The following is a 55536-nucleotide window of genomic DNA, read 5'->3' on the forward strand; positions in this document are numbered from 1 at the left end:
CGCGGGGCCGCCGGGGGGTTCGTGTCGCCGGCGTCGTCGCCGCTCCACGCGCAGCCGCCGAGCGCCACCGCGGTCGCGGCGACTGCGGCCAGCAGGGCGAGAGGGGTGGACAGAGGGGGGATCCGTCGCACGGTGCTGCCTTCCACTCGACGGCATTGGTCCGGACCTATTTGACACAGGTGACGGGGGCACATCAAGGGGTCGGGTCGGAGTGCAAGGTCCAGTACGGGGCTTATGACCGCGCGCGACGTGGGATATGTGGCGCTGACGAGCCGTCAGCCTCCCCCTGCGAAAGGTCCCCTCTCGTGCGCATCAGAACGGTCGCCGTGGTCGCCGCGGTCGGCGTCGCCCTGCTGGCCCCCGCCTCGTACTCCGCCGCGGCGCAGCGGCCCACGGCCGAAGCGAGCACCCCGGAGCCAGCGAGCACCCCGGGCGGCGAAGGGGCCGTACGAGCGGCCGACCTGCTCGCCGCGACCCGGACCTGCACGGAGATCTCACACGGCAAGTACCGCACCGACGACGGCGCCAGCGCCGTCGTCCCCGTCTGCGGAACGCGCGACACCGTGTTCTGGACGGCGGACATGGACATCGACTGCGACGGCCGGCCGACCACCGCCTGCAACCGCCGCACCGACCCGCTGTTCCTCCACACCACGGCCTTCCAGCAGTCCGACGGCCGGCACCTGGCCGCGGAACACCTGCCCTACGTCGTCGTGCCCGGCCCGAGCCGCCGCTGGAACCACACCCGGCACGGCGTCACCGGCGGCACCGTCGCGGCCGTCGTCCACGGCGACAAGGTCCAGTACGCCGTCGTCGGCGACACCGGCCCGGTCGACCTCATCGGCGAGGCGTCGTACGCGACGGCCCAGGCGCTCGGCATCCGTCCCGACCCGCGGTCGGGCGGTACGGCCGCCGACGTCACGTACATCTTCTTCAAAGGTTCCCGGGCCGTCCCGATCGAGAGCCACCGGGCCGCGGTCGACCGGGGCGAGGCGCTGGCCCGGCAGTTCGTACGGGGGGATCAGGGCCTGCCGTCGCGTGGGTGAGGCAGTCGCGGAACCCCGGGTCAGACCTTCCGGTAGGTGTACGCCTCCGTGGCCGCCGCCGCGACCGCGGCGAGGTCGGCGCCGGCCGACGCGGTCACCACCGCCGCCACCGCGCCCTCCACGAACGGCGCGTCCAGCAGGCGTGCTCCGTCCGGGAGTTCGTCGCCCTCGGCGAGCAGTGCCTTCACGGTGAGGACGGCGCTGCCGAGGTCGACCAGGAGGACGACGCCGGCACCCCGGTCGACCCGCTTGGCCGCCGCCGAGATGAGCCCCGCGCTCGTGCCGAGGCCGCCGTCGTCCGTCCCGCCGGCCGCCGCCACGGGCGCGGTCGTGCCGCCGCCCGCGAGGCCCGTGGCGAGCGCGGCGACCGCCTCGGCGACGGGGCCGCTGTGCGAGACGAGGACGATGCCGACCAACGGGGCGTCAGCCACGGCCGCCCTCCGGCCCGTCGGCGCCCTCCGCGGTCCCGGTCTCGGCGAGCGCCTCGAAGAGCAACGCGGCCGACGTCGCGCCCGGGTCCTGGTGACCGATGCTGCGCTCGCCCAGATAGCTCGCACGCCCCTTGCGCGCCTGCAGCGGCGTCGTGGCCAGGGCGCCGTGCAGCGCGGCCTCCCGTGCCGCGTCGAAGGACTCGCCGAGCGCATCGAGCGCGGGGACGAGCGCGTCCAGCATCGTCTTGTCCCCGGGCGCGGCGCCACCGAGCCCGGCCACCGCGTCGACGCCGGCCCGCAGCGCATCGGCGAACTCCGCCTCGCTCACCTCGGCCGCATCGCCCAGCGCCTTGCCGGTGCGGCGCAGCAACGTACCGTAGAGCGGCCCCGACGCCCCGCCCACCGTAGAGATCAACTGCCGCCCCGCGAGCATGAGTACGGCACCCGGCGTGTCCGGCGCCTCCTTCTCCAGGGCGGCCACGACGGCGGTGAACCCGCGCCGCAGATTGCTGCCGTGGTCGGCGTCGCCGATGGGCGAGTCCAGCTCCGTGAGCCGGTCCGCCTCGCGGTCGACGGCGGCGGCGATGCCCACCAGCCAGCGGCGGAAGAAGTCGGCGTCGAGCACGGGGGTCTCCTTGCGTTGGGGTGGGTGCGGGGCGCCTGCGCTCAGGAACAGACGGCCGCGGTGATACGGAAGGGCGCTCAGACTCCCCAGCGAAGCCCGGGCGTGCGGACCGGCGCGTCCCACAACCTGAGCAGCTCCTCGTCGACCTGACAGAGCGTCACGGAGGCGCCGGCCATGTCCAGTGAGGTCACGTAGTTGCCGACGAGGGTGCGGGCGACGGGTACGCCGCGTTCGAGGAGGACGCGCTGGACCTCGGCATTGAATCCGTACAGTTCGAGCAGGGGAGTGGTCCCCATGCCGTTGACGAGCAGCAGGACGGGATTGCGCGGGTCGAGATCCTCCAGTACGGCGTTGACCGCGAAATCGGCGATCTCGCGCGAGGTCATCATGGGCCGCCGCTCACGCCCCGGCTCCCCGTGGATACCGACACCCAACTCGAGCTCGCCGGGCGGCAGTTCGAAGGTGGGACTGCCCTTGGCGGGCGTGCTGCAGGCGCTGAGCGCGACGCCGAAGCTGCGCGCGTTCTCGTTGACCCGCCGCGCGATGGCCTCCACCCGCTCCAGGGGCATGCCCGCGTCGGCGGCGGCGCCCGCGATCTTCTCGACGAAGAGGGTGGCCCCGGTGCCGCGCCGCCCGGCGGTGTAGAGGCTGTCGGTGACCGCCACGTCGTCGTTGACGAGCACCTTGGCCACCTGGATGCCCTCGTCCTCGGCGAGCTCCGCGGCCATGTCGAAGTTGAGCACGTCGCCCGTGTAGTTCTTCACGATGAACAGCACGCCCGCGCCGCTGTCCACGGCGGCGGCCGCGCGGACCATCTGGTCGGGTACGGGCGAGGTGAACACCTCGCCGGGACAGGCGGCCGACAGCATCCCCGGCCCCACGAACCCGCCGTGCAACGGCTCGTGCCCGGACCCGCCACCGGAGACGAGGGCGACCTTCCCGGCGACGGGGGCGTCCCTGCGTACGATCACACGGTTCTCGACGTCGATCGTCAGCTCGGGGTGAGCGGCGGCCATCCCGCGCAACGCGTCGGCGACGACGGTCTCGGCGACATTGATCAGCATCCTCATGGGTGTCTCCTGGGAAGGTGGGCAGACAGGCCCTTCATCGGCGCTTTTCCTGGTCGGGGTGGGTGGGGCCGGTGTGTGGTGTGGGCGGTGCGCGGCGCTGCGAAACGGCTTCGGCGGTACTGACGCCGACCCGCCGCCGACTTTGCCGACGACCGTCAGGCGGGTCGTCGGCTCGACCGGGGCGCGGCTGGAGTGGTGCTGTCGGCAGTATCGACCTTGCGGCGGCGAAGGTCACGCACGAGGGCCGTTGAGGCGACATCATGCAGGGGCCATGCGTCGATGTCCTGGTAGCGCCGCGGGCCAGAGTGACCTCGCACGGTGCTGCCGACCAAGTGAAGGCGCGCGGTCTGCCAAGTGCGCCCGCTGAACCCGTCGAGGCAGGCGGCCGCCGCCTTGACGGACGCGTTGTCGTAGCGGCGAGAACGGGCCAGCGTGAGGTGGGGGCGCAACGGACGTTCGACGAAGGCGACATCACACTCCCTGAGCCGCGCCCGTACCGCTTCGGCCAGCTCGTGCAGTGGGTCGAGATCACCCTCGATGCCGCTCCACAGCACTCGCTCGTCGAAGTGTCCGCCACCGGACAATGCCAATTCGAATGAGGGGCGGGCAGCCGCCAGGTCGGCGAGGGGTGAACGAAGCCCCCGCACGGTCCGCACGGGCAGCTCGCCCAGGAAGGCGAGGGTGATGTGCCAGTCCTCGATGCGGTTCCACCGCAGGTCGGGACAGGCGGCGTAGGCCGGGCTCAGCACCTGCGCCAGCTCGTGCTTCGCGTCGTCGGGTGGGGCCAGGGCGATGAACGCGTACTGGGTGGCGGTCTGAGGCGGTTCGGTCACGAATGCCTTCCTACCGCACGCGCCCATCCGTTTGAAACTGGCACAAGCGAACACGGCAGCCATGGCGACGGTACCGCGCTCCTCGAACCGCCACGGTCCTGCCGAACCTCCATTCGGTCGGCCTGCGGCTGCACGCGGGCGCCATGGGGCTGAGGGGGAGGGAATGGATCAGCACCATGTCCCGGTACGCGGCACAGTCCTGACCGTCCTCGTCGCCCTCGGCACATGCGTTGGCGTGGCCGGCTGCGGGGCCGAGGACCTCGTCGGCGGCAGCGTGGCCCGCACCGGCGCGTCTCAGGCCGGGAAGATCGCCTTCCGTGCTCATGACCACCCTCTGCGCGGTGATCTGAAATGCACGAGTCAGGGAGACGGCAGTGACGAGATGCGCGTGCGGTGCACGGGTACCACTGAGGACGGCCGCCCGGCGGAGATGACCGCGACGCTGGGCAAGGGCGCGAAGGTCACCAGCGGCGACAAACCCAAGATCACCGGCGCCACGGCCGTCGGCACGGTCGACGGCAGGGAAGTCTTCCGCGGGGACTGCATCGGCGCCTGCTGACACAGTTTGCCGTCGAAGGCAGTGAGACCGATGTTGCTGCGCGTACGGTGTCTCGGCGGTGAGCCGCGGGCGGTCCAGCCGGCTTGTCCACAGCGGCTCCAGTGGATGGTCCCGACCTTGAGGCCGCGCCGTGTAGCAGGTGGAGGGCGCCGGCTTCGGCCGTCCCGGCTGGTGGTGACCAAGATGCGTTGGGCGGCATCGGCGTAGGCGAGGTGGAGGGCGTCGCGGAAGACGCCCAGGCCGGGGCGCAGACACTCTCGGTGTGCGGGATCGGCCGGTACGGCGTTCAGGTACGCCGTCGTGGAAGGTCAGCGCGATGCTCCGGTCACCCGAGCCGCCGCGGTGCGCGCAGCAAAGACGTGACCTGTACTGGGCGGAGGTGCTCGCCGCGATCGTTGCAGATCAGTGCGGTGCCGTTGGCAGTCCCCGGTTCTACCTGGAGCGGGAACTCGAGGAGATTCCGGGCTGGGGAGGCCGCCTTGTCCGAGCCTGGAGTTCTTCAGGGCTTCGGCCGCGATTCGCACACCGGTCCTGGAAGGACGGCAACTTGCCCGTGCACGTGAGAGGTTGAGTGAGTGGACAACGACATAGCGGCCGCGGTAATTAGTGCGATCGGTGTGGGCGGCACCATCGCCGGAACCTTCGCCGGCACGGTCCTCGGCGCCCGCATCCAAGCTCGCGGTGGACACGACCAGGCCCAAGCTGCACGTGACGCAGCCGCCACCACCGCCACCGCCGCGGCGCGTCAGGCTATGGTCGAACGTCGTTGGGCGATCCTCGCAGAATACCTCCGTGCAACCGCGGCCCTCCACGAAAGCGCGAACCGCCTCTACGCATCGAGCGCGAACCTCCGTGTCGCTGGAAGTCTGATCACCGTGGACGGACCGGCCCTTGAAGCGGAGGCCGAGGAGGGGCGGCAGGCCCTCCTCTACGCCCATGCCCAGGCCGAACTCTGCGCACCCGCTGAGTTGCGCCCCCTTGTCTCCGACCTCAAGGCCAGAACGTTCTTTCACGTCGAGCAATCCATCAGGGGCAGAGACCTCATCCGTGCACATGCGGTGTTGCGCGACCTCGCAGCCACACGCGGTCACGACTCACCAGCCGGTCGGGCACACCTCGCCGTGACGACGCCCTCTGCGCCTCAACCGGTCGATGACACGACACACGAGGACCTCGCGCGCTGGCGTACCGAAGCCACGAGGACATTGGAAGATGTTCGCGAACTGACCTCCGAGCAGCGCCATCTGCTCGCCTACCTCCCCGAAGAGGACCAGACCCTCATCGTCATCGAGGCCGGGGACCGGTACACAGAAGCATGGGACGCCCTGGTCATCGGAGCACGCCAGACACTGGGAACCGATCCGGCTTAGCGGCACGAACAAGAACAGTGCGAGCAATGCGGCGCGCATGTGCCCCGGTCGGGCCCACGAAAGGCGGCGCATGGAGACGATGCCGGGTGTGCGATTCCTGGCGAGCGAGTAGGTCATCAACTGCGGTGACGGCGAACGGACCGACTCGCTGGGTCTCCGACGAGAACGGCACGCCCGTGATCGTCGAGTACAAGCGCGGCACCGAAGCCGACAGCATCACACTGGTCGGCGTCGAGATTCCATCGCCGCGCGCGTCCTGGTCGCTTGAACCGGGGCCATCGCCAAGGCGCTCCACGACATCGCCGAGACCGGCCGCACCACCCGAGGCGAACTGCTCGCCACCTTGAGGTGCTCAGGTTGGGTACGGAGGACGAGGGGGCCGGCGAGGCCAGGGTCCGCGTCGAGCTGAGTCTCGGGCGGGACGTCGAGCACTGTCAGGTACCTCCCGCGAGGGGCGCGCACCGCCTACCGCATCGTGCAGAAGGCGCTGACCATCGCGGTACGGCACGCGCGCGCAGCCTTCGGGCAACGCTTTCCGGGTATGGCCTCGTCTGGGTGCGGGAACGGGCCCGTACTGTCGGCGGAACCTGGACGCGGGGCTGAGGTCGGAAGACTTGCATGGTGTCCGCCGTGCTGTGTCCCTCGCGTCCGCGCCCTCGGGAGGCCGCACATGAACCGCCCACCGGCGTCCTGCCCGTCGACGACCAGACGCTGGAGCGCGAGGCGTTCGCGATGCTCGTCGACTCGGTGCCCGACATGGCCCGGACTGGGGCAGGCGGCCGTGGGCCGCTCGGCGGTCGAGCTGACCGCTCCGCCCGGGCCAGCCTCGTCGTCATGGAGAGCCGTATGCCCGACTCGACGACATCGAGGCGACGCGGCTCTTCCTCTCAGGGCAGGTCAGATCCCCCACTGATAGAGCAGGAGAGCCCGTTTATCGGGTGACGATAGAGGCACTGTAGGAGCTCAGCCCGATTCGGCTGTTGGCCTTCTTGGTGACACCCTTGCCGAACGACTTGACGGTTCCGGTGGCCTTGATCGTGGAGTGTCCGGAGACGTTGGCGCCCTTGACGCGGACGGGGGTGGTCTTGGGGGCCTTGATGACGATGGCCTTGTTGGTGTTGGTGACCTTGGTGGAAGCCGCCGGGTTGATGATCTTCTTCTTGCCCTTGAGGGTGTACCTGACGGTGATCCGCTCGCTGGTTACGGGGATGTCGTATATGCGCTCGGTCACCGTGAAGGTAACGACGCGCCGGCCGGACTTGCCGTTCTTTGACACCACAGTGCTGCGGGTGACCTCGGCAGGGGAGTTGAGCTGCTTGGTGCTGGTACGGGTGCCGTTCTTGAGGGTGCCCTTAGACCTGCCGGCAACGGCCTTGTAGATGTCGCGACTCTGGAGCAGTTTGACGAAGGCGTACTGCTTCTTGCCGTCGTCGAGCTTCTTGAACGCCTTGAGAGTCTTTGCGGCGGCCGGCGTCTTGTCGGCCTTGAGAGCCTTGATGTAACTCTTGACCGTGAGTTTTGCGGGCTTCTTTTGCGCGGCGGAGGTGGCGGGGGATCCGCTGGCGGTAGTGTCTGCAAAGGCGACGCCGGTGGGGGCCGCGACGGCGAGGGCGGCGATAGTGGCTACGGTTGCGGTACGAATGCGCACGGTTGCTCCTTGTTGGCGTGACCTCGAACGTGAACCACCGTAGGAATTCGTTCGGTTGTGCGGTATTGGACGTTCGGGTGATGCCCTGAGGGGCGTCGTCTGGGTGGGCAGTGTCCAAAGGTGCGTGGCAACTTCGGGAGTTGGGGCGGGCATCAGGTGTCTCGATTCCGGTATCCACGTGTTCACGCCGACGCAGACACCGGGGTTCGGCCGGAGTCTCCATCTGAACTGGGGCGGTTCACTCGAAATGAAGTGAGCCCACCCCCAAACCAGGCCCGTGGGATGGTCCGGTGCCGCACCTCGAAATCGTGACAACCGTCGCCGCGCCCCCGGAGCGGGTGCTCAATGCGTGCTGGGACGTTGAGGAGAGCGGTCCTTTCAAGCGGTGGCATCACAGCTAACGCTTCGAGTCGGACGGCGCCGCGGCAACACCAGGCGCGTACAGCCGACGTGCCTCATCAGTAGGCCTTCACCCGGAGCTGGGACGAACGTCCGCAGTGAGGTGATCTGCTCAGCTCGGTCGGTGCCTCCATGGCAGCTGCTTCGAGCTCACGCCGTTTCGAGCCTGGACGGATAAGGATCTGCCGCCCGGGCTCCAGGCTCTCATCGACTCGACGCCCGTATGGGGCAAAATAGGGCACTGCGGCCCCCTGTATGCCCCTTCGGGCAGCGCCCAACTAGACACTGACGCACCCCCGTTCGCCCGACCTATGGTCAGGTGATTCGAACCAATGAACGGGAGAAGTCATGCGCAACCGCCGCATAGCCCAGGGTCTCGTCGCTGTCGCGTGCGCGACAGGCGTAACCCTCGGCGTCGCAGGCCCCTCGTACGCCGCCGGAACCTGGCACAAGCAGTGGACTACCAACGGTAAGAGCTCCCAGCACTCCAAGGCGTACCACGTCTCCAAGGGCAAGCACTTCCTGCACTTCGGCATCAAGGGCAACGGGAGGACCAAGTTCACCGCGACCCTCTACAAGAAGGTCAAGGGGAAGGACCCGGTCATCCAGAGGCTGAAGAACAAGACGGCCAAGAACGTCGAGTGGATGGCCGACTGGAAGAAGATGAGCGCAGGTGACTACTACATCGCCTGGAAGTACCCGAAGAAGGGCCACAAGGCCTTCGGCGGCGTCGGATAGCCGGACTCCTGGGGGCACCCCGACGCGGGTGCCCCCAGGCCGCTGAGATCATGGGGCAACCAACCGCCGCACGCCCCGAAGGACTTGCTCGATGAAAACCCCCCGCCGCTCCCTTGTGCTTCTTCTCGGCACTGTCGCGCTCGTTGCCGCCGGCATCACGGCCGTCACCGTGGTCGACAGGCCCGATACCCAGCCCGGACGGCATTTCAACAAAAAAGACGGCACGATGAGCATCGAAGCTGCCCACCGGCCGCCCGCGCCGCGTATGACTGGGACCACCATCGACGGCAAGCCGTTCGACCTCGCCGACTACAAAGGCAAGATCGTCGTTCTCAACGCCTGGGCTTCCTGGTGCGGGCCCTGCCGTATCGAGACGCCGATGCTCGTCGACTACCACAACAAACACAAGGACAACGGCGTCGCGGTGGTGGGCCTTGACGAAGACAACTCGGCCCGCGCCGGCCGGACCTTCGCGCAGGGGTACAACATCAACTACCCCAATCTCCACGACAGCGCAGGTCGCGCCACTCTCGCCTTCCCCAAGGGGATTCTGCGCGCTACGGGCGTTCCCTTCACCATCGTGCTCGACGCGAAGCACCGCGTTGCCGCCTCCTCGTCCGGTGAGATCACCCGGAAGATGCTCGACAGCATGGTCGCCACCGCCCGCAAGGCCCGATGAACCCCGAAGGTGCACTGCGGGGCAGAGCCCAACCAGACAATGCCGCACCCCCGTTCGGGGCGCGTACCTTCACAAGATCGACCACTCGAACAGGAAGACAGTTGTATGCGCCCGATTAAAGCAGCGCGGTACGCGGTCACCGCGGCGCTCCCCCTGACGATCCTCGTCGGAGCTGCCCAAGTGGTCCCGGCCGCAGCCTCGCCTGCCGCTGCCTCGCCGGCCGCGCAGATCACCCTCGACGCAGACACGGGTCAGTTCACGACTGCAACTAAGGGCAGCGGCGCTCTGTCGGGAGTGCGGACCCTTTCCACGCTCGACGGTGCCGCCTCCACCAGCCGCATCCTTTCCGTGCCGGGCGTCGGGCCGGTCCTGGCGGATGCGACCCTGGCCGACTCACCGGAGAAGAACGCACGCGCCGGGTGGGCGGCGACCACCGAGTTCGCCGACCTGTCCTGGCCTGACCTCGGCGGCTCCTACACCATTTATAAGGACGACCGGCCGGTAGCCACGACCAGCGACAACAGTTTCCGCGACACCCACGTGACGCCCGGGAGCGAGCCGTTCTACCGGATCACCGCCGATGGCAAAGAGGGTGGGTCCTGGGGATTGAACACCACCATCCCGGCTGCCCAGGACGCCGCCGGCTTGGCGGTCACCGCCAAGTCCATCGAGGCCAAGGCGAAGAAGTACACCCACACCAAGATCACCTGGCGTTCTTTCATCCGTCAGACGTGGGCGTACGTCCCGAGCTGGGCCAAGAGGATCTCCGGATGCAAGTACGCGGGCGGCTACAAGTACGCGGGTGACAGCCGAGGCTTCAGTAAGAAGGTCTCCGGTCCCACCTACCGCGCCGGACTGTTCGCGGACGTCTCCTGGAAGCACAAGGACGTCACCCACAAGGCCAAGACCGGCAAAACCCGCGTATACAAGAAGAGCAACTCCCGCCTGGTCGATACCCGTAAGGCCAGCACCAAGAAGATCAAGTTCAAGACCATGACCAAGTTCAACGGCAAGACCCGCTCCGTGCGCTTCAGCGTCGAGGCCAAGGACCCGTTCTGCAAGCGCGGAGGCATCGGCGTCAACGCCAATCTCCGTTTGTCCCGCTCCGGCAGCTACTACGCCGAAGGCAACTACAAGCAAGCGCCGGACCACGAGCTGTACATCTACGGCTACAAGGGCAGGAAGCACTCCGGCCGCGCCGTGCACAAATCGAAGATGGGTGACATCAAGTGCCTGTTCAAGGCGGCCTGCGAGACCTCCCGAATAGGCAGCAACGGCGGCTACTAGTGCAACTGGCCCCCAGCTCAACCACGTTGGTCGGCCTGGTGACACACTGATCACGAAAGGCCGGTGACCCTCCGGCCCTGTACAGAAGGGGGAAGCCCATGACCATCACGTGGCTCCGCTCCGCCGCCTACGCGGCCAAGGTCGTAGCCGTCTCGCTCCTCGTCCAGGCCGTCATGGGCCTCCTCCTGCTCACCGCCTCAGGGAACAAGGCATCTGACCTCGGCGACTTCGCCGGGGCCCGCCTGTGGGGCTTCGCTCTCGTGGCTACCGTCGCCCTCACCTTCGCCCGGCGCGTGACCCCCACCGCGCCCCGCTGGAAGGCCGTCACAGTCGATTCCAGCCTTTATGCGGCCTGCCTGCTGTTGTTCACCATCGCCTGGTACGTCTCGGTCTCCGGGGCAATCGCCGACGCCGTCGACATGGGCTTTATCTTCCTCATCGCGGGCCTGTTCACCCTCCAGATCCCTGCCGCGATGCTTACCGCCACCCTCGCTCATCCGCGTCTGGCCAACCCTTAGTAGTGCTTCGCCAGCTTCTGGGTCGGGTTCTGTTGCGGGCAGGCCGGTGTGCGGGCTTTGGGTCGAGCGCCGGGACATCCTGAGGCCGGTCGGAACGTCCTGGTCGGCGGGCCATTCCACTCGCGGTGTCGGGTGGGCAGGGCGCCCTCCCATCGGATGCGGCCGCCGCCTGCTTACAGGGCGGCGGCCAACAACCGCGGTCACTCCCGAGGCAGATACAACTGCCGGACTGGCGGCCAGGCTTTCAGCTCGCGGCGCCTTACGGGCAAGACGTGGCGTATCGCCACTGTGTATCTGGCAGCGGTTTTAAGGCGGCTTTTCCGATCTACCAGGAGCCCGGGCAGACGCCCGTGCCGCGTGGAGTTAGAAGAGCCGCCTCAGTCATCGTGGTTCGTCCAGGAGCACGACTGCATCCCCAGAGCCAACCGCGGTGTGAAGACTTCCATCCGGTAGATCGCTGCCGAGCTGGTTCGCAGCTCCTTCACCATTAACCGTGAGACACGACGCAACCGGCGAGCCCGGCCAAGTCTGGGTGCCCCAGCCTTCTCAGCTGACCGCCGTGCCGAACGGCGTAGCCCTCGGCCCAAGGTGAGAGCGGCCACAATACCGAGCCGCTGGCCTTCATCCGGGACTACCTCACGATGCGATGGAGCCCCCGGGCAGGTCCGTGACGAAATGATCTACCGGGCCCTCTACGTCCAAGGCCGCGGTGAACGTCGCCGCTGGGTGGCTCCGGCTCTGTTCGCACCGGCCAGAGTCGCCGACGCCTGCGCCGCCAGGCCCACAGACGCAGCTCACTGTACAGATGGAGGGGCGGCCTGACGGTGAGGCCGTGGGTGCTTTCGAGGCCTGCCTCCGTGTGGCTTGTTTCTTTTCTTGCCGTCCGAGGCCGCCAACGCGTGGTGCGAAGTTCGGGGGAGTGGCACAAGGAATTCCGGCTCCGGGCATGGGAGTTGCCGACGAGGGGAAGGCCGGCCGTCCGACGTCACATGAGCCCCTGGTGACGCCTCGTGATCCCCAGGAACGCTGCCAGCCCTTGGCCATCAGGATCGCCTGCCACGGGTCGCCTCGGTCGATGTCCTGAGCAGCTGCTCGTAACGATCGAGGCCGTCACGACCGTCGCGCCCCGCTTCAGGCTCCGCCTTAGGCATCCGCATTGGCGCGGGCACTTCCGCGGACCACAGGACCTGAAAGATGTCTTCAGCGGCCGTCATGGCGCTCTCTGGACAGGGCACGCAGGGCGCCGGAGGAAGGTGTGAGGGTGTTGGCAACAGGCGAAGAATCAGGATATGAAGGCAGGAAACCGTTACGTCAACAATTTGGAGATGCCACACCGTGGCTGGTTCAGGCCGGTCAGGAGGCGCGGTCCCGCTCAGGGATGTGATCTTTCTGCGCCTTCGCACCAAGGTGTCCACAAGCGGGATTCGCGCAGGTGGGGCCCGTGCGAGTGGCTTTCCTCTGAACGCCGCCATGCCCCGCGGACCTTGGAGACCTACAGGTGAACACAGACGGCGCCCCGAGAGGCGGCGACATCGAACGCCTGCTGGTTGAAACCGGCGCGGACAAGTTCCGGGAAGGGATGCCCCGCCAGGACCTCCTGAGGTTCGCCATCGACCGCCTTATGGCCGACGTCGATGCCTATGCCCGCTGGTTGGAGAAGAGCAGGGACCAGCTTCTGCCTCCCGAGCACGTCTCCCTCACGACAGGGATGGCTCCTGAGCGCGTGCAGTCCCTGCTCGATGGCGCCCCCCTCACCGAGGAAGGGCCGGAGAAGGGTGCGGAGCAGGACAAGTTCCGAAGGGAACTGCTTTTCCCGCGCGCGAACTTCCTTCGCGACACAAGACTCGATCCAGACACGGGGAAGAAGTACACGTACACGGCGATTTCCGAGCAGACCGGCCTCAACAAGCAGAACGTCTGGAACGTGTTCAAGGACAGGCGGACGCCACGGCACACCACGGTGTCCAGACTTGAAACCTTCTTCGGGGCCCCCCTCGGCTTCTGTTACAGGACCGAGGGCGAGGCGCTTGCTGTGCACCTGCGACGTATGGTCCAAGTCGACTTGCCGCAGTTGGCGACCAGGGTGGCGCTCAAGCGGCTCGCGGCTGACGGCCTCGCCCTACGGAGCAGTGGGGAGATCGATGTTCTGCGGGACGTTCTTCCGGTCCTCGACACGTTGGCGATTCAGGAGCGGGCGCGACGTCAGGAGCGTTGGGCTGCGAGGTGACAAGCACCTTAACCACGCTTCAAGATCTTCCAAATTGTTGACAGGGTGGCTGAGCGTGCACAAAGATCTACTTGAAGTCAGGGCCGGGACGACCAACCGGCTCCTGGCTCAACGAGCAGGCTCGATCAGGCGGGTGTCGATGCATCGGTCCGTTTCTGCTCCTCAACGGGGTGGTGATGGACGATGAGGAGGAGCAGTCTCGGGCGCGCCCGCGTCAGTGGAATGCGGACGCAACTCCTGCCCGGGCGCCTCTCGCTGTCTCGCCCTGAGACACCTGCCAACCAATGACCAGGCACTATCTGAAACTGCTGAGGCGCTTCAGCGGTGTGTTCGATCACGCCCCGCGCAGCGAAACGGCTCCCTTCACCGCGTCGTTCGTTTCGAACGACGAAGCAAGGAGCCGGCCTTGCTGATCGAGCACCCGGCTGCCTCATGAAGGAGATGCTGCTGTGCCCCCAGCCCTGCTCGCGCCTCTTCCCCACTGGCGCGGCCCTGCGCCATCGTACGGCGGTGTCTCAAGTCCCGGCCGCTGAGCTGGGTTTGACGGCGCTCGGCCGACCGGACTCGTTGCGGACGATGACGAGGCCAGGCGTTGCGCTGTCTACATGAGTTGGGTGGCCGCCTGCTCGCAGTGAAGTGACGGCCTGGCTCTTTTCGGCCCGCGGGACCATGCCGCCGTGATTGTTGACGCATCTCAGCGCCTTACCTAGGGGGATTCATGCTGCTTCACCACGGAAGACCACGGATGTACAGCAGCTGACGCTCAGCCGAGCAAAGCACCTCCGCCGCCCGGAGGCCTGTTTCCATAGGATTCACCCGGACGTCCTTCCTCCGCCGTCGAGGACGAGTGGTGGGTTCCTTGTGGCCGCCCGCAACGTGGCTCTGGTGGCACTGTGTGGCTAGCTATATTTTCGCCGACCGCTCCGGCTTCGACCCAGCCTGGCGGTATTGACCGCAGTGCCGAGAACCATTCAGCCCAACTCGGTTCCTGCAAATTCTTGTACGACGGGGTCCGTTCTATCTGACCAGGAGGTCACCTTGTCCTGTCGGAATGCGACAACAACCCGGCCGCCTTAACTCTGTTGAGTGTTGATGGCGCATGTCGTTCGGGTTGTTCCGTGCGATGTACGCCTTCGGATGTGCGTGCTAGCGGCTTGCGCCGGCGTGCCGGACGAGTCGCACTTCTCATGGGGGATATGTGTTCGAGGCCAACTCAAATAAATCGACTGCCAGTTGCCCGTACCGGGTTCCGGGGCGTGATCCGATCGCCGAGACGGTAGAGCTCGGACGGCTCACGCGCAGAGAGCGTCAAGTCCTCCTGCTCCTCGGTACAGGCATGAACAATCGCGAACTCGCCCAGGAACTGCGAATCGCTGAGCGCACGGTCAAAGCGCACACGGCGAGAGTCTTGGACAAGCTGTCGGTGCCCTCCCGGCTCGATGCCGCGGTCCTGTCTGTGCTCCTGCACCACGTGCTGTGTGACGATCCCTCTTGCACACGCAGAGACGCGACCGTAGAGGCAAGCGATTCTCGCCACGATGACGAAGACGCCGACGTACGCGGCATGAAAGCCGACACGATGGCGATCCCGGGGGGCTGTGCGCCTCCGCGCTGGTAATCGTCGCCATCGGGGTGAGCGGCGTATGGACGACGCAGGAAAGCTGCGCCGTCAGAACAAGGGCCCTGCCTACCCGGCTGCTTCTGGATTCCTGTTCGCTGCCCTGGATTCCGGTTAAGAGGATCGAACCCTGTTGGTCGCCGAATGGGAGCGAGTGATCGCGGTGAGGTTCAGGAGCGACCGGACGCACCAGACGTAGGGCCCGTACCTCTACGGGTACGGGCCCTACGTCTGGTCGGAGGCGGCGGTGGGGGCAGGAGCGGTCGAGTCCATGCACCGGCGGTCGTTCTTCGGCAGGTTCTTCATTGCGGCGGACAACTCCACCAGGGCGACATCGGTGGGGACGTCCGGGCTGAGGACGGCTTCGGCAGCCGGGGACCGGCCATAGGTGACGATCGTCTTTTCCTCGGAGCCCTCGCCTTCGTTCTTCAGGACCCAGTCGACGCCTCCGATGCTCACGCACATCTCCTCGGTGGGCAGCAGGGCTGGCAGCCCACAGCGCAAGGTGAGGGCTCCTTCGCCGTAGGTGGCTGCTGCGGCGGCGGTGTCGACGGAGGTACGCCGGAGGGTGCCGATGCTTTCGGGGTAGGCAGCGGCGACGCTACGGCAGGATGCGCTACCGGCGTGGGGAGCCGGTTCAGGGGCGTCGCTTGCCAGGCCCTGGAAGGCCAGGATCGCGGCGCCGACGGAGGCACCCAGGGTGAGGGTGATCGCGAGACGGCGTTTGAACATGGCGGTCACTGTACGGGGCGGGAACCCATTGCCCTCAAGTGCGTTGCCCCGCAAGCCAATACCGCGAGGTGATCTTTCTGCATAGTGTCTCCGGCCGTTGGGTTGTTCGATTTGGAGGTGCGTGGTGCGGCCGGTGGTGCGTGGTGTGGCGTGGGCGGTGGCCTCGGCCGGGTTGGTGGCCGGGTGTGCAGGTGGTGCTCAGGAGCCGGACACGGACACGGCCGCCGCCGGGACGAAGAAGAACCCGTATGCGTCGATCCAGTTGGAAAGGGTGCTGGGCGAGCCGGGTCTGTGCTGGTCGTTGGGCTCGGACGAGAGGCATGTGGCACCGCTGAAGCTTGCCCCATGCGAACAGCCCGGCCGGCGGAACCAGACGTTCACGCTCACCCGCGTTGAGACCAGTGCGGGCGGGCGGAACTGGTACCAGATCCGCAACGACCGTACGGGTCAGTGCCTCCGAGTTTTCGATGGCAAGCCCGGGGCCCGGGTGGTTCAGGACCGGTGCGCCGAGGGCAAGGCGGCGCAATGGTCGATCAGTGGCAGTCGGTTCAGCAACCGGGGGTCGGGGCTGGTGATTACAGCGGTCGGTGAGAAGCCGGGCAGCCTTTTGACGACTGCGAAGTTGTCGACGGGTGCTGGCGAAAATCAGAAGTTCGACATTCGCGGCCTTTAGAGGGCGCTGAGGGAGGGGTCATGATGAAGCAGATGATGAAGGTTGTGGTGGCGTCCGGAGCCGCGGTAGTGGTGTTGGGAGGCGCGGCGGTGCCTTCGGGGGCCGCTGAGGCGGCAGGTGACCCGTACAGAAACACGGGGCTGACGAAGGTGTACGGCAAGGTCGGGCGGTGCTTCTCGCTGGACAACTCGAAGAAGAACAAGGCCACACTGAAGCTGCGCAAGTGCAACAAGACGTCCAAGGGACAGCGATGGAACGTCCTGTGGCTCAACAGTGGCTCGCCGGCGCAGCAGCCCCGCTATGCCATTCAGAACCGGAAGTCCGGCAAGTGCCTCTACCCGAAGTCGAAGAAGTCGGGTGCGGCGGTGCGTCAGTACACATGCAACAAGAAGTCGAAGTCGCAGTGGTGGCTTCTGAATGACAGGCGGATCTACTCCTACGGTTCCGGCGGCCGAGTGATGTCGGCACAGTCCGACAAGTCGGGTACGACGATCACGCTGATGAAGCATTCGAACAAGACGAAGAATCTGAAGAAGCAGGCGTTCGCGTTGATCTGGAAGACGAACGACCCGACGTTCTGGTAGCCGTCGGGAGATGCGAGGGGTCGGTACTACACGGCGGGCCCAGCTGTTGAGGTCCAGAAGCTTGGCCAGACGCTCGGCTGAAATTCTTCAGCCGAGCGTTTCGCGTGGACGGTTGTTGAGTTCGGCGGAACTGATCTCCAGGTGCCCGGGTGTGCTGGCAGCCAACCGCGCCGAGGAGTAGGTCCTAAAGCGACCTAGCCGCGGCGCTTGCCCACCGATCCCGTCTCCCGCCGCGACAGCGGAATCTGCGGCTCCACCGTCACGGGGTAGGCGATCACGCCGGCCAGGTGAAGCGCCGCCTCGAAGGCCCTGATTGCCGACGAGCTGCCGCCCCGTCCTTCGTCCACCTGGATGTTGGTGAGGCGCTGCTGGTTATGGGAGCGGGGCGGGACGGGCGAGCCGACAGGGTGAAGGCTAGAGGCCGGACGGTAAAGGGCGTCTGGGCGGCGCGGCCGGCGCATCCGGCCGTCGCACCTCGGCATCGCCGAGCTCAGCCGTCCTCCCCGGGCGGCGTGCCGCAGCTCGGGCCGCCCGGGCCGTCGAACTGCACCGAGCTGAAGAAGTCCCGGTACGTGGGGAAGAAGTTGCCCTTGCCGGACGGGCCGGACGAGGTCACGGTCGTGCAGCCGCTGTACCCCGTGTCGGACCAGAGGTACACGGTCGAGGACGTCCGGTTCCAGTCCGACTTGGCGCGGTCGTTCATACCGAGCGCCGCGAGGTCGGGTGTGCTCGTCCGGAGCCTGATCATGTCGCCGGTCCCGTCGAGGCCGGAGAACATGCAGTAGTAGCCGGTGGGGCACCGGTCGTACCCGTCGGCCGCGTGCGCGGCGGAGGCCGGCGCCACCACGGCGGCCGCGGCGGCGGCGGCCACGACCAGTGCGGAGAGGCTCGTGGGCTTGGTCCTGGTCTTGGACTTCGACTTGAGCATGGTCTTCGTCTTCCTCATCGCTGCTCCTCGACTGAGATGTGTGAACCCCTTGGGCAGGCGTCCGGAACGTCATCGCCTTGCCCTCAAGTGCACTTGAGGTTCTACGGTATCCGCATGATCTGCACCGCGTGCGGGACCCGCACCGAAATGCGGCGACAGATGACGCGGTGCCATGAGGGGGATGACATGAGGAACCAGCAGATGTCCGACGCCGAGCTCGCCGGGCAGCCCGCCGCGTACTGGACGGGCGTCGCGTATGAGGCGCTCATCGCCTACACCCGGGCCCAGCAGGCCGAAAAGGGTTACACCCAGCCGCAGTTCTGGCTGCTGCGGAACTTGTCGGTGAACGACATCTCACCCGACGGCGCCGGGATGACCCTGCCGGAACTGCGGGCGGCCATGGCCTCCTACATCCGGGCGGAGGACGATCTGGCGGCTGAGGCGGCGGTGCTGGTGGAGCGCGGCTGGCTGGCCCGCGACGCCGATGGCCGCCTGTGGCTCACAGAGGAGGGCGAACGGGCCCGCGTCGACCTCGCCCGCAACGCCCCCGCGATCCGGGCCGCCCTCCACGCGGGCATCGACGACGCGGACTACGTCACCACGGTGAAAGTGCTCCAACGGCTGATCCGGAACGCGGGAGGGACGGCGGCCTAGCGGTCCGGGGGCTTGCTCCGGGCAGACCACGGCCGGGAAGGCCGGCGCCCGCGGGGGCATTGACCGCCGGACTCGCCCCCGCGCATCGGTTCGACACAGGGGAGAAACCGGCCCCTAGGAGCGGCGATGAGAAGCCGATACGTGACGTGTCGTGCCGTCCGGGTCCGGGTCCACTCGTTGGATGCGGGCGCGTTGGACGACCTTCGGTCCCACCTCCGCCGCCTTGCGGACCAGCGCGCGTCCGTCCCAGGTCGTGGGCCAGCCCTCCCACAGCCGGAGTTTGCCGTCGACGAAGACCGCGGTGATCTGGTCGCGGTCGGCCAGCCTGACCAGTTCCCACGACAGGTCGTAGGACGGGGTGAGTTCGGGCACCTGGAGGTCGACGAGCAGGAAGTCCGCGGCCTTGCCCGCCGCGATCTCGCCCGTCACCTTGCCGAGCCCGACGGCGTCGGCGCTCAGGCCGGTGGCGTGGGTGACCCAGGTGCGGCCGGCGCCGCACACGGAGTCGCCGGACAGCAGGCCGTAGGTCAGGCGCTGGGCGCTCTCCGCGGCGTCGATCAGCCGGAAGCCGTTGCCACGGGTGCCGTCGGTGCCCATGCCGAAGCGGATGCCCATGGTCTGCCACATCAGCGCGTGTGCGACCGCGTTGCCCTTCCAGGCGCTGGCCACCGGGTTGTAGCTGACCGCGGCGCCCGTGTCGGCGAGCATGCGCATCTCGTCGGGCGTGAGCAGGGTGGCGTGGGCGCCGAGCGTGTGCGCGTTGAGGGCGCCGACGTGGTGCAGGTAGGAGAGCGGGCGGCGCCCCACGCTCTTGAGCGAGCGTTCGACGGAGGCCAAGTGTTCGTTGACGTGGACCTGGAAGACCGCGTCGGCGTCCGCGCACAGGTCGGCGGTCTTCTTCAGCACCTCCGCCGTGGCGTCCTCCGGGACAGGTATCGCCAACGAGGGGTGGACCAGCCGGGAGCTCTGGAAGCGCTCCAGGTGCTCCTTGCCGCCCTTGCCGTCGGAGACGACCTTGGACAACACACAGCGCAGCCCGGCCTCCTCCGCGGCCTTGGCGATGACGCCCACGTCGACGGGCGCGCGCGTACCCGCGTCGGCAGCGGTCGTGAACCCGCCGCGCAACGCCTCCAGGGCCGCGAGCTTCGCCGAAAGGTGCGCGGTCTCCTCGTCCAGGGCGTGTTCCAGCGGCTCCCACACGGTCTTGAAGATCTCCGACGGCTGCCCGAACGCCTGCGCCTTGCCGAAGCTCTGCGTCAGATGGTGGTGGGCGTCCACGAAGCCCGGCATGAGCAGATGGCCCTTCAGCCGCACCGTGCGGGCGTCCCGGTGTTCCTGGGTGAGCTTGCGGACCGGGCCGACGGCCCGGAAGGTGCCGTCCTCGACGAGCACCGCGCGGTCCCTGACCGGCCCTTCGGGCAACAGGACCACGTCCGGTACGAGCAGCAGCCGCTTCGCGTGGAAGTCCTTGGGGCCAAAGGCGTCGTCGTCCTCGTGGCTGTCGCGGCCCGCCGCGGCCGTGGGTGTGGCCGCCGCAGCGGGCGTGGCCCCGGCACCGGCGGCGCCCAGCAGGCCGCCGGTCCCGACGAGCCCGGCCCCCACGACGAAACGCCGGCGCCCCACGCCACGCGCCCCGCCGCCCGCCTCCGGCGGCACGCCCCGCACCGCGTCCGCGGCGTGCGCGACCTCTCGGTCGACGTCGTGCCCGCCGTCGCCGTCACCCTCGCCCGATGACCCGACCTGCCACGCCTGCTGCACCACAGCACGCTCCTTCGCGTTCGCACAGGGAAGGCTCGACCGCGCGGGGCGGCCGAGCCGGGGGCGCTGACCCTAAGCGAGTCCGGAGGACGGAACAAGGGTTTCGACAGACGGAAGTGGAGGGTGAGGTTCGGGAGGAGGGCAGTGACCCGACCCTCCGCACCGGCCCCGTCGGGACCGCTGGGTGGCGCAACTCGTCCGCGCCCCGCACTGCACCGCACGTCAGGGGTGTCGTAGCAGGTCAGGGTAGGTGGCGTAACGTGCCGGAAACGTCGGCGCCTTAGGTTTGCGGGTGGCGTACGGGCCGTGGCGGTTCGTGGCTGGGCGGTGAACGAGGTACGCGGCGGTCGGTCCCGTTGCCGTCCATCCGGACCTGTTCGGCAAGCGGAGTGCGGGCGTGGCCGCCTCCGGCTCGACTCCCCGAGCAAAGGGGTACGCGAGGGCGCCCCGTCAGGCCTCGCCGGTCCCGGTCCCACACCCGCCACCCGTACTCGTATCCGCCCCGACGTGTAGCGGAGGTCCCATGAACACCTCGCCCACCGACCCCGCACTCCCGCTCGCCGGCGCGGGGCAGGCCGCCGCACCCGGTACGTACAGTCCGACCTCGGAAGGACGCAGGCGGACGCGGGCGGACCGGGCGCGGCAGGTCGCCGAGGTGCTGCGCCGGCAGATCGCTTCCGGTGCGTTCGACTCGGACGTCCTGCCCGACGAGCGGGTGCTGATCGCCGACTTCGCGGTGTCCCGCAACACCGTCCGCGAGGCGCTGGGCGTGCTGCGCGACGAAGGCGTGGTCGAGAGGCGTCAGGGCGTGGGCACGGTGATCGTGCGGCGGCCGTACGAACACACCTTGGAGCGGCTGACCGGCCTCGCCGAAACGCTTGGCACGCACGGTGCGGTGGTCAATCAGGTGCGGGTCGCGGACGTGGTGCGGCCACCCGGCGAGGTGGCACGCAAGCTGCGTGTCCCCGAGGGCGGGCGCGTGGTCTACATCGAACGGCTGCGGCTCCTGGACGGCGTACCGCTGTCCCTCGACCTGACCTACCTGGCCGCGGACATCGGGGAGCCGCTGCTGACCGCGGACTTGGCCGGCCGGGACCTGTTCGGGCTCATCGAGCAGTCCACGGGCGAGCCCCTCGGCTCGGCGAGCGTCACCGTGCACGCGGTGGGCGGTGATGCGCACACGTGCGCGCTGCTCGACATCCCGCCGGGCTCGGCGCTGTTCACAGTGGAACGGCTGAGCAGAATGCCCGACGGGCGCCCGGTGGACCTGGAGTTCCTACGGATCCGCGGCGACCGCCTGGCGTTCCACGCGGAACTCGTACGCGCGACGGATGGGAGGTGAACGGTGAAACCTGAGCCCAGGACCACGGACGGGTCGCCGACTGGCGAGCACCATGTACGTGAGGACCGAAGCCCACAAGCCCCCCAGCACCCCCAAACCCCCCAGCACCCCCAAACCCCTCAACTCGCCCAAGGCCCAAGCCGGTTGACGGTCATCGTGATGTGTCTGTGCGTCACCCTGGTGGTCGGCATGGTCTCCGCGGTGAACCTCGCCATCCCCGCCCTGTCGCGCAGCCCGCTGCGGCCCTCGGCCGAGTCGGTGATGTGGGTGGTCGACGGTTACGTGGTGGTCTTCGCCTGCCTGCTCATCCCGGGCGGCGCGCTCGCCGACCGCCTCGGCCGCAAACGCGTACTGGCCGCGGGCATGGGCCTGTTCACCGCCGGATGCGCGCTCTGCGCCGTCGCGCCGGGGATCGGCACGGTGATCGCGGGCCGCATCGTCAGCGGCGCAGGGGCTGCGGCGGTGCTGCCGACGACGCTGGCGCTGATGGTGGGCGGCGCCCCGGCGCACCGTCGGCCACGACTCGTGGCGGCGTGGGCGTCGATGACAGGTCTGGCGGCCGTGCTGGGCAATGTCGGTGGCGGCACGGCGCTGCAAATCGGTTCGTGGCGCGCGCTGTTCTGGTGCGTGGTGCCGTTGTCGCTGGTGGCACTGGCGCTGGTGGTGGCGTTCGCTCCGGCGCCGCCACGGCTCGACCGGCCGGTGTCGGCGGTGTCCGCGGGGCTGCTGACGGCCGGCTTCCTCGCGCTCCTGTCGGGCATCGTCTCCGGGCCGCAGGCCGGTTGGGGCAGCGTGCGCGTGCTGGGCGGGTTCGGCGCGGCGGCGGTGCTGCTGACGGGCTGGGTCTGCTGGGAGCTGCGGCGTCAACACCCGATGCTGGACCCGCGGTTGTTCACGGTCCCGGCGGTGCGGGCGGGTGCCGTCGGCATGGCGCTTGTGTTCGTCGGGATGTTCGGCCTGTTCTACGTCAACGGGCAGTATCTGCAGTACGCCAAGGGCTACTCGCCGCTCGGGGCAGGGGTGCGGCTGCTGCCGATGGCGGGAGCGCTGCTGCTCGCGCCGCGTTGCGCGGTCGCGCTCGAACGGCGCACCGGCCCGCGGATCACCCTTGGTGCGGGTCTCGCGGTGCTGGCGGCCGGTCTGGGCACGGTGTCGCTGGTCGGGCCGAGCACCCCGTACTCCTTGTACGCGCTCGGGGCGACGCTCACCGCGGCCGGCTGCGGCCTGGCCACGCCGCTGCTGTCGCACGGCATGATGTCCGCGCTGCCGCCGCACCGGGCCGGGGTGGGCTCGGGGCTGCAGAGCCTGGCCCGGGAGCTGGGCAGCGCGCTGGGTGTGGCGGTCAGTGGCAGCGTGGTGGCCGGGGTGTTCACCGCGGGCCTCCCGGAGGTGCTGCGGGGCGGCCCCGGTGTGCCGACCACCGTCCCCGCCGCCGAACAGCGCCTGGCGGAGCAGGGGTTGACCTCACCGGGCCTGCGGCACGCCGTCCTCACGGACTTCACCACCGCCCTGGACACGTCGATGCGGGTGCTCGCCGTCCTGGTGGTGGCGGTCGGTGCGCTGGTGGTCGCCTGGTACCCGGCCCGCGGGACCCGGACGGGGGACCGGCGGGGCGGGTGACGGTGACGGTGGCGGAAGCGTCCCGTACGGCGCCCACCCCGAGCCCCCCCGGGCTCCTACCGAGGAGGAGCCTGGAAGCCGCCGATCTGCCGCTCCAGCAGTTCGGCCAGCCGCAACGGCGTGCGGTCCTCGTGCATCGGGCCGATGAGCTGCACTCCCACCGGGAGACCCGCCGGGGACGGGCCCGTCGGAACCGCGGTGGCGGGGAGGCCCGGCATGGTCGCCAGCCCGGCCCAGGCCAGTTGGTCGAAGTACGGGAACTCGGCACCGTCGATGTCGATCCGGCGCCCCAGGAGATCGGGGTCGTGGTCGTGCGGGAACGCGGGGGTCGGCGTGATGGGGCACACCACCGCGTCGAACTCCGCGAACAGCTGTCGCCAACCGTGGCGGTGGGCCTCGCGGAGGGCGTTCGCCTCCATCCAGTCGCGGTGGCTGAACACCATGCCGCGCAGCCGCGCCGCGCTGAGACTGCGGTCGTCGGGGCTCAACTCACTCACGTGCGCGCGCAGTTGCTCGTACGTGTCCAAGGGGAAACGAGCCGTGGAGCCGGAGAACAGCAGGTGCATGTAGAGCGTCGCGGCTTCGGTCAGGTCGGGAAGGAGCGGGCTGTGCCACTCGACTCGGGCGCCGCCCTCGACGAGGCCGTCGGCCACCCTGCGCACACCCGCCCGCACGTCGGACCCGGAGGGAAGCAGCGGGTGGTCGTCGAGGACCAGGACCCTGAAGTCGCCGAGCCGCTCGTGGCGCGCGGGCGGCAGCGCCACGGTGTGGGAGAGGCCGAGGGTGAGTGGGTCCGGTCCGGCCATGACGTCGAGCAGGAGCGAGAGGTCGCGTGCGCTGCGCGCCATCGGGCCGACGACGGCGAGGTCCGGCTCGGGCGGCAGGGTGGGCGTGGCCGGCGGCACCATGCCGCGGATCGCCGCCAGTCCGAGCGTCGGCTTGTGGGAGTAGACGCCACAGAAACTGGCGGGGGTGCGCAACGATCCGGCGAGGTCGGAGCCGAGGGAGAGCGCACCGAACCCGGCGGCGAGGGCTGCGGCGGAGCCGCCGGAGGATCCGCCCGACGTGCGAGCGTGGTCCCAGGGGTTGTTGGTGGTGCCGTAGATCTCGTTGAAGCTCTGGATGTCCTGCAGCCCCAGCGGGACGTTGGTCTTGCCGAGCACCACCGCGCCCGCGGCCTTGACGCGCGACACCTGGACCGCGTCCTCGGCCGGCACGTGGTCCCGGTGCTGCGGCATGCCCCACGTGGTGGGAAGCCCCGCGATGTCGTACGACTCCTTGACCGTCATCGGGAGGCCGAGCAACAGCCGGTCCTCGCCGCGGGCCCGCGCCCGGTCGGCGGCGTGCGCGGCATCCCGCGCCCGGTCGAAGTCCGGCACGCAGACGGAGTTGATCTCTTTGTCGTCCCGTTCGATACGGGCGATCGCCTCGTCGGTCAGCTCTACCGAGGTCACGTCACCGGCGCGCAGCGCGGCCATGAGTTCCTCGGCCGTCGAAAAGTTCGAGTCCATGCGGGGAACGTACCGACCCTTTGGAGAAGGCACGAAATGTCGCTTCCCACAACAGTCTGAGACCGTGAACCGGACGTGGATCGGCGCGTTTCCCGGACCGGCCGTCGGCTGAGGAAAGGGGCGTGGGGGGGGGGGGGGGGGGGGGGGGGGGGGGGGGGGGGGGGGGGGGGGGGGGGGGGGGGGGGGGGGGGGGGGGGGGGGGGGGGGGGGGGGGGGGGGGGGGGGGGGGGGGGGGGGGGGGGGGGTGGTTTTTCCTCCGCGGAGGGGGGGGGGGGGGGAGAGGTGCCCCTCCCCCCCCCCCCCCCCCCCCCCCCCCCCCCCCCCCCCCAGGGCAGGCAACGGTCGGGCCCGGCCGCAAAGATCGGGCCCGGCCGTCAGACGCTCGGACGCCGCTGGTCAGGCGACCCTGGTCCAGGCGTGCCACTTGCTGGAGTAGAACTCCGACCGCCACACCTGGGAACTGCCGACCTTGACGTCGATGGCCCGCCGGGTGCCGTTGTGGCTCCACCCCCAGTCATACGTGTCGTCGGCACGGCCTGAGTTCGGCATCTCCACCCACTTGCCGGCGTTCTTCCAGTCGTGCCAGATGTGGCGGTTGCCGGTCACGCCGAACACCTCGTCGACCGTGCCGTTGCCGTCCCAGTCGGCGGCCTGGGCGTGGGAGCCGCACTTGAGGTAGCCGACGTGGCCCCACGGCGACGTCACCCTGCAGTCCCGCGCTCCGGTCACCCCGGCCGGTCCGGCCTGTCCGGCCGTTCCGACCTGGATCGTGCTGAACACCGGCTGCTTCGCTGCCGAGTTGTTTCCGGTCGGAGCGGCGCTGGCCGGCTGAGCGGCCAGCAACAGGCCCACGGCAACTGATACGCCTGCTGCGGCGAGCCCTGCATTCGGGATGGTGCGCATGTGTTTCCCCCTGTGCGTCGATGAGCTGTGTGGTCGAGCAGGACGCTACGGGGGCTGGGCACATGCGCGCGTCAACCGGTGGTTTGAGCCGTCGCCCCAACCAGTGCATCAGTGGGGTAAACCTGACTACCGCCCAGGTTTACGCGGAGACCAACCGTGCGCGGGATGCCCGGAATTGCAGGCCTCATTAGCTTCTCCACTGACCACGATTGCTGCCCCGGGTGGCAATCCACGTATCTCGATCGAGACGAGAGAAGGGTCTGCAGGTGAAGTCAATGATGCAGCTGAAGTGGGCGACAGGAGCGTCGGCCGTTGCCGGCCTGCTCCTCGCCGGCCAGGTCGCCCATGCGGCACCGTCCGGTACGGACACCGGAACGCGGCCGACGGCAAGCGGGGTTCAGGCCAGGGGGAGCGAGGACGGCAACGCCCTGGCGTGCACCAATTACTGGACCTTCAAGTCGCCTTGGGGTCACACCGGAAAGTTCAAATGTGGCTCCCATGTGCTGCGTGCCGACTGGGACAACAACGGTACGGCGGATGAATACTTCGGCATCGCCCCCAACCGCACCATCTGGCACGACTGGAAGAATGCCGGACGGTGGGTCGAAATGCCGAACAATGGGCGTGCCGACGACACCCTGAACATCGGACGCACCGGAAACGGGCGGTACGTCCGCGTGAAGGCCGGGGGCCACATTTGGGTTTCGATCTTCGGCAGCGGCAAGTGGCACAAGTGGTACATGGTCGAGTGAGGAGCGTGAAAGTCCGGGTGCGTGTGGGGTTCAGCGCTGGCGCGCGGGGCGTACGACGATTTCGTTGACGTCGACCTCGGGCGGCTGCGCGAGGGCGTAGGAGACGGCGGAGGCGATCGCGTCGGGGCTGATCGCATGGGCGCGGTAGCCGCGCATGGCCTCGGCGGCGGCCGGGTCGGTGATGGTGTCGGCGAGCGCGGAGTCGACGACGCCGGGCGAGACGGTCGTGACCCGGATCGAGGGGGCGGACTCCTGGCGCAGGCCTTCCGTGATCGCCCAGGCGGCGTACTTGGTGGCGCAGTAGACGGACCCCGTGGGCACCACCTCGTGGGCGCCGATGCTCGCGACGGTCACGAAGTGTCCCGAGCCCTGCGCGGTGAACACGGGCAGCGCGGCGGCGATGCCGTGCAACAGACCGCGCACGTTCACGTCGATCATCCGGTCCCACTCGTCGACGAGGAGGGAGTCGAGGCGGGACAGTGGCATGACGCCGGCGTTGTTGACGAGGACGTCGACGCGGCCGTGGCGGTCGTGGGCGTCCCGTACGAAGGCCGCCGTGTCCGCGCGGTCCGTCACGTCCAGTTGTGCGGGCTCCAGAAGGCCGCCGGAGCGGCCGGCGGCCTCGGCGGTGCGGGCGGCCAGTGCCTCCAACCGGTCGGTGCGCCGGGCCCCGGCCACCACCACATGTCCCTGTGCCGCCAGGTGTGCGGCGACGGCCTCACCGATGCCGCTGCTCGCGCCGGTGACGAGGACGACCTTGCGGGAGGGGGCGGGCTCGACGGGGGCGGGTTGCTGCGTGGTCAGGCCGTGTGGGGTCGTGCCCTGAGCGGGCGTGCCGTGTGAGGTCACGCCGTGTGTGGTCGTGTCGTGTGAGGTGACGCCGTGTGTGGTCATGCGTCGAGGCTGGCCCGGCCGGGGCGGCGGGGGGAGAGGTGAGGTCCTCCTGGGTGCAGCGCACCCAGGCAGAGCGGCCGGGGCGCGTCCTACCCTGGCGCCATGCCAAGCACCGAACTCGGCGCCTACCTCAGCGCCCGGCGCGCCCGCGTCACTCCGGCCGACGTGAACCTTCCCGTCACCGGGCACCGACGGGTGCCGGGCTTGCGGCGCGAGGAGGTCGCCCTGCTGGCCGGGGTCAGTGCCGACTACTACGTACGTCTGGAGCAAGGCCGGGAACGGACGCCCTCCGCCCAGGTGCTCGACGCCCTGGCGGGGGCCCTGCGCCTGGACGAGGACGGCCGCCACCATCTGTTCCGGCTCGCGGGACTCGGCCCCCGCGCCAGGTCCGCGACCGCGCCCGACCGGGTCGAGCCGAGCCTGCTGGCGCTCATGGACGCCTGGCCGCACAATCCGGCGATCGTCTACAACCGTGCGTACGACGTCCTGGCGTCCAACGCCATCGCCGACGCGCTCTTCCACGGCTGGACCCACTCGCACAACCTCCTGCACGTCGTCTTCACCGACCCGGCGGCCCGCACCTTCTACCGCGACTGGCACGACGTCGCGCGCAACTCCGTGGCCGGCTTCCGGCTCGGCCTCGGCGCGGCGCCGAACGACCCTCGAATACGTCAGGTCCTCGGCGAACTCCTGGACACCAGCCCCGAGTTCGTCGAACTGTGGAAGCACCACGACGCCCGTGGCAAGGCGCTGGAACGCAAGTCCTTCGAGCACCGCGACGTCGGCCCGCTGACGCTGACCATGCAGACCTTCGACGTGCGCTCGGCCCCGGGGCAGGAGCTGGTCGTCCACCACGCGGACCCGGGCTCCCCCAGCGGCGAGGCGCTCGCGCTGCTCGGCTCACTGACGGCGACGGCGACGGCGACGGCGCGGCGCGGCGGGAAGGCTGAGGGCTGATCGCTGGCGGGCGGTGGGCTTGGGGCGGGGGCCTGCTGAACGGGCTCGGAGGAGGCGCGCCCCGTGTCGCCGGGTCGTGGCAGGTCGGGGCCGGTCGGGCGGGCTAGGATCGCGGCGTGATGACGGCCTGGTCTCCCTCCGGTGCCCGGCGGAACCGCTCGGTGGCGGTGCTGTGGCGGGTGGTGGGGCTGGGGCTCTTTCTCTTCGGTCTGGTGTTCGTGCATGTGGCCAGCCCAGAGACGACGAGTCGTCACCTCACCGTGTTCGGCGGCGTCGGCATGCCGGGGGCCGGTGCGGTGGTACGCGTTGCCTCGTCGGGCGGCGCGGCGGCCGATGCCCCCGTTTCGGTCGGGGCGCCCGGAGGGTCGCGTCATGACCACCGTCAGCAGCACACCGTCGAGGAGTGCGCGCTGAGCCAGCCTCCGCAGGGGCCCGACGTGGACCTGCCGTGCCTCTCGCCGCTGGGTTCACGGTGGCGGCCCGGCGCGCCGGCCTCGACGCACGCCGCCCACCGGATCGCGGGCCGGGACTTCGTGGTCCCGATAGCGCACGCGGCCGACTCCACGATTCTGCGCATCTAGGCCGAGGGGTTCTCCGAACCGGTCCACGTCCCACTTACGACGACTGCCGCCGGCGCCTTCCGCCGACGCACTCCGTCGGCGCCTTTCGTCGTGCGTTCACGGCGGGCTCCGGCCGCTCGTCGTACTGGGACGTTCGCCCCGTGGACATTCCGCCCCGCCTTTCCTCGACGCGCCCACCTCCGGCGCGCCCACGTACACCCGCTGAACGAGAGCGAGTAACCAAACGTGCACCGTCACCCCCCGATCGCGTACGAACCCAACCCCGCCACCGCCACCCTCCCCGCCCTCGTCGGGAACACTCCCGTCCTGCACGTCTCGCGGCCCTTCGCCCCGCCCGGCCGCGGTTTCTGGGCCAAGCTGGAGGGGTTCAACCCCGGCGGCATCAAGGACCGAGCCGGACTCCACATGGTCGAACGGGCCAGGGCCCGGGGCGCGTTGCGGCCCGGAGGCCGCATCGTCGAGTCCACCAGCGGCACCCTCGGCCTCGGTCTCGCCCTGGCCGGAACCGTCCACGGGCACCCGGTCACCCTCGTCACCGACCCCGGCCTCGAACCATCCATGACCCGGCTGCTCACCGCGTACGGCGTGCGTGTCGACACGGTTCCCGAGCCCCACCCCGTGCGCGGCTGGCAGCAGGCCCGCCGTGACCGCGTCGCCGAACTCCTCGCGGAGCACCCGGACGCATGGTGCCCCGACCAGTACGGCAACCCCGACAACGTCACCGCGTACACCCCCCTCGCCCTCGAACTCGCCGCTCAGCTGGGCCACATCGACGTCCTGGTCTGCAGCGTCGGCACCGGCGGGCACTCCGCGGGCATCTTCCGCGTCCTGCGGCAGCTCTGCCCCGGACTGCGCCTGGTCGGCGTGGACACCGTCGGCTCGACCATCTTCGGGCAACCCGCCCGGCCCCGGATCATGCGCGGTCTGGGATCCAGCATCTACCCGCGCAACGTCGCCTACGACGACTTCGGGGAGGTCCACTGGGTCGCCCCCGCCGAATCCGTATGGGCCTGCCGCCAGTTGGCGACATCCCACCATGCGACCGGGGGCTGGAGTGTCGGCGCGGTCGCGCTGGTGGCGGGCTGGCTCGCGCGGACGCTCCCGCGGGACGCGCGGATCGTCGCGGTCTTCCCCGACGGCCCCCAGCGCTACCTGGAGACGGTGTACGACGACGCGTACTGCGCCGAGCGCGGTCTGCTGGGTCACACCCCGGCCCTCGAACCCGACGTACTCGACCGGCCGGACGAAAGGGAGGTCACCCGCTGGACGCGTTGCGCCACGGTGCACGACCCGGCGCCCGTGCGGCCGCAACAGGCCAACGGTGCGGCCCCGTTGGCGGAGGGTGGCGGAATCCGATGAAGCCGATGAAGGCGGCGAGGGTCAGCCAGACCACCCTCGCGCAGTACCGCTCCTACGATAGGAGCGTCCAACTGCTCCTGGCCAACCAGTTCACCATCAACCTCGGCTTCTACATGCTGATGCCGTATCTCGCCCAGCACCTCTCCGGCACGCTCGGTTTCGCCGGCTGGCTGGTCGGACTCGTGCTCGGCGTACGGAACTTCAGCCAGCAGGGCATGTTCCTCGTCGGCGGCACCCTCGCCGACCGGCTCGGCTACAAACCGCTGATCGTCGCCGGCTGCGTCCTGCGCACCGTCGGCTTCGCCACGCTCGGGCTCGTCGACTCGGTGCCTGCGCTGCTCGTCGCCTCGGCGGCCACCGGCTTCGCGGGGGCGCTGTTCAACCCGGCGGTGCGGGCGTACCTCGCCGCCGACGCGGGGGAGCGCCGCGTCGAGGCCTTCGCCTTGTTCAACGTCTTCTACCAAGCCGGCATCCTGCTGGGCCCCTTGGTGGGGATGCTGCTCACCGGGGTCGACTTCCGGGTGACCTGTCTCGCCTCCGCGGCCGTCTTCGCGATGCTCAGCGTGGTGCAGATCCGTGCGCTCCCTGCTCGCAGGGGGAACGACGCGGTGGACCGGGCGCCGGGCCGAGCGGGAGTCGGGCGAGTCGGAGCCGCCGGTCCCGGCGCCGGCGTCCTCGCCCAGTGGCGTGGCATCGTACGCAACCGCGCCTTCCTGCTCTTCTCGTCCGCGATGATCGGCTCGTACGTCCTCACCTTCCAGGTCTACCTGGCACTGCCCCTGGAGGTACGACGGGTGGGCGGCGACGGGGAGTTCGGTACCGTCGCGGTGGCACTGCTCTTCGCGGTGTCCGGACTCGCCACCATCCTCGGGCAGACCCGCGTGACGGCCTGGTGCAAGGAACGGGTGGCGCCGGGACAGGCCCTCGCCTGGGGCCTGTTGAGCATGGGGATCGCCTTCGTACCGCTGCTCGCGGCGACCGCGGTGCCGGAGCCCGGCGGGGGAGCGGGGCGGTGGCTGTACGCCGCGGTCCCGCCCACGCTGGCGGCGCTGCTGCTCACGCTGGGCACGATGATCGCGTACCCCTTCGAGATGGACACCATCGTCCGGCTGTCGGGGGACCGCCTCGTCGCCACCCACTACGGCCTCTACAACACCATCTGCGGGGTGGGCATCACGGTCGGCAACCTGCTGACGGGAGCCGCCCTCGACGCGGCGCGGGAGGCGGGCATGCCGGCGCTTCCCTGGTGCGCGCTGCTCCTCCTCGGCCTCGGCTGCTCGGCATCCCTGTACGGACTGCACCGGGCAGGGCGACTGTCCACTCCGGCGCCCAAGATGCAAGAGCCGGCGGTGGTCTGATGGGTAGTCACTGACAGTCAGTCCGATCCGGACCGGCCGGCGCGCGGTGGTGCACGGCACCCCCTGCGCGTCGGCCGACCCGGGCAGCGGTCACGCCGAGTCGACGCCTCCCGTGCAGGCAGCCCCGGGCTCGGGCGTCTGCGCCCCCTGCACGTACTTGCTGAAGAACTCCGCCACCCGCGGATCCGCGGCGCTGTCGACGGTCAGCTGGCGGCCCCAGGCGGACAGCATGAGCGGACTCCGCTGCTTCGCGACCGGACTCATCAGGCTGTACGAGGTCTTGGCGACCTTGGCACCCAGCTTCTTGACGTCGGCGTCGGGCGCCTTGTCGTTGTACGTGACCCAGACCGCGCCGTGTTCGAGGGAGTGCACCGCGTTCTCGTTCGGTATCTCCTGCTTGTAGACGCTGGCGTCGCAGGTCATCCACGCCTGGTGGTGGTCACCGCCGACCGGTGGCGTCATCGGGTAGGCGACGCTCTTGGCCACGTGGTCGCGCCCCAGCTTCTTCGCGTCCCATGTCGTCTCACCCCGCACGGGCTTCTTGGCGGCCGCGGAGTTCTGCGCCTCCTTGTCGTTGGCGCTGTCGATCGCGTACGCGCCGAAGCCGATGAGCGTGGCGACGATCACCGTGCCGGCCGTGACGGTGAGAACGCGGTTCCGTCGCTCGCGCGCCTGCTCGGCGCGGCGCATCGCTTCGACCCGGGCCTGCCGTTCAGCGGCGGCCGCCTTCTTGCTCGGTCTGTTGCCCGGCCCCTTGGGGGAGTTGGTGGTCGATGTGCTCGCCGATGTGCTGCTCGATCTGTCGGTCGTCTTGCGGGACTTGGCCTTGGCCATGAGTGTTCCTTGTCCCCGCCGCTGGGCGCGGCGGTGCCTGCGGTCCGGTGGATGCCGTGAGGCGAGGGCCGGCCCCCGTACACGGGCCGCCCTGCCGGGATCCTCTAGATCCGCTGCACCTGGAGCATGTGGAGATCGGGAGAGCCGCGGTCCGAGGGATGCTCGGACGCCGGGCCCGTCGCCGACTGCGCCGGGGGACGGGGTGCGTACGACGGTGTGCCGGCCACCGGCGACGCGCCGGCCGGCTTCGGTGCGGCCCGTACGCCGTGGGTGAGGGACGCGCAACACCGGTCGGCGGGCGGGCAGTCGGAGTCGTCGAGGGGCGCCGTACAGACGGCGTCCGAGACCGAATCCGAGTAGACGGAGCCCGTGCCCGCACCCGCTAGCGCGCCCGCGTTCGTGCGGGCTTCATGGGACGCCGTGGCGCCGAGACACATCAACAGCGCGGCGACAAGCGACACGAACGCGGCGGCCGACACGGCGCGGCACCAGGCGTGCCGAGCGGCTCCGGTCCACTGCGTATGTCTCATCGCAGCGCATCGTAGCGAGGGTCGGCCGCCGGGCCGAGGGCACCCCGGCCGGCCTCCCGCGCCGCGAGCTCGACGCGGATGAAGTACTCCGCGCGCCACTCCATTCCGCCCAATCCGCTTCCGCACGGTCACTCGTCACAGCACGCCGCCACCGATTTCGAGAGGCGGGGGCCCGCGAACCGGGTGCCGGTCACGAGGCGCAGCGCGGGGCCGAAGGACGCGGCCGCCGACGGACCCGTGAAGTACAGGCCCGGCACGCTGGAGGAGAACCCCTTGTCCAGGACAGGGAATCCGCCGATGCGTATCAGGTCGGCGCGGAGTTCGGGGGAGAGGAAGTCCAGGGCCTCCAGCTGGACCCGGAAACCGGTGGCGGCCAGGACGTGTTCGGACTCCACGGTGTGCGTGCGCCCGTCCTGCGTCACCGTGCGCAGGGCGATCCCGCCCCCGTACGTCTCCGCCGCCGTGATCCGCTGCTCCGTGAGAACCGGGACTCTGCCCTCGAACCGCTCCTTGAGCCACCAGGCCCCGCGCGGCCGCGAGGTCCGTTCGGCGAGCCGGAGCCGGGCGGCGGGGGGCAGTCGCCGGAACGCGGCCGGATGGCGGGTGAGGCCGTACAGGGACCACGAACGGCCCGCCGGTGTGTCCGGCTGCCAGTGCGGGCGGCCGGACGGCGGCGCCTCGAACCGGACCCCCGCGCCGCGCGCCAGCACTTGCACGTCGGCGCCCGCCTCGTGCAGCAGCGCGGCGCTCTCCAACGCGGACTGCCCGGCTCCGACGACGGTCACCGTGCGCCCGGCGAAACTGCGCGGGTCGGTCTGCTGCGAGCTGTGGGAGATGAGGCCGAGGGCCGAAGGCCCGCCGGACGCCGCCGCCGCGAGCGGCGCCGGCAGATGGGCGAAGCCGCTGAGACCGGTGGCCACGACCACGGCGCCCGCCCGCACCACCTCGCCCGACGACAGCTTGACGCGGAACCCGTCCGCGAGCCGGTCGACCACGGCCACCCGCTCGTCCTCGACACGCGGCACCAACCGCTCCCGGAACCACCCGCCGTACCGCATGAACAGACCGACGGGCACCTGGTCCTCGGCGTCGATCCACCGCTCGCCCGCCTCGCGGCAGTAGTCGCGGAGCGTGAAGCCCTCGCGCGGGGTCGCGAGCGCCGAGGCGGCTGCCGTGGTCCGCAGCAGCATGCCGGCGGGCATGCGCCGGGACCAGTTCGCGACGGGGGCGCCGAAGACACGGACGGGCAGGCCGCGCGCCCGCAGGTGTGCGGCGGCGGACAGGCCGTACGGGCCCGCGCCGATGATGACGACGGTCTTGGACATGGGGGTCCCTCCTGGCACCACCCCGCGCGGCGCTGTGGGCACGGCTCGGGGCGCGCCGGAATCAGCTGGAGAAGAGGCGGAATCGGGCGTGCCGGAGCCGCTCCCGTCCACATGACCCGGCGTACGCACGCGCCTCACAGGCACGCGCCGCGGCACGGATCAGACGGTGAGCGGCGGACGGGCCGGCGGGCCGCGCCGTACGAGGGCGCCCGCGAGGAGGAGGGAGGGGGAGATCGCGCGGGCCGGTCGGCCGGAGCGCGGAGCCGGAACCGGCCGGGGGAGCGGTACCGCGCGTGGTGTGCGGGCCGGGTGCAGGACGCGTGCGAGGAGGACGCACAGCAGGCGCACCATGTGCAGGATCCGGGCCAGGGCGTCGCGCGTCCGGCGGAGTGCCCGGTGGCTCCCGAGAGCTGCGTCGTGCCTGGTGAGACCCGTGGCGTGGCGGAGGAGGCGGCGAAGGCCGCCCGGGGGTTGGTGCGCGGGGGCCTGCGTCATCGGTCGACCGGCGAGAACCACCCGGCGGGTCCACCGTCGGGCTGCGGCCCGCCCGGCGAGGGTCACGCATTGCCTGCGCGCGCTCCGGGGCACGGGTGAAGGGCCGGGCGGCCGGACAGCGGAATCACCCCCGAGAGCGGAATCGCTCCGGAGAGCGGAGTCGCTCCGGACGGTGGAGTCGCTCGGGACGGTGAAGTCGCTCCGGGCCGCGGCGCCGCGGGACAGCGCCGCGCAGCACAGGATCGCGGCGGCGACCGCCCGTACGTCCCATGACGGCGTCGGACCGAGGACGAAGTGGTACGAGGCGACGGCGAGGAGGGCGCCCATGACGGAGAACGCCGTGGCCTGCGCCACGGGCGCCCGCGCCGCAGCGCTCGACCGCCCGGCCACCCCGTGGCCGCCGCGTGGTCGAGGACGAGGTGCCACCGCTCCCGAAGTCTTCATGACACACCCATCATGCGGCGTCGCCCCTCCGACTGTCACCCCGGTGCGGGTGGGGCGGGGTTGAGAATGGGTGCCGAGCGAAGGGGAGTTGACGGCCCGGCGGGTCACGGTGACGCGAGGCCCTCCTGCCTCCGAGGGCTCCCGAACCGTACGAGACCCCTGCCCCCGAGCTCGTACGCGACCCCTGCCCCCGAACCCGTACGCGCCCCCTACCCCCTGCCCCTCTGGACCCGTACGGGCCATCAGAACGCGCCGTGCCCCGCCGTCCCGGCCTTGAATGGACAGGTGACCGCGCCCCCCGACGACTGCCTCGCGCGCAACGAGTGGATCTGCGGTGAGTATCTGAGCACCCGCCGCCAGATCCTGCTCGACGCGGTCGTCCAGCATCTGCAGCTGACCGCGGTCTCCGTGCTGATCGCGCTGGTCGTCGCCGTGCCGCTGGCCGTGGTGGCGCGCCGCTGGGGGTGGGCCGCGGGCCCCGTCCTCGCGCTCACCACCGTCCTGTACACCATCCCGTCGCTCGCGATGTTCTCGCTGCTGCTCCCGGTGTACGGGCTCTCCGCCTCGCTCGTCGTCGCGGGCCTGGTCCTCTACTCGCTCACCCTGCTCGTACGGAACATCCTCGCCGGCCTGCGCGCCGTCCCCGATGACACCCGGCAGGCCGCCCGCGGCATGGGCTACGGCCCCATCCGCCTCCTGCTCACGGTCGAACTGCCGCTCGCCCTGCCCGCCGCGATGGCCGGGCTGCGCATCGCCACGGTCTCCGCGGTCTCCCTGGTGACCATCGGCGCGATCGTCGGCTTCGGCGGGCTCGGCAACCTCATCTACACGGGCATGAACACCTACTTCAAGGCACAGGTCCTCACCGCGTCCGTGCTGTGCGTCATCATCGCCGTCGCCGCCGACCTGCTGTTGCTCGGCGTGCAGCGCGTCCTCACCCCCTGGGAACGGGCGACGAAGGCGGCCCGCTCATGAAGACACTCGGCGACGCCTGGGCGTGGCTCACCGACTCCGCGCACTGGGCCGGCGACGACGGCATCTGGCACCGGCTCACCCAGCACCTCGTCCTCACCGTCGTCTGCCTGGTCCTGAGCTGCCTCATCGCGCTGCCCGTCGCGCTCGTCCTCGGCCACCTCGGCAAGGGCGGCGCGCTCGCCGTGAACATCTCCAACGTCGGGCGCGCGGTACCGACCTTCGCCGTCCTCGTCCTGCTCCTCCTCACCCCGCTGGGCAAGTGGGGCGAGGGGCCGACCGTCGTCGCGCTCGTGCTGTTCGCCGTACCGCCACTGCTCACCAACGCGTACGTGGGCATGCGCGGCGTCGACCGCAGTGTCGTCCAGGCCGCGCGTGGCATGGGGATGACCGGACGGCAGATGCTGTGGCGGGTCGAACTGCCGCTGGCGCTCCCGCTGGTGCTCAGCGGGGTCCGCATCGCCGCTGTGCAACTCGTCGCCACCGCCACCATCGCCGCGCTCGCGGGCGGCGGTGGCCTCGGCCGGATCATCACGGCGGGCTTCAACCTGGCGAGCACGCCGCAGGTCGTGGCCGGCGCCGTCCTGGTGGCCGTGTTCGCGCTGCTCGTGGAGGGCGTCTTCGAAGTGGCCGAACGGTTCGGGCCCGCCTGGGCACGCGGCCGCGGGAGCGCCGGATGAGGCGGCGCACCGGCGCGGCGGCGGCCGCCCTCCTCGCCCTCCTCCCGGCCCTCATCTCGGGCTGCGCGACCGGACCCTCACTGGAGGACCAGGGCGAGGTCACCGCGCCGCCCGGCGACAGCAAGCATCTGGTCGTCGGCTCCGCGGGGTTCACCGAGTCCGACCTGATCGCCCAGATGTATGCGCTGCTCCTGAACAAGGCCGGATACAGCACGAAGATCCTTTCCGTCGCCAACCGCGAGCTGTACGAGCCCGCACTGGAGTCCGGTCAGATCGATGTCGTCCCCGAGTACGCGGCGACCTTCGCGGACTGGCTCAACGCCAAGAAGAACGGCGCCGACGCGGAGCCCGCGGGCTCGCCCGACCTCGACGCGACGATGCGGGCGCTGCGCCGCCTCGCCACGCCACGCGGCCTCACCGTCCTCGACCCCGGCAAGGCCGTCGACCAGAACGCCTTCGCCGTCGCCAACTCCTACGCCCGTCGGCACCGGCTCAAGACCCTCAGCGACCTCGGAAAGTCAGGACTCAAGGTGCGCCTCGCCGCGGGCGACGAGTGCGTGAAGCGCCCCTACTGCGCGCCAGGTCTGAAGAAGGTGTACGGGATCGACATCACCGGCGTGGACCCCAAGGGCGTCGGCACGACCCAGGCCAAGAAGGCCGTGCAGGGCGGCCAGGACCAGATGGTGCTCACCACCTCGACGGACGCGACCCTCGACGACTTCGGCCTGGTCCTCCTGAAGGACGACAAACACCTGCAGAACGCCGACTACATCGTCCCCGTGGTCAACCGCTCCCGAGCAGGCAGCAAAGGCGTGGCCGCAGCCCTGGGCCGCCTCAACCCCGTCCTGACGACGCAGGATCTGGCGTCCCTGAACGAACAGGTGGACAGCTGGCGCCGCCTACCCCAAGACGTAGCAAGAACGTACCTGGAGAAGAAGGACCTCTTGTAGCCCGGAGGACCCGGGGCCCCGGGAGGCCCCGCCAGGGGCCACTAAGGGGCGCGGGGAACTGCGCGACCAGCCCCTACCGGCAGGCAGACGAAAAGCACCCCCGCCCCCACCCACCCACCCACTCCGCTCAGGCCAAGCGCCAGCGCCTACGCATCGGCAACCGAGTCGAACTCCACCTCATCCCGCGCGACCCCCTGCGCATCCGCGTCCACCGACCGCCGTAGCGCCTCGTGCAGCTTGGCCGGGGTGAGGACACCGAGGAAGCGGGCGCCGTCCAGAACGGCGACCCACCCCGCGTCGTGCTGCAACATCACACCGAAGGCCTGCTTGAGCGGGGCGCCGACCGGCACCCAGGAGTTCATGCGGTGGGCCAGGTCGCCGACCGTGCCACCCGTGCCGGCCAGCGCCACCTCGTCGACGCCGACCCAGCCGTGCAGATCGCCGTCCGCGTCCAGGACGACCGCCCAGCGCGCCTCCTCCTCGCGCATCCGGGCAGCGGCCTGCGCGGCGGGCTCGTCGAGCCGGGCGATGGGCGGCGCTTCCAGGTCGTCCGACTGGATCTCGGTGACGGAGAGCCGCTTCAGCCCCCGGTCGGCGCCCACGAACTCCGCGACGTACGGCGTCTCGGGCGCCCCCAGCACCGCGCCCGGCGTGTCGAACTGCTCGATCCGCCCCTGCCCGTACACCGCGATGCGGTCGCCGAGCCGGACGGCCTCCTCGATGTCGTGCGTCACCAGGAGCACCGTCTTGCGCACCGCCGCCTGCATCCGCAGGAACTCGTCCTGCAGCTGCTCGCGCACCACCGGGTCGACCGCGCCGAACGGCTCGTCCATCAGGAGCACCGGCGGGTCCGCCGCCAGCGCCCTGGCCACGCCGACGCGCTGGCGCTGGCCGCCGGAGAGCTGCTCGGGATAGCGGGAACCGAACGTCTTCGGGTCCAGGCCCACCAGGTCGAGCAACTCGGCCGCCCGCGCCCTGGCCTTCGCCTTCTTCCAGCCGATCAGGGCCGGCACGGTCGCCGTGTTGTCGAGGATCGTCCGGTGCGGGAAGAGGCCGACCTGCTGGATGACGTATCCGATGCGGCGGCGCAACTTGACCGGGTCCACGGTGGCGATGTTCTCGCCGTTCACGAAGATGCGGCCCGACGTCGGCTCGATGAGACGGTTCACCATCATCATCGTCGTGGTCTTGCCGCAGCCGGAGGGGCCGACGAGCGTGACCAGTTCGCCCTCGGCGACCTCGAAGGAGAGGTCGTCCACGGCCATCGTGCCGTCCGGGTAGCGCTTGGTCACCTGCTCGAACCGGATCATGTCCTCACGCTAGCCGCGCCCGTCACTCACCGCTCATCAACACCACCTCCAGGGTGCGCGGCCCGTGGACCCCCTCGACCCGGTCCAGCTCGATGTCGCTGGTCGCGGAGGGGCCGGAGATCCAGGTGAGCGGGCGGGCCGGGTCCAGCCGTTCGAGCGCCTGCGGCACGGAGGAGACGACCTGGTCGGGGACGCGTACGACACAGATGTGGTGGTCGGGGACGAGTGTGATGCGGCGGCGCCCCTGGTCGGGGGAGCCGTCGAGCACGAGCGTGCCGGTCTCGGCGATGGCCACGGCGCAGCCGGTGACCACGCCGTCGACCCGGTCGAGCTGCTCGGTCGTGAGCGCGGCGCGGTCGTGGACCAGCACCGGATCCGCCTCGGCCATCCAGCCGTGCGGCAGCCGCGGCGGCACGAGCACCGTCTGGGCGCCGCTCTCCGCGAGCAGCCGCATGAGTGTCGTCGGGAGCTCCTCGCGGGTGGCGCGGTGCACGATCGCGCGGTAGTCCGCCAGGTTCGCCGCGAGCAGATCGATGGTCTCCTCGGTGCTGCGGACGCCGTGCTCGCGCGCGTACCCGCGGTCCACCGCGCTCTCGTACGGGGGGTCGCCGGCCGGCACGTCGGCGAGCGCCCGCCGCACCCGGCCCAGGATCCGGTCCCTGCTGCTCACTTGCCGCCCTCCTGGTCGTCCTTGCCGCCGTTCGTCCGCTGCCACCAGTCGCGGAACGGCTCCGCCGGCACCTTCGGCAGCTCGCGGGTCGCGCTCCACGCCTGGCCGGGCCCCGGCAGGGTGCGCGGATGGAAGCGGCGGGTGCGCGAGGCGAGACGCTGGCCCGCGCGCAGCGCACCGGGCCGCGCGAACGCCAGCCCCGCCGCCCGCATCGCCGCCCGCTCCGCCGCATGCCCCTTGGCGGGCTTCAGCGTCACCCTGTTCCCGTCACGGGTCGCCTCGCCGCCCTGCACGACGCGCTCCCGCAGATGAACGAGGACCTCGGGGATGTCGATGGTGACGGGACACACGTCGTAGCAGGCCCCGCAGAGCGAGGACGCGTACGGCAGGGAGGCGTCGATCTCGCTCTGGGTGCCCCGCAGCTGAGGGCTGAGGATCGCGCCGATCGGGCCCGGATAGACCGAGCCGTACGCATGCCCGCCCGCCCGTTCGTACACCGGGCACACATTGAGACACGCCGAGCAGCGGATGCAGCGCAGGGCCTGCCGCCCCACCTCGTCGGCGAGGGTGTCGGTGCGGCCGTTGTCGAGCAGGACCAGGTGGAAGGTGCTCGGACCGTCCGCCGTCTTGGCGTCCGTCGTACCCGTCCACATGGACGTGTAGGGGTTCATGCGCTCGGCCGTCGAGGAACGGGGCAGGGTCTGCAGGAAGACTTCCAGGTCGCGCCAGGTCGGGACGACCTTCTCGATGCCGACGACGGAGATCAGCGTCTCGGGGAGGGTGAGGCACATCCGGCCGTTGCCCTCCGACTCCACGACGACCATCGTGCCGGTCTCGGCGACCATGAAGTTCGCCCCGGAGACGCCGACCTTGGCGCGCAGGAACTTCTCCCGCAGGTGCAGCCGGGCCGCCTCGGCGAGCTCGGCCGGAGTGTCGGAGAGCCCTGCCGGCGCCGGCCGGCCCCAACTCCCCATCTCCTTCTCGAAGATGTCGCGGATCTCGCCGCGGTTGCGGTGGATGGCCGGCACCAGGATGTGCGAGGGGCGGTCCCTGCCGAGCTGCACGATGAGCTCGGCGAGGTCGGTCTCGTAGGCGCGGATGCCCTCGGCCTCCAGGGCTTCGTTGAGGCCGATCTCCTGGGTGGCCATCGACTTGACCTTGACGACCTCCGTCTCGCCCGTGGCCTTCACCAACTCCGCGACGACGCGGTTCGCCTCGTCGGCGTCGGCCGCCCAGTGCACGGTGCCGCCGGCCCGCACGACCGACTCCTCCAGCTGCACCAGATAGCGGTCGAGATGGCGCAGGGTGTGGTCCTTGATGTCCTTGCCGGCCGCGCGCAGCCCGTCCCAGTCGGACAGCTCGGCGACGGCGCGGGCCCGCTTGTCGCGGATGGTGTGCGTGGCGTGCCGGAGGTTGGCCCGCAGGGTCGTGTCGCCGACCGCCTCGCGCGCGGCCTGCGGGAAGGCGGGCATGCCGACGAAGGCGCCACCGCTCATGACCTGGCCTCCTCTCCAGCGTGTACGGGGCCTGGGTCCGCGTGGAGGGGTTCGCTCTCCGTGCTCGCCAGGATCTCCGCGATGTGCACGGGGCGCACCGCCGTGTGCAGCCGGGCCATCGTGCCGCCGATGTGCATCAGGCAGGAGTTGTCCGCCGCGCAGAGCACCTCGGCTCCGGTCGACTCGGCGTGGCGCGCCTTGTCGGCGCCCATCGCGGCCGAGACATCGGAGTTCTTCACCGCGAAGGTGCCGCCGAAGCCACAGCACTCCTCGGCTCCCGGCAGCTCCACCAGGTCGAGACCCTTCACCGCCCGCAGCAGCCGGGTGGGCCGGTCGCCGAGACCGAGCGCGCGCAGCCCGTGACAGGTCGGGTGGTAGGTGACCTTGTGCGGGTAGTACGCGCCGACGTCGGTGACACCGAGGACGTCCACCAGGAACTCCGTGAGCTCGTACGTCTTCGGCACCACTGGCGCGAGCGTCCGCGCGAGGTCCTCGCCGCGGCCCTCGGCCCGCGCCCGCTCGCCCATCCGCGGATACAGCTCGCGCACCATCGCCCCGCACGAGCCGGACGGCGTCACCACGGCGTCGTACGCGTCCGAGCCGAATACATCGGAGAAATGCCGGGCCAGCGGCTCCGCCTGATGCCGGTAACCGGTGTTGTAGTGCGCCTGCCCGCAGCAGGTCTGCGCCATCGGGAAGTCGACGTCAACTCCCAGTCTGGTCAGCAGCTTCACCACCGCACGGCCCGTGTCCGGGTAGAGCGTGTCGTTGACACAGGTCAGGAACAGGGCGACTCGCATCGCGGGTTCCTCCTTGTCGATCATCGGATGGATGCAGCGTACGCGCGCGTACGGGGTTGCGGGAGGCGCGGGCACGCACGTGGTGTTGCGCCGCTCTTGTCACGTGCCGCCCCGCTCTCGTAGCGTGCCGCCCCCCTCATCTCGTGCCGAGCCGTTCCTGGGCGGACTGCCAGGGGGTGGTGTCGCCGCGGGGCTCGTAACGCGCCGGGGGCAGGGCGTGGGCCACCAGGGCGCGGGCCTCGGCCCGGCTGCCGAGGAGGCCGTGGGCGCGGGCCTGCACCAGCACGTTGCCGAGCGCCGCCGCTTCCGCCGGGCCCGCGAGCAGCGGCAGTCCGCAGGCGTCCGCGGTGAGTTGGCACAGCAGGGCGTTGCGGGCGCCTCCGCCGACCAGGTGCACGACGTCGATGGCCCGTCCGGTCAGGCGTCGGGCGTCCGCCAGGGCACGCCGATGGGCGAGCGCCAGCGAGTCCAGGACACAGCGGGTCGTTTCCGCCGGGGTGGCGGGCACCGGCTGCCCCGACGCACGGCAGGCCTGCGCTATGCGCTCCGGCATCCGGCCGGGCGCCAGGAACTCCGGCGCGCCCGCGTCCACCACCGAACGCAGCGGCGCGACCTCGCCGGCCGCGACAAGCAGCGGCCCGAGGTCCGGGTCGCCCCACGCGCGCAGACACTCCTGGAGGAGCCAGAGACCCATGATGTTGCGCAGATATCGGACGGTTCCGTCGACGCCCAACTCGTTGGTGAAGTTGGCCTCGCGGCTCTCCTCCGTCAGCACCGGCGCGTCCAGTTCGACGCCGGCCAGGGACCAGGTGCCGGTGCACAGATAGGCGAAGTCGGCACCGTCCGCCGCGGGCACCGCGGCCACGGCGGACGCGGTGTCGTGCGAGGCCACCGCCGTCACCGGAACCGGGCCGGACAGTCCTGTGTCCGCCAGGACGTGGGGCAGCAGCAACCCGGCCGGGTCGCCCGGCCGTCGTAAGGGTGGGAAAAGTCCGACGTCCACGCCGAGCCGGTCGGCCGCCCCGCGCGACCAGGCCCTGGTACGGGGGTCGACGAGTTGGGTGGTGGAGGCGTTGGTCAGCTCGGTGCCGAGCGTGCCGGTCAGCCAGTACGCGATCAGGTCCGGGATCAACAACGCGTGCCGGGCGGCGTGTAGTTGAGGGGTCCCTGCGGCAGCGGTCAACTGGTACAGGGTGTTGAAAGGGGCGTACTGCAGGCCCGTTCTGCAAGCCTGCCCGCGACCCCCGGGCCCGCCCGGCCTCAGTACGCTGGTCCGCACGGCCCGGGGAGGCCGGACAGCAGGATGGAGCACCTGGAACGCATGGTCGGCATCAAGGACGTGGCGAAGCACGCCGGGGTTTCGGTGGGCACCGTGTCGAACGTGATCAACCGCCCGGACACGGTCTCGGAGGAGACCCGGGACCGGGTGCGCGCGGTCATCGACCGGCTCGGCTACGTGCGCAGCGAATCGGCGCGCCAACTGCGCGCGGGCCGCAGCCGCATCATGGCGCTGCTCGTCCTCGACATGGGCAACCCGTTCTCCGTGGACGTCGCGCGCGGCGCCGAGCGGGCCGCCCGCGAGGCCGGCTACCGCGTCATGGTCTGCAACAGCGGCCAGAGCCCCGCCGAAGAGGCCGATTACCTCGCGCTCTGCGCCGAGCAGCGGGTGCGCGGCGTGCTGCTGACGCCCGCCGACGCGACCGGACGGAACATCGACGCCTTCCGCCGGCACGGCATCCCGTTCGTCCTCGTCGACCGGGTCGCCGAAGCGCCACCGAGTGCTCGGTCTCCGTGGACGATGTCATGGGCGGCGCGCTCGCCGTGCGCCACCTCGTCGACGCGGGACACCGCAGCATCGCGTACGTGAGCGGCCCGCCCGGCCTGAACCAGGTCAAGGACCGCCGCGTCGGCGCGCTCCAGGCCCTCGCCGAGGCGGGCCTGGACTCCTCGGCGATGCGCGAGCTGCCCACCGAGCGCCTCGACGTCGCCGCGGGGCGCGACGCGGGCGCCCGCATCCTCGGCCTGACCGAGCGGCCCACGGCCGTCTTCTGCGCCAACGACCTGCTCGCGCTCGGTGTCCTCCAGGCGATGTACGCGGCCGGGGTGCGCGTCCCCGAGGACGTGGCGATCGTCGGCTACGACGACATCGAGTTCGCGGCCGCCGCGGTCGTACCGCTCACCTCGGTGCGCCAGCCCGCCGTCACCATGGGGGCGATGGCCGCCGAGCTCCTCCTGGAGGAGACCCGGACACGGCCGGACACCGTGGGAGCCGCCGGCGAGGCGCACGAGCACCGGCGTGTGGTGCTCGTGCCCGAGCTGGTGGTCCGGCGCTCCAGCCTGGCGCCCCGCTGACCGGAGCTTCGGCGGTCCCGGGGACGACCGGCCCGGAGCGTGTGCTGGACTGGGCGTGTGCTGGACTGGGACGGAAGATCCGTTCACCGATCCGAACCTCGTCCGTGTCCCGTCCGACGCAGCGTCCAGGAGCAGCCTTGACCGTCACGTACCGCCAGCCGGGAGTCGTCTTCACCGACCGTCGCTTCAGCGTGCCGCTCGACCACGACGATCCGGCGGGGGAGCGCATCGAGCTCTTCGCCCGTGAGGCGGTGTCGGCCTCCCGCGGCGGCGCCGACCGGCCCTGGCTCGTCTATCTGCAGGGCGGCCCCGGCTGCCCGGCCACTCGCTTCCACGGCACGGAGTCATGGCTCGGCCGCGCGCTGCGGGACTTCCGCGTCCTCCTCCTCGACCAGCGCGGCACCGGCAACTCCACGCCCGCCACCCGGCAGACCCTGCCGCTGCGCGGCGGCCCCCGCGAACAGGCCGACTACCTCGCCCGCTTCCGCGCGGACTCCATCGTCCGCGACTGCGAGGCGATCCGCCCCGAGGTGACGGGCGGCGCCCCCTGGACCGTCCTCGGACAGAGCTTCGGCGGCTTCTGCGCCACGCACTATCTGTCGGCCGCGCCCGAGGGCCTGGCCGCCGCCATCATCACCGGCGGCCTGCCCGCCCTCGACGGCCACGCGGACGACGTGTACCGCGCCGCCTACCCGCGCATGGCGCGCAAGTCCGCCGCCCACTACGCCCGTTACCCGCAGGACGTCGAGCGCGCCCGCCGCGTCGCCGCCCACATCGCCGAGCACGAGCCGGTCCTCGACAACGGCTACCGGCTCACCGTCCCGGCCTTCCAGTCCCTCGGCATGCTGCTCGGCTCCGGCGACGGCAGCCACCGCCTGCACTACCTCCTGGAGGACGCCTTCGTGACGACGGCGTCCGGGCCCGCACTCTCCGACGCCTTCCGGGAGGACGTCCAGGCCGCCCTCTCGCACGCGCGCGTGCCGCTCTTCGCCGTCCTGCACGAGTCGATCTACGGCCAGGACGAGCGGCCCACCGCCTGGTCGGCCGAGCGGATGCGCGCCGAGTTCCCGCAGTTCGACGCGGAGAAGGCGCTGGCCGGCGACGCCCCGGTGCTGTTCACCGGCGAGGCCGTGCAGCGCTGGATGTTCGACGGCGATCCGGCGCTGCGCCCGCTGCGCGAGACCGCCGAGCTGCTCGCCGCGCGTACCGACTGGCCGCGCCTGTACGACACCGAACGCCTCGCCGCCAACGAGGTGCCGGTGGCCGCGACGATCTACCACGACGACCTGTACGTCGACACGGAGCACTCCCTGCGCACCGCCCGCGCCATCCGGGGCCTGCGGACCTGGGTCACCGACGAGTACGAGCACGACGGCCTGCGCGTGAGCGGGCCGCGCGTCCTCGACCGGATGCTCGCGCTGGTACGCGGCGAGGCCTGAGGGGCTCCTCCTGAGGGGCACCTGGAGAGGCTTCTTGAGGGGGCCAGGACCGGTCTTGTGCGGCACTCGCCGGGCGCGGCGGGTTGTGCCCAACTCGCTGTCGTACCCCGGGGTTAAGCTGCCCATCATGACCGAGCAGACAGCAGCCACGCTCCCCGACCAGCTCGCCCCCATGCCTGAGGACTGGCAGCGTGCGCTCGCCGTCGTCGCCCACCCGGACGACCTGGAGTACGGGTGCGCGGCGGCGATCGCCGGCTGGACGGACGGCGGCCGCGAGGTCTCGTATCTCCTGGCGACCCGCGGCGAGGCGGGCATCGACACGATCGACCCCGTGACCTGTGGTCCGCTGCGCGAGCGGGAGCAGCGGGCCAGCGCGGCCGTCGTCGGCGTGGAGACGGTGGAGTTCCTGGACCACAAGGACGGCGTCGTCGAGTACGGCACGGCGCTGCGCCGTGACATCGCCGCCGCGATCCGCAGGCACCGCCCCGAGCTCGTCATCACGCTCAACTTCCGCGACACCTGGGGCGGTGTCTCCTGGAACACCCCCGACCACGTGGCGGTGGGCCGGGCCACGCTGGACGCCGCGGCGGACGCGGGCAACCGCTGGATCTTCCCGGAGCTGATCGAGGAGCAGGGGCTCGAACCCTGGAACGGCGTGCGGTGGGTCGCCGTCGCCGGTTCGGCGACGCCCACGCACGCGGCGGACGCCACGGCCGGACTGGAGCGCTCGGTGGCCTCGCTCCTCGAACACCGCACCTACATCGAGGTGTTGACGGACGAGGACCCCGAGAAGTACTGCCGTACGTTCCTGCTGGGCAACGCGCAGGCCCTCGCGCCGCGCTTCGGCGGGAAGCCCGCGGTCGGGTTCCAGGTCTTCAGTCGGTGACCCCGCGCCCGTAACCTGACGCCCCATCAGAAGCATCAGGCGCAGGGGAGCGCGGATGATCGACACCACCGGCACGGACATCCCGGAGGGTACGGCGCGGCTGCGCCTCGACGTCGAGGACGGGCTCGGCGTCCTCACCCTCTGCCGCCCGGGCAAACTCAACGCGTGGAGCTGGGAGTCGACGCGGCAACTGGGCCTGTTCGCCGACCGGATCCGGTTCGACGACTCCATCAGGGTGGTGCTGCTGCGCGCCGAGGGGCGGGCGTTCTGCGCGGGCATCGACATCACCGCGCCGGGCGGCGCGATCACGGGCCGTTCGGGAGCGGAGCGCGCCCACAACTACTACGAGGGCATGCGCTGGGTCCACGAGCGCTTCCGGGCGTTCGCGGAGCTTCCGCAGCCGGTCGTGGCGGCGGTGCAGGGGTACTGCCTGGGCTTCGGTTTCGAGCTCGCGCTCATGGCCGACGTGCGGATCGCGGCGGACGACGCGGTCTTCGCGCTGCCCGAGGCGACGCTGGGGGTGGCCGTGGACGCGGGCGGCGATCTGCGCATCGCCCGGGAGGCGGGCGCGGGCTGGGCCAAGCTGCTCGCGCTCACCGGGCGCCGCATCGACGCCGCCACGGCGGAGCGGCTGCGGCTGCTCCAACAGGTGGTGCACGGAGCCGAGTTGGGGGCGGTTTCCCGGGCGCTGGCGGCGGAGATCGCCGCGAACGGGCCGCTCGCCGTGCGGGGCATCAAGCGGGGCATCGACGCGTTCGCCGACGCGGGGATGGCGGGGGCGCTCGACCGCGTCGCGATGAACGCGGCGATCACGCTCACGTCGGAGGACGCGCGGGAGGGGTACGGCGCGAAGGGGGCGGGGCGGGCGGGGGTGTTCGAGGGGAAGTAGGGCTTCGCGGGGGCCGGCCGTACTGGAGCGAGGGGGAGGCCCCCTCGGGCGTAAGGGGTAGTCCCTCTCGCGTAAGGGGCAGCGCTTCTCGGGGGCCAGGGGCAGAGCTCCGTGGGCACGAGGGGGCAGCGCTCCACGGGGGCGAGAGAGGGCGGCGCCCCTCGGGTGCGAGAGGCTCACCCCTCGTACGGCCCCCTCCCCATCTGCTCCCGCACCGGCACCACCGGCGGGCTCACCAGCCCCCTGCGCTGCCAGTTCGCGCCGTCCACAACCAGTGTGTGGCCGGTGATGAAACGGGCGTACGGCGAGGCCAAGAAGGTGGCGGCCCAGCCCAGTTCGCGGGGGTGCCCGGTGCGGAGGGCGGGCTGGCGGGCGGCCAGGTCCCGGGCGCGGTCGAGGTTGCCGCGGATGTCCGCGGTCATGTCGTCGTGCGGCATCAGGCCCGGCACCAGGCCGTTGACCTGGATGCCGTACGGGCCCCACTCCACAGCGAGCGTCTCCACCAGGCTCTTCACGCCGGCCTTGGCCGCCGCGCTGTGCGCGAAGCCGGGGCCGCCCGTCCAGGCGTACGACGCGCCGACATCGATCACGGAGCCGGGGGTGCCGGCCGCGAGGTGGCGGCGGGCGAACTCGCGCGTCATCAGGAACGTGCCGGTGAGGGTGATGTCGACGACCGCGCGCCAGGCGTTCGGGGACATGTCCTCCGCGGGCACGGGGAAGTTGGCGGCCGCGTTGTTGACCAGGACTCCCGGCAGACCGTACGCCGTCTGCGCCGCGTCGAAGGCCTCGGCGACGCGGTCGGCGTCCCGGATGTCGCAGACCACGGTGGTCACGCGCCCGCCCAGCTCGGCCAGTTCGTCGCGCGCGGCCAGGAGCCGGTCCTCCTGGCGGCTCGCGATCACGAGGTCGGCGCCGAGGCACGCGAACTCCGCCGCGATGGCCTTGCCGAGGCCCGTCCCGCCGCCCGTGACCAGGACGACGGTGCCGTCGTACGTGCCGGGCGGCAGCGCGGACGCGCCCCGCGGGGGAGGCGGCGGCAACCCGGGCAGGACCTCATCGTTCGCCATGCGCGCATCGATACCTCGTACGGGGAGAAACCTCCAGGCCCGGCGCGCTGCGAACTTTTGGAGGCGCGACGGGTGGGACCGTGGCGCGGCCGAGGGGGAGGGTCGGCACCCGGCGCACTCCCCGCCACCGTCCGGACCGGTTGCCGGGGCTCGGCCGGGTTGCCGCCCTGGGCCCGAGGAGATCGTCCCGCCGAGGCGACCATCAAGTCAATCCTCGGGTTACCTTGCCCACTCCCAAGCTCGGGCTTTGCTCCTGGGCGGTAGTTTCACTTCCCATGACCCTCGACGACCTCCGCGTCTTCGTCGCCGTCTGCCGCACCGGCAGTCTGAGCGCCGTCGCACGCGAACTCACCTGCACCCAGTCCGCGGTGAGTCAGCACATCAAGCGCCTGGAACGGGAGACCGGCATCGCCCTCCTGGAGCGCCACCCGCGCGGTGTCGTGCCCACGCCCGCGGGGCGGCTCCTGCACACCGCCGCGGCGGGCGGGCTCGGTGACATCGACCACGCGCTGCGCCGGCTGCGCGAAGTGGTGCACGGCGAGGCGGGTTCGGTGCGCATCACCACCGGGTCCACCACGGTCCGCCACTTCATGTCCGGTGCCGTGGTCGACTTCCGGCGTCACCACCCCAACGTCAGCCTGGAGTTCCAGACCACCCACTCCAGCCGCAGTTGCTTCGACGCGCTGCTCGCCGGCGGCCTCGACCTCGCCTGGATCACGCTGGGCGAGCCCGTGCGCGGCATCGAGCAGCGGCCGGTCGTCGAGCTCCCGTGGGTCCTCGCCGTCGCCGCGGACGACCCCCTGGCCGCCAAGTCCCGTGTCGACACGGCGGACTTGGCGGGCATCAGCCTGATCGCCCTGCCCGAGAACGCCACGTCCCGCTCCCGCCTGGACGCCTGGCTCGCCGCGTCCGGCACGGCGCCGACGTCCGACACCAGCGTCGCCGACTGGGACACCGCGATCCTCCTGGCCGAACTGGGCCTCGGCCACGCCATCGTCCCCGACCTCCCAGCCTGGCACGGCCCGGCCCACCCGGGCTTACGCCTCGTCCCGATCCCCGACCTGCCGACCCTGTGGACCGGCTGGGCGGTACGCCGCTGGGACGCCCTGTCCCCCTTGGCCCGCGCCTTCGCGAACACGGTGGAACAACACTGCGCCGTCACCTTCGGTGAGGGGGAGGGGGAGGAGGAGGGGGTGACGTGAGGTGGCGTTGCACCTACTGGGACGGAACGGGTGCGTGGGTGCCCGCCCGCACCCGCGTCGCCGTCACCGCTGCCTCCGCTTCCGGTGTGAAGACGCCTGCCCGGCGCCTTGTTGCCGTTCGTTCGATGTCCGTCATGACGAGGTCCGCGTTGATCGACGTGCCCGCGAGGTAGCCCGCGCTCGTTGCGTTGATCACCTGGCCCATGGGGTGGGCCGCGTTGCCGACCGCCCAGATGCCCGGCACGCTCGTGCGGCCCGTCTCGTCGACCGCAGGGAAGGGGCCGAACGGTGTCTCCCGGAACTCGGCGCCGAGCGCGGGCAGCAGGCCGCCGCGCGGTACCGGGCGCGGGGCGGCGAAGAGGACCGAGCGGGCGAAGTGCCGCCCGTCGGCGAGGCGTACGCCCGTCAGCCGGTCGTCCTCGACCGTCAGACCCGCGACCTCGCCCTCGACGACCCGCACACCGGCGGCCGCGAGACGCTCCCACTCCGCGTCGGGGAGCTCGCGCACGGTGTGCAGGAACAGCGTCACGTCCTTCGACCACTGGGTGACGAGCAGCGCCTGATGGCCGGCGAACGGGTCCGGGGCGAGCACGCCGAAGGGCTGGTCCCGCACCTCCCAGCCGTGGCAGTACGGGCAGTGCAGCACGTCGCGGCCCCAGCGGTCGGCGAGGCCCGGCACGTCGGGCAGTTCGTCCCTCAGGCCCGTCGCCACGACGACCCGCCGCGCGTGCACTGTCCCGCCGTCCGCCAGGGTGACCCCGAACTCTCCCGTGCCGTCCGGCGTCACCTCCGACACCTCGCCGCTCAGCAGCCGCACCCCGTACCGCCGCAGCTCCCGGCGTCCCTCGGCGAGGAACTCGGCCGGCGGCATGCCGTCCCGCGAGAGGTAGCCCTGCATATGGGCGGCGGGGGCGTTGCGCGGCTCGCCGGAGTCCACCACCAGGACGCGCCGACGGGAGCGGCCGAGCGCGAGCGCCGAGCTGAGACCGGCCGCGCCGCCTCCGATGACCACCGCGTCGTATGTCTGGTCCTGTCCGCCGGTGTCTCCCTCGTGGAGTGCGCCGTCTTCGTTCCTCGTCTCGCTCATCGCTCTTCGCCTCTCCTCGTCCGTCCGTCCGTCTGTCGGTCGCGGTGACCTTTCACGTCTCCCGACTCTCGCTCCACCGTGCGATTACGACAAGCTCCCTTGCCGTAACCGCAAAATCCTGCATCATGGGGGCATGACAGAAGACGAGACGGCCGCAGCCGAGTCGATGGATCAGGTCCTCACGGAGGTCGGCCCCCGGCTGCGCCGCATCCGCAAAGAGCGCGGCGCCACCCTCGCCGGCCTCTCCGCCGCCACCGGCATCTCCGTCAGCACCCTGTCCCGGCTGGAATCCGGCCACCGCAGGCCCAGTCTCGAACTCCTCCTGCCGATCGCCCGCGCCCACCAGGTCCCGCTGGACGAACTGGTCGGTGCCCCGCCGGTGGGCGACCCGCGCGTGCGGGCCAAGCCGATCGTCCGGCACGGCCGGACCATGCTGCCGCTGACCCGGCAGCCCGGCGGCCTCCAGGCGTACAAGGTGGTGGAGCCCGCCCGCGCGACTGCGGCACCGGACCCGCAGACCCATGAGGGTTACGAGTGGCTGTACGTGCTCTCGGGAAAGCTCCGCCTGATCCTCGGGGACCACGACGTGGTGCTCGGACCCGGCGAGGCGGCGGAGTTCGACACCCGGGTCCCGCACTGGTTCGGGGCCACCAGCGAGACGGGCGCGGAGTTCATCAGCCTCTTCGGTCCACAGGGCGAGCGCATGCACGTACGGGCACGGCCGACCCGTAAGGGAGACGCCGGCTGAGCGGAGGGCCGGGACTGTTCCCTTACGGGCAAGCGACCGCTTAGTATGCCAACGAGCCCGGTCTACGACAGCCCCCGTGGAGGCCCCGCATGCAGGCATGGCAAGTGCACGAGAACGGCGAGCCGGGCGAGGTGATGCGCCTCGCCGAGGTGGACCGCCCCGCGCTCGGCGAGGGGCAGGTGCTGCTGAAGGTGCGCGCCGCGAACATCAACTTCCCGGACGCGCTGCTCTGCCGGGGCCAGTACCAGGTGAGGCCGCCGCTGCCGTTCACGCCGGGCCTGGAGATCTGCGGCGAGACCGAGGACGGGCGGCGCGTGATCGCCAACCCGGTGCTGCCGCACGGCGGCCTCGCCGGGTACGCGGTCGCGGAGTCCGCCGCGCTGCTGCCCGCCCCGGACGCGCTGGACGACGCCGAGGCCGCCGCGCTGCACATCGGCTACCAGACCGGCTGGTTCGCGCTGCACCGCCGCGCGCACCTCCAGGCGGGCGAGACCCTGATGGTGCACGCCGCGGCCGGCGGCGTCGGCAGCGCCGCGGTCCAGCTCGGCAAGGCGGCGGGCGCCAAGGTCATCGGCGTCGTCGGCGGCGCGGACAAGGCCGCGGTCGCCCGCGAGCTCGGCTGCGACCTGGTCCTCGACCGGCGTACGGACGACGTGATCGGCGCGGTCAAGGAAGCCACCGGCGGCCGCGGCGCCGACGTGATCTACGACCCGGTGGGCGGCGACGCCTACACCAAGTCCGCCAAGTGCGTGGCCTTCGAGGGCCGCATCGTCGTCATCGGCTTCGCCAGCGGCGCCATCCCCTCGCCCGCGCTCAACCACGCCCTGGTGAAGAACTACTCGATCGTGGGCCTGCACTGGGGCCTGTACAAGACGAAGGACCCGAGCCTGATCCTGCGCTGTCACGAGGAGCTGTCCGCGCTCGCGGCCAAGGGCGCCATCAAGCCGCTGGTGAGCGAGCGCGTCCCGATGGCCGACGCCGCCTCCGCCGTGCAGCGCGTCGCCGACGGCGTCACGACCGGCCGGGTCGTCGTCCTCCCGCACGGAGCCCTTTCGCACGGAGTCCTTCCGCACGGAGGTGCCGCATGACCGACGCAGCCGAACTGCGCACCCGCACCGAGGAGTTGCTCGCCGCGCACCCGCCCGCCACGACGGACCGCGCCGACTTCCTCAAGGCCCGCTTCGACGCCGGCCTCGCCTGGGTCCACTACCCCGAGGGCCTCGGCGGCCTCGGCGCGCCGCGCTCCCTGCAGGCCGTCGTGGACGCCGCACTGGAGGCCGCGGGCGCCCCCGACAACGATCCGCGGCGCATCGGCATCGGCCTCGGCATGGCCGCGCCGACCGTCCTCGGCTTCGGCACCGACGAACAGAAGCGCCGCTTCCTGCGCCCGCTGTGGACCGGCGAGGAGGTGTGGTGCCAGCTCTTCAGCGAGCCCGGCGCCGGCTCCGACCTCGCCGCGCTCGGCACCCGCGCCGTCCGCGACGAGGCGACCGGCGACTGGATCGTCAACGGCCAGAAGGTGTGGACCTCCAGCGCGCACAGCGCCCGCTGGGCCATCCTCATCGCCCGCACCGACCCGGACGCCCCCAAGCACCGCGGCATCACGTACTTCGTGTGCGACATGACCGACCCCGGCGTCGAGGTGCGGCCGCTGCGCCAGATCACCGGCGAGGCCGAGTTCAACGAGGTGTTCCTCAGCGACGTACGCATCCCCGACGCCCACCGCCTCGGCGAGGTCGGCGACGGCTGGAAGGTCGCCCAGACCACCCTCATGAACGAGCGCGTGTCCATCGGCGGCATGCGCATCCCGCGCGAGGGCGGCATGATCGGCACGGTCACCAAGACCTGGCGCGAGCGGCCCGACCTGCGCACCCACGACCTCCACCAGCGCCTGCTGAAGCTCTGGGTCGAGGCGGAGGTCGCCCGGCTCACCGGCGAGCGGCTGCGCCAGCAGCTCGTCGCCGGACACCCCGGCCCCGAGGGCTCCGGCATGAAGCTCGGGTTCGCCCGCCTCAACCAGGAGATCAGCGGCCTTGAGGTCGAACTCCTCGGCGAGGAGGGGCTGTTGTACGACGACTGGACGATGCGCAGGCCCGAGCTCGTCGACTTCACCGGCCGCGACGCGGGCTACCGCTATCTGCGCTCCAAGGGCAACAGCATCGAGGGCGGGACCAGCGAGGTCCTGCTGAACATCGTCGCCGAGCGCGTCCTTGGCCTGCCCGCCGAGCCGCGCACCGACAAGGACGTCGCCTGGAAGGACCTGGCCCGTTGATGACACAGAGCGAGCAGCGCGACCTGCTCTACTCCGACGAGGAAGAGGCGCTGCGCTCGGCCGTGCGGGCCCTGCTCGCCGACCGCTGCGACGCCGCCACCGTCCTCGCGCGCATCGAATCCCCGGCGGACGGCTCCCCGCACGACCGTGAACTGTGGAAGGCGCTCACCGAAGGCATGGGCCTGGCCGGCCTCCTCGTACCCGAGGAGCTGGGCGGCCAGGGCGCCACGCACCGCGAAGTCGCCGTCGTCCTGGAGGAGTTGGGCCGTGCGGTGGCGCCCGTCCCGTACCTCACGAGCGCCGTCGTCGCCACGGAGACGCTGCTCGGCTGCGCCGGCCCCGAGGCCACCGAGCTGCTCGCGGCGCTCGCCGCCGGCCGTACGGTGGGCGCCCTCGCGGTCGGACTCGCCGTCGCCCCCGGTGACGCGTCCGGCGCAGTCGAGGGGGTACGGCACGAAGCGGGCGCCCTGCACGGGGAGTTGACCGGCATCGCGGACGCGGCGGGCGCCGATGTGCTGCTCGTCCCCGCCGACGGTGGGCTGTACGCGGTCGACACGGCGCAGGACGGTGTCACCGTCACCCCGCAGACCTCCCTCGACCTCACCCGTCCGCTCGCCGCGGTCACCTTCGACGCGGCCCGCGCGCGTGAGCTGACGCGGGACGCGGGCGCCGCCGTACGGCGCGGGCTGCGGGCCGGTGCCGCGCTGCTCGCCTCGGAACAGCTCGGCATCGCCGAATGGTGTCTGACGGAGACCGTCCGGTACACCAAGGAGCGGAACCAGTTCAACCGGCCCGTCGGCTCCTTCCAGGCGCTCAAGCACCGCCTCGCCCAGCTCTGGGTGGAGGTCGTCAATGCCCGTGCCGCCGCCCGCAACGCCGCCGACGCCCTCGCCGCCGACAGCGCGGACGCGGACGTGGCGGCCGCGCTCGCCCAGGCCTACGCGGCCGCGGTGGCGGTCCACGCGGCCGAGGAGGCGCTGCAGCTGCACGGCGGCATCGGCATGACCTGGGAGCACCCCGTCCACCTCCACCTCAAGCGCGCCAAGGCGGACTCGATCGCCTACGGAACGGCCGGACGCCACCGCGAGGAGCTGGCCGCCCTGGTCGACCTCCAGGCCCCCTGACCCACCCGCCACACCGGCGCGAGAGCCCACTGCAAGATCCCGACGCGAAAGTCGATGCAGCCCGCACCTACCAGGTGCGGGCTGCACGTTTTACGCCCCCATTACGTAGTGCATAATTGCGAGCTGTTCGCAATAACGGATGATCTTCAGTAGGGGTGTGGAGCATGAGGGCCCGATCGACACGGGGCGCGGTGGCGACGGCGGCCGCGATAGCGCTCGCCGCCTCCGCCTGCTCGGCGCCGGCCGACGGCGACGGTGGCGGTGCGAAGGACTCGGCGGTCGTCGGCATCGCCTACGAGCCGGAGACCCT

53 protein-coding genes and 2 pseudogenes (2 of these 55 cut by a window edge) are annotated in these 55536 nt (G+C 70.9%); 32 read left to right on the top strand and 23 right to left on the bottom strand.

Features of this window, described 5'->3' with window-relative positions:
- On the bottom strand, positions 1–131 hold the 5' end (the start) of the coding sequence (locus ACZ6CV_RS27815; protein WP_469253381.1) for a fibronectin type III domain-containing protein. It extends 862 nt beyond the left edge of the window; only the first 131 of its 993 coding nucleotides appear in the window; its start codon is at positions 129–131; its stop codon lies off the left edge, out of view.
- Between the two features lie 174 nt (positions 132–305).
- Between ACZ6CV_RS27815 and ACZ6CV_RS27820 the strand changes: the two genes are divergently transcribed.
- Positions 306–1046 (top strand): glycoside hydrolase family 75 protein, encoded by a 741-nt coding sequence (locus ACZ6CV_RS27820; protein ID WP_469253382.1) that lies wholly within the window; start codon positions 306–308, stop codon positions 1044–1046.
- 20 nt (positions 1047–1066) lie between these two features.
- Here ACZ6CV_RS27820 and ACZ6CV_RS27825 read toward each other — a convergent pair whose 3' ends face one another.
- The 4 genes from ACZ6CV_RS27825 to thpR all read right to left on the bottom strand — a co-directional run bounded on the left by ACZ6CV_RS27825 (position 1067) and on the right by thpR (position 4005).
- The gene (locus ACZ6CV_RS27825) at positions 1067–1477 is read right to left on the bottom strand and encodes a PTS-dependent dihydroxyacetone kinase phosphotransferase subunit DhaM (RefSeq protein WP_469253383.1); all 411 of its coding nucleotides are present in this window, start codon (positions 1475–1477) and stop codon (positions 1067–1069) included.
- On the bottom strand, positions 1470–2102 hold the full coding sequence (gene dhaL, locus ACZ6CV_RS27830; RefSeq protein WP_469253384.1) for a dihydroxyacetone kinase subunit DhaL: 633 nt from the start codon (positions 2100–2102) through the stop codon (positions 1470–1472). Before dhaL ends, ACZ6CV_RS27825 begins: the two co-directional genes overlap by 8 nt.
- A 77-nt stretch (positions 2103–2179) precedes the next feature.
- Positions 2180–3172, bottom strand: coding sequence for a dihydroxyacetone kinase subunit DhaK (dhaK, locus tag ACZ6CV_RS27835; RefSeq protein WP_469253385.1), 993 nt, complete (start codon positions 3170–3172; stop codon positions 2180–2182).
- 155 nt (positions 3173–3327) lie between these two features.
- The gene (thpR, locus tag ACZ6CV_RS27840; protein WP_469253386.1) at positions 3328–4005 is read right to left on the bottom strand and encodes an RNA 2',3'-cyclic phosphodiesterase; all 678 of its coding nucleotides are present in this window, start codon (positions 4003–4005) and stop codon (positions 3328–3330) included.
- A gap of 163 nt (positions 4006–4168) precedes the next feature.
- Here thpR and ACZ6CV_RS27845 point away from each other — a divergent pair, with 163 nt between their 5' ends.
- Together ACZ6CV_RS27845 and ACZ6CV_RS27850 are read left to right on the top strand one after the other, a co-directional pair.
- On the top strand, positions 4169–4564 hold the full coding sequence (locus tag ACZ6CV_RS27845; protein ID WP_469253387.1) for a hypothetical protein: 396 nt from the start codon (positions 4169–4171) through the stop codon (positions 4562–4564).
- 575 nt (positions 4565–5139) lie between these two features.
- Entirely contained in the window at positions 5140–5934 is a 795-nt protein-coding gene (locus ACZ6CV_RS27850) for a hypothetical protein (protein WP_469253388.1), read from the top strand.
- Positions 5935–6865: 931 nt separating this feature from the next.
- On the opposite strand, the gene ACZ6CV_RS27855 is transcribed toward ACZ6CV_RS27850, so the two are convergent.
- The gene (locus ACZ6CV_RS27855) at positions 6866–7582 is read right to left on the bottom strand and encodes a hypothetical protein (RefSeq protein ID WP_469253389.1); all 717 of its coding nucleotides are present in this window, start codon (positions 7580–7582) and stop codon (positions 6866–6868) included.
- Between the two features lie 747 nt (positions 7583–8329).
- Between ACZ6CV_RS27855 and ACZ6CV_RS27860 the strand changes: the two genes are divergently transcribed.
- From ACZ6CV_RS27860 to ACZ6CV_RS27885, 6 genes are all read left to right on the top strand, one after another.
- Positions 8330–8719: a hypothetical protein gene (locus ACZ6CV_RS27860; protein WP_469253390.1), complete on the top strand. Its 390-nt coding sequence runs from the start codon at positions 8330–8332 to the stop codon at positions 8717–8719.
- Positions 8720–8810: 91 nt separating this feature from the next.
- Positions 8811–9398, top strand: coding sequence for a TlpA family protein disulfide reductase (locus tag ACZ6CV_RS27865; protein ID WP_469253391.1), 588 nt, complete (start codon positions 8811–8813; stop codon positions 9396–9398).
- A 105-nt stretch (positions 9399–9503) separates the two neighbouring features.
- Positions 9504–10685 carry a hypothetical protein gene (locus ACZ6CV_RS27870; protein WP_469253392.1) on the top strand — a complete coding sequence of 394 codons (1182 nt, stop codon included), beginning with the start codon at positions 9504–9506 and terminating at the stop codon, positions 10683–10685.
- A 98-nt stretch (positions 10686–10783) separates the two neighbouring features.
- Entirely contained in the window at positions 10784–11203 is a 420-nt protein-coding gene (locus ACZ6CV_RS27875) for a hypothetical protein (RefSeq protein ID WP_469253393.1), read from the top strand.
- 1498 nt (positions 11204–12701) lie between these two features.
- Positions 12702–13430, top strand: a complete 729-nt coding sequence (locus ACZ6CV_RS27880) for a hypothetical protein (RefSeq protein WP_469253394.1) — start codon at positions 12702–12704, stop codon at positions 13428–13430.
- A gap of 1198 nt (positions 13431–14628) precedes the next feature.
- Positions 14629–15048 (top strand): response regulator transcription factor, encoded by a 420-nt coding sequence (locus ACZ6CV_RS27885; RefSeq protein WP_469253395.1) that lies wholly within the window; start codon positions 14629–14631, stop codon positions 15046–15048.
- 225 nt (positions 15049–15273) lie between these two features.
- On the opposite strand, the gene ACZ6CV_RS27890 is transcribed toward ACZ6CV_RS27885, so the two are convergent.
- Positions 15274–15780 carry a DUF3515 domain-containing protein gene (locus tag ACZ6CV_RS27890; RefSeq protein ID WP_469253396.1) on the bottom strand — a complete coding sequence of 169 codons (507 nt, stop codon included), beginning with the start codon at positions 15778–15780 and terminating at the stop codon, positions 15274–15276.
- Positions 15781–15901: 121 nt separating this feature from the next.
- On the opposite strand from ACZ6CV_RS27890, the gene ACZ6CV_RS27895 reads away from it, so the two are divergent.
- Together ACZ6CV_RS27895 and ACZ6CV_RS27900 are read left to right on the top strand one after the other, a co-directional pair.
- The gene (locus tag ACZ6CV_RS27895; RefSeq protein ID WP_469253397.1) at positions 15902–16453 is read left to right on the top strand and encodes an RICIN domain-containing protein; all 552 of its coding nucleotides are present in this window, start codon (positions 15902–15904) and stop codon (positions 16451–16453) included.
- A gap of 20 nt (positions 16454–16473) precedes the next feature.
- Complete coding sequence (locus tag ACZ6CV_RS27900; RefSeq protein ID WP_469253398.1) at positions 16474–17037, top strand: RICIN domain-containing protein; 564 nt, start codon at positions 16474–16476, stop codon at positions 17035–17037.
- A 194-nt stretch (positions 17038–17231) separates the two neighbouring features.
- Here the strand turns inward: ACZ6CV_RS27900 and ACZ6CV_RS27905 are convergent, their stop codons facing one another.
- Together ACZ6CV_RS27905 and ACZ6CV_RS27910 are read right to left on the bottom strand one after the other, a co-directional pair.
- Positions 17232–17384 carry a hypothetical protein gene (locus ACZ6CV_RS27905; RefSeq protein WP_469253399.1) on the bottom strand — a complete coding sequence of 51 codons (153 nt, stop codon included), beginning with the start codon at positions 17382–17384 and terminating at the stop codon, positions 17232–17234.
- Between the two features lie 143 nt (positions 17385–17527).
- Entirely contained in the window at positions 17528–17983 is a 456-nt protein-coding gene (locus ACZ6CV_RS27910; protein WP_469253400.1) for a peptidase inhibitor family I36 protein, read from the bottom strand.
- A gap of 168 nt (positions 17984–18151) precedes the next feature.
- Here ACZ6CV_RS27910 and ACZ6CV_RS27915 point away from each other — a divergent pair, with 168 nt between their 5' ends.
- On the top strand, positions 18152–18619 hold the full coding sequence (locus ACZ6CV_RS27915; RefSeq protein WP_469253401.1) for a MarR family transcriptional regulator: 468 nt from the start codon (positions 18152–18154) through the stop codon (positions 18617–18619).
- 114 nt (positions 18620–18733) lie between these two features.
- Here ACZ6CV_RS27915 and ACZ6CV_RS27920 read toward each other — a convergent pair whose 3' ends face one another.
- Complete coding sequence (locus ACZ6CV_RS27920) at positions 18734–20068, bottom strand: amidohydrolase family protein (protein ID WP_469253551.1); 1335 nt, start codon at positions 20066–20068, stop codon at positions 18734–18736.
- An 832-nt stretch (positions 20069–20900) separates the two neighbouring features.
- Here ACZ6CV_RS27920 and ACZ6CV_RS27925 point away from each other — a divergent pair.
- Both ACZ6CV_RS27925 and ACZ6CV_RS27930 read left to right on the top strand, forming a co-directional pair.
- Positions 20901–21719 (top strand): GntR family transcriptional regulator, encoded by an 819-nt coding sequence (locus ACZ6CV_RS27925; protein ID WP_469253402.1) that lies wholly within the window; start codon positions 20901–20903, stop codon positions 21717–21719.
- Between the two features lie 144 nt (positions 21720–21863).
- The gene (locus ACZ6CV_RS27930) at positions 21864–23339 is read left to right on the top strand and encodes an MFS transporter (protein WP_469253403.1); all 1476 of its coding nucleotides are present in this window, start codon (positions 21864–21866) and stop codon (positions 23337–23339) included.
- A 56-nt stretch (positions 23340–23395) separates the two neighbouring features.
- Here ACZ6CV_RS27930 and ACZ6CV_RS27935 read toward each other — a convergent pair whose 3' ends face one another.
- Together ACZ6CV_RS27935 and ACZ6CV_RS27940 are read right to left on the bottom strand one after the other, a co-directional pair.
- Positions 23396–24850 carry an amidase gene (locus ACZ6CV_RS27935; protein ID WP_469253404.1) on the bottom strand — a complete coding sequence of 485 codons (1455 nt, stop codon included), beginning with the start codon at positions 24848–24850 and terminating at the stop codon, positions 23396–23398.
- A gap of 396 nt (positions 24851–25246) precedes the next feature.
- Complete coding sequence (locus ACZ6CV_RS27940; protein WP_469253405.1) at positions 25247–25753, bottom strand: hypothetical protein; 507 nt, start codon at positions 25751–25753, stop codon at positions 25247–25249.
- Between the two features lie 275 nt (positions 25754–26028).
- Here ACZ6CV_RS27940 and ACZ6CV_RS27945 point away from each other — a divergent pair, with 275 nt between their 5' ends.
- Positions 26029–26505 carry a hypothetical protein gene (locus ACZ6CV_RS27945; protein ID WP_469253406.1) on the top strand — a complete coding sequence of 159 codons (477 nt, stop codon included), beginning with the start codon at positions 26029–26031 and terminating at the stop codon, positions 26503–26505.
- 30 nt (positions 26506–26535) lie between these two features.
- Here ACZ6CV_RS27945 and ACZ6CV_RS27950 read toward each other — a convergent pair whose 3' ends face one another.
- A complete protein-coding gene (locus ACZ6CV_RS27950) occupies positions 26536–27399 on the bottom strand; it encodes an SDR family oxidoreductase (RefSeq protein ID WP_469253407.1) in 864 nt (287 codons plus the stop codon).
- A 102-nt stretch (positions 27400–27501) separates the two neighbouring features.
- Between ACZ6CV_RS27950 and ACZ6CV_RS27955 the strand changes: the two genes are divergently transcribed.
- The 4 genes from ACZ6CV_RS27955 to ACZ6CV_RS27970 all read left to right on the top strand — a co-directional run bounded on the left by ACZ6CV_RS27955 (position 27502) and on the right by ACZ6CV_RS27970 (position 31654).
- A complete protein-coding gene (locus ACZ6CV_RS27955) occupies positions 27502–28356 on the top strand; it encodes a helix-turn-helix domain-containing protein (protein WP_469253408.1) in 855 nt (284 codons plus the stop codon).
- Positions 28357–28475: 119 nt separating this feature from the next.
- A complete protein-coding gene (locus tag ACZ6CV_RS27960; protein WP_469253409.1) occupies positions 28476–28937 on the top strand; it encodes a hypothetical protein in 462 nt (153 codons plus the stop codon).
- A 225-nt stretch (positions 28938–29162) separates the two neighbouring features.
- Positions 29163–30296, top strand: a complete 1134-nt coding sequence (locus tag ACZ6CV_RS27965; RefSeq protein WP_469253410.1) for a PLP-dependent cysteine synthase family protein — start codon at positions 29163–29165, stop codon at positions 30294–30296.
- The gene (locus ACZ6CV_RS27970; RefSeq protein WP_469253411.1) at positions 30293–31654 is read left to right on the top strand and encodes an MFS transporter; all 1362 of its coding nucleotides are present in this window, start codon (positions 30293–30295) and stop codon (positions 31652–31654) included. Before ACZ6CV_RS27965 ends, ACZ6CV_RS27970 begins: the two co-directional genes overlap by 4 nt.
- Before the next feature lie 90 nt (positions 31655–31744).
- On the opposite strand, the gene ACZ6CV_RS27975 is transcribed toward ACZ6CV_RS27970, so the two are convergent.
- From ACZ6CV_RS27975 to ACZ6CV_RS27985, 3 genes are all read right to left on the bottom strand, one after another.
- Positions 31745–32344 (bottom strand): DUF3105 domain-containing protein, encoded by a 600-nt coding sequence (locus ACZ6CV_RS27975; RefSeq protein ID WP_469253553.1) that lies wholly within the window; start codon positions 32342–32344, stop codon positions 31745–31747.
- A 248-nt stretch (positions 32345–32592) separates the two neighbouring features.
- Entirely contained in the window at positions 32593–33018 is a 426-nt protein-coding gene (locus tag ACZ6CV_RS27980; protein ID WP_469253412.1) for a hypothetical protein, read from the bottom strand.
- A 128-nt stretch (positions 33019–33146) separates the two neighbouring features.
- Positions 33147–34343, bottom strand: a complete 1197-nt coding sequence (locus tag ACZ6CV_RS27985; RefSeq protein WP_469253413.1) for an NAD(P)-binding domain-containing protein — start codon at positions 34341–34343, stop codon at positions 33147–33149.
- A gap of 1224 nt (positions 34344–35567) precedes the next feature.
- On the opposite strand from ACZ6CV_RS27985, the gene ACZ6CV_RS27990 reads away from it, so the two are divergent.
- The 3 genes from ACZ6CV_RS27990 to ACZ6CV_RS28000 are packed head-to-tail and all read left to right on the top strand — an operon-like array spanning position 35568 to position 37884.
- Complete coding sequence (locus ACZ6CV_RS27990) at positions 35568–36257, top strand: ABC transporter permease (RefSeq protein ID WP_355812739.1); 690 nt, start codon at positions 35568–35570, stop codon at positions 36255–36257.
- The gene (locus ACZ6CV_RS27995; protein ID WP_362369760.1) at positions 36254–36934 is read left to right on the top strand and encodes an ABC transporter permease; all 681 of its coding nucleotides are present in this window, start codon (positions 36254–36256) and stop codon (positions 36932–36934) included. The genes ACZ6CV_RS27990 and ACZ6CV_RS27995 overlap by 4 nt, the downstream gene beginning before the upstream one ends.
- Positions 36931–37884 (top strand): ABC transporter substrate-binding protein, encoded by a 954-nt coding sequence (locus ACZ6CV_RS28000; protein WP_469253414.1) that lies wholly within the window; start codon positions 36931–36933, stop codon positions 37882–37884. The genes ACZ6CV_RS27995 and ACZ6CV_RS28000 overlap by 4 nt, the downstream gene beginning before the upstream one ends.
- A 146-nt stretch (positions 37885–38030) precedes the next feature.
- Here the strand turns inward: ACZ6CV_RS28000 and ACZ6CV_RS28005 are convergent, their stop codons facing one another.
- From ACZ6CV_RS28005 to ACZ6CV_RS28025, 5 genes and pseudogenes are all read right to left on the bottom strand, one after another.
- Positions 38031–39194: an ABC transporter ATP-binding protein gene (locus ACZ6CV_RS28005; RefSeq protein WP_469253415.1), complete on the bottom strand. Its 1164-nt coding sequence runs from the start codon at positions 39192–39194 to the stop codon at positions 38031–38033.
- A gap of 22 nt (positions 39195–39216) precedes the next feature.
- A complete protein-coding gene (locus ACZ6CV_RS28010) occupies positions 39217–39864 on the bottom strand; it encodes a LutC/YkgG family protein (protein WP_469253416.1) in 648 nt (215 codons plus the stop codon).
- On the bottom strand, positions 39861–41360 hold the full coding sequence (locus tag ACZ6CV_RS28015; RefSeq protein WP_469253417.1) for a LutB/LldF family L-lactate oxidation iron-sulfur protein: 1500 nt from the start codon (positions 41358–41360) through the stop codon (positions 39861–39863). Before ACZ6CV_RS28015 ends, ACZ6CV_RS28010 begins: the two co-directional genes overlap by 4 nt.
- Complete coding sequence (locus tag ACZ6CV_RS28020) at positions 41357–42160, bottom strand: (Fe-S)-binding protein (RefSeq protein WP_469253418.1); 804 nt, start codon at positions 42158–42160, stop codon at positions 41357–41359. Before ACZ6CV_RS28020 ends, ACZ6CV_RS28015 begins: the two co-directional genes overlap by 4 nt.
- 136 nt (positions 42161–42296) lie before the next feature.
- Positions 42297–43382 (bottom strand): annotated as a pseudogene (locus ACZ6CV_RS28025) (rhamnulokinase); the annotation flags it as partial.
- Positions 43383–43472: 90 nt separating this feature from the next.
- Between ACZ6CV_RS28025 and ACZ6CV_RS28030 the strand changes: the two are divergent.
- From ACZ6CV_RS28030 to ACZ6CV_RS28045, 4 genes and pseudogenes are all read left to right on the top strand, one after another.
- Positions 43473–44512 (top strand): annotated as a pseudogene (locus ACZ6CV_RS28030) (LacI family DNA-binding transcriptional regulator).
- Between the two features lie 137 nt (positions 44513–44649).
- Entirely contained in the window at positions 44650–45951 is a 1302-nt protein-coding gene (locus tag ACZ6CV_RS28035) for an alpha/beta fold hydrolase (protein ID WP_469253419.1), read from the top strand.
- Positions 45952–46078: 127 nt separating this feature from the next.
- A complete protein-coding gene (locus tag ACZ6CV_RS28040) occupies positions 46079–46837 on the top strand; it encodes a PIG-L deacetylase family protein (RefSeq protein ID WP_469253420.1) in 759 nt (252 codons plus the stop codon).
- Positions 46838–46892: 55 nt separating this feature from the next.
- Positions 46893–47726, top strand: coding sequence for an enoyl-CoA hydratase/isomerase family protein (locus ACZ6CV_RS28045; protein ID WP_469253421.1), 834 nt, complete (start codon positions 46893–46895; stop codon positions 47724–47726).
- A 176-nt stretch (positions 47727–47902) separates the two neighbouring features.
- On the opposite strand, the gene ACZ6CV_RS28050 is transcribed toward ACZ6CV_RS28045, so the two are convergent.
- Entirely contained in the window at positions 47903–48793 is an 891-nt protein-coding gene (locus ACZ6CV_RS28050) for an SDR family oxidoreductase (RefSeq protein WP_469253422.1), read from the bottom strand.
- Positions 48794–49068: 275 nt separating this feature from the next.
- Between ACZ6CV_RS28050 and ACZ6CV_RS28055 the strand changes: the two genes are divergently transcribed.
- Complete coding sequence (locus ACZ6CV_RS28055; RefSeq protein WP_469253423.1) at positions 49069–49995, top strand: LysR family transcriptional regulator; 927 nt, start codon at positions 49069–49071, stop codon at positions 49993–49995.
- Between the two features lie 13 nt (positions 49996–50008).
- Here the strand turns inward: ACZ6CV_RS28055 and ACZ6CV_RS28060 are convergent, their stop codons facing one another.
- Positions 50009–51082 (bottom strand): NAD(P)/FAD-dependent oxidoreductase, encoded by a 1074-nt coding sequence (locus ACZ6CV_RS28060; RefSeq protein WP_469253424.1) that lies wholly within the window; start codon positions 51080–51082, stop codon positions 50009–50011.
- 133 nt (positions 51083–51215) lie between these two features.
- Between ACZ6CV_RS28060 and ACZ6CV_RS28065 the strand changes: the two genes are divergently transcribed.
- The 5 genes from ACZ6CV_RS28065 to ACZ6CV_RS28085 form a co-directional block, all read left to right on the top strand.
- Positions 51216–51830 (top strand): helix-turn-helix domain-containing protein, encoded by a 615-nt coding sequence (locus ACZ6CV_RS28065; RefSeq protein ID WP_362369706.1) that lies wholly within the window; start codon positions 51216–51218, stop codon positions 51828–51830.
- A gap of 89 nt (positions 51831–51919) precedes the next feature.
- A complete protein-coding gene (locus ACZ6CV_RS28070) occupies positions 51920–52918 on the top strand; it encodes an NADPH:quinone oxidoreductase family protein (protein WP_469253425.1) in 999 nt (332 codons plus the stop codon).
- Positions 52915–54102 (top strand): acyl-CoA dehydrogenase family protein, encoded by a 1188-nt coding sequence (locus ACZ6CV_RS28075; RefSeq protein ID WP_469253426.1) that lies wholly within the window; start codon positions 52915–52917, stop codon positions 54100–54102. Before ACZ6CV_RS28070 ends, ACZ6CV_RS28075 begins: the two co-directional genes overlap by 4 nt.
- Positions 54102–55226, top strand: coding sequence for an acyl-CoA dehydrogenase family protein (locus ACZ6CV_RS28080; protein ID WP_469253427.1), 1125 nt, complete (start codon positions 54102–54104; stop codon positions 55224–55226). Before ACZ6CV_RS28075 ends, ACZ6CV_RS28080 begins: the two co-directional genes overlap by 1 nt.
- Positions 55227–55390: 164 nt before the next feature.
- Positions 55391–55536: the 5' portion of an ABC transporter substrate-binding protein gene (locus ACZ6CV_RS28085; protein ID WP_469253428.1), read on the top strand. 1441 nt of this gene lie beyond the right edge of the window; only the first 146 of its 1587 coding nucleotides appear in the window; it begins with the start codon at positions 55391–55393; the stop codon falls past the right edge of the window.

Source organism: Streptomyces sp. NPDC041713, assembly GCF_055591085.1.

What these genes read in the sequence shown, in the direction of transcription:
- dhaK (WP_469253385.1), bottom strand. Translation starts at nt 3,172, where the DNA reads ATGAGGATGCTGATCAATGTCGCCGAGACCGTCGTCGCCGACGCGTTG.
- ACZ6CV_RS27845 (WP_469253387.1), top strand. Translation starts at nt 4,169, where the DNA reads ATGGATCAGCACCATGTCCCGGTACGCGGCACAGTCCTGACCGTCCTC.
- ACZ6CV_RS27860 (WP_469253390.1), top strand. Translation starts at nt 8,330, where the DNA reads ATGCGCAACCGCCGCATAGCCCAGGGTCTCGTCGCTGTCGCGTGCGCG.
- ACZ6CV_RS27865 (WP_469253391.1), top strand. Translation starts at nt 8,811, where the DNA reads ATGAAAACCCCCCGCCGCTCCCTTGTGCTTCTTCTCGGCACTGTCGCG.
- ACZ6CV_RS27870 (WP_469253392.1), top strand. Translation starts at nt 9,504, where the DNA reads ATGCGCCCGATTAAAGCAGCGCGGTACGCGGTCACCGCGGCGCTCCCC.
- ACZ6CV_RS27875 (WP_469253393.1), top strand. Translation starts at nt 10,784, where the DNA reads ATGACCATCACGTGGCTCCGCTCCGCCGCCTACGCGGCCAAGGTCGTA.
- ACZ6CV_RS27890 (WP_469253396.1), bottom strand. Translation starts at nt 15,780, where the DNA reads ATGTTCAAACGCCGTCTCGCGATCACCCTCACCCTGGGTGCCTCCGTC.
- ACZ6CV_RS27900 (WP_469253398.1), top strand. Translation starts at nt 16,474, where the DNA reads ATGATGAAGCAGATGATGAAGGTTGTGGTGGCGTCCGGAGCCGCGGTA.
- ACZ6CV_RS27910 (WP_469253400.1), bottom strand. Translation starts at nt 17,983, where the DNA reads ATGAGGAAGACGAAGACCATGCTCAAGTCGAAGTCCAAGACCAGGACC.
- ACZ6CV_RS27915 (WP_469253401.1), top strand. Translation starts at nt 18,152, where the DNA reads ATGAGGAACCAGCAGATGTCCGACGCCGAGCTCGCCGGGCAGCCCGCC.
- ACZ6CV_RS27925 (WP_469253402.1), top strand. Translation starts at nt 20,901, where the DNA reads ATGAACACCTCGCCCACCGACCCCGCACTCCCGCTCGCCGGCGCGGGG.
- ACZ6CV_RS27935 (WP_469253404.1), bottom strand. Translation starts at nt 24,850, where the DNA reads ATGGACTCGAACTTTTCGACGGCCGAGGAACTCATGGCCGCGCTGCGC.
- ACZ6CV_RS27940 (WP_469253405.1), bottom strand. Translation starts at nt 25,753, where the DNA reads ATGCGCACCATCCCGAATGCAGGGCTCGCCGCAGCAGGCGTATCAGTT.
- ACZ6CV_RS27945 (WP_469253406.1), top strand. Translation starts at nt 26,029, where the DNA reads ATGATGCAGCTGAAGTGGGCGACAGGAGCGTCGGCCGTTGCCGGCCTG.
- ACZ6CV_RS27950 (WP_469253407.1), bottom strand. Translation starts at nt 27,399, where the DNA reads ATGACCACACACGGCGTCACCTCACACGACACGACCACACACGGCGTG.
- ACZ6CV_RS27955 (WP_469253408.1), top strand. Translation starts at nt 27,502, where the DNA reads ATGCCAAGCACCGAACTCGGCGCCTACCTCAGCGCCCGGCGCGCCCGC.
- ACZ6CV_RS27960 (WP_469253409.1), top strand. Translation starts at nt 28,476, where the DNA reads ATGACGGCCTGGTCTCCCTCCGGTGCCCGGCGGAACCGCTCGGTGGCG.
- ACZ6CV_RS27970 (WP_469253411.1), top strand. Translation starts at nt 30,293, where the DNA reads ATGAAGCCGATGAAGGCGGCGAGGGTCAGCCAGACCACCCTCGCGCAG.
- ACZ6CV_RS27975 (WP_469253553.1), bottom strand. Translation starts at nt 32,344, where the DNA reads ATGCGCCGCGCCGAGCAGGCGCGCGAGCGACGGAACCGCGTTCTCACC.
- ACZ6CV_RS27980 (WP_469253412.1), bottom strand. Translation starts at nt 33,018, where the DNA reads ATGAGACATACGCAGTGGACCGGAGCCGCTCGGCACGCCTGGTGCCGC.
- ACZ6CV_RS27985 (WP_469253413.1), bottom strand. Translation starts at nt 34,343, where the DNA reads ATGTCCAAGACCGTCGTCATCATCGGCGCGGGCCCGTACGGCCTGTCC.
- ACZ6CV_RS27995 (WP_362369760.1), top strand. Translation starts at nt 36,254, where the DNA reads ATGAAGACACTCGGCGACGCCTGGGCGTGGCTCACCGACTCCGCGCAC.
- ACZ6CV_RS28000 (WP_469253414.1), top strand. Translation starts at nt 36,931, where the DNA reads ATGAGGCGGCGCACCGGCGCGGCGGCGGCCGCCCTCCTCGCCCTCCTC.
- ACZ6CV_RS28005 (WP_469253415.1), bottom strand. Translation starts at nt 39,194, where the DNA reads ATGATCCGGTTCGAGCAGGTGACCAAGCGCTACCCGGACGGCACGATG.
- ACZ6CV_RS28015 (WP_469253417.1), bottom strand. Translation starts at nt 41,360, where the DNA reads ATGAGCGGTGGCGCCTTCGTCGGCATGCCCGCCTTCCCGCAGGCCGCG.
- ACZ6CV_RS28020 (WP_469253418.1), bottom strand. Translation starts at nt 42,160, where the DNA reads ATGCGAGTCGCCCTGTTCCTGACCTGTGTCAACGACACGCTCTACCCG.
- ACZ6CV_RS28040 (WP_469253420.1), top strand. Translation starts at nt 46,079, where the DNA reads ATGACCGAGCAGACAGCAGCCACGCTCCCCGACCAGCTCGCCCCCATG.
- ACZ6CV_RS28045 (WP_469253421.1), top strand. Translation starts at nt 46,893, where the DNA reads ATGATCGACACCACCGGCACGGACATCCCGGAGGGTACGGCGCGGCTG.
- ACZ6CV_RS28050 (WP_469253422.1), bottom strand. Translation starts at nt 48,793, where the DNA reads ATGGCGAACGATGAGGTCCTGCCCGGGTTGCCGCCGCCTCCCCCGCGG.
- ACZ6CV_RS28055 (WP_469253423.1), top strand. Translation starts at nt 49,069, where the DNA reads ATGACCCTCGACGACCTCCGCGTCTTCGTCGCCGTCTGCCGCACCGGC.
- ACZ6CV_RS28060 (WP_469253424.1), bottom strand. Translation starts at nt 51,082, where the DNA reads ATGAGCGAGACGAGGAACGAAGACGGCGCACTCCACGAGGGAGACACC.
- ACZ6CV_RS28065 (WP_362369706.1), top strand. Translation starts at nt 51,216, where the DNA reads ATGACAGAAGACGAGACGGCCGCAGCCGAGTCGATGGATCAGGTCCTC.
- ACZ6CV_RS28070 (WP_469253425.1), top strand. Translation starts at nt 51,920, where the DNA reads ATGCAGGCATGGCAAGTGCACGAGAACGGCGAGCCGGGCGAGGTGATG.
- ACZ6CV_RS28075 (WP_469253426.1), top strand. Translation starts at nt 52,915, where the DNA reads ATGACCGACGCAGCCGAACTGCGCACCCGCACCGAGGAGTTGCTCGCC.
- ACZ6CV_RS28080 (WP_469253427.1), top strand. Translation starts at nt 54,102, where the DNA reads ATGACACAGAGCGAGCAGCGCGACCTGCTCTACTCCGACGAGGAAGAG.